The 57671-nt window shown below is 69.7% G+C and carries 50 protein-coding genes (1 of these 50 running past the window's edge); 26 read left to right on the top strand and 24 right to left on the bottom strand.

The features are described from left to right. Positions 1-490: the 5' portion of an MFS transporter gene (locus VFA06_RS07965; protein ID WP_324839793.1), read on the bottom strand. It extends 1016 nt beyond the left edge of the window; the window shows 490 of its 1506 coding nt (coding positions 1-490); its start codon is at positions 488-490; the stop codon falls past the left edge of the window. A gap of 109 nt (positions 491-599) precedes the next feature. Here VFA06_RS07965 and VFA06_RS07960 point away from each other — a divergent pair, with 109 nt between their 5' ends. After that, complete coding sequence (locus VFA06_RS07960; RefSeq protein WP_324839792.1) at positions 600-1187, top strand: helix-turn-helix domain-containing protein; 588 nt, start codon at positions 600-602, stop codon at positions 1185-1187. A 178-nt stretch (positions 1188-1365) separates the two neighbouring features. Here the strand turns inward: VFA06_RS07960 and VFA06_RS07955 are convergent, their stop codons facing one another. Continuing rightward, entirely contained in the window at positions 1366-2496 is a 1131-nt protein-coding gene (locus VFA06_RS07955) for a hypothetical protein (protein WP_324839791.1), read from the bottom strand. A gap of 166 nt (positions 2497-2662) precedes the next feature. On the opposite strand from VFA06_RS07955, the gene VFA06_RS07950 reads away from it, so the two are divergent. After that, positions 2663-3229 carry an NAD(P)H-dependent oxidoreductase gene (locus VFA06_RS07950; protein ID WP_324839790.1) on the top strand — a complete coding sequence of 189 codons (567 nt, stop codon included), beginning with the start codon at positions 2663-2665 and terminating at the stop codon, positions 3227-3229. Between the two features lie 24 nt (positions 3230-3253). Then, positions 3254-3685 (top strand): SRPBCC family protein, encoded by a 432-nt coding sequence (locus VFA06_RS07945; protein WP_324839789.1) that lies wholly within the window; start codon positions 3254-3256, stop codon positions 3683-3685. 9 nt (positions 3686-3694) lie between these two features. On the opposite strand, the gene VFA06_RS07940 is transcribed toward VFA06_RS07945, so the two are convergent. Further along, complete coding sequence (locus tag VFA06_RS07940; RefSeq protein WP_324839788.1) at positions 3695-6499, bottom strand: beta strand repeat-containing protein; 2805 nt, start codon at positions 6497-6499, stop codon at positions 3695-3697. A 192-nt stretch (positions 6500-6691) separates the two neighbouring features. Here VFA06_RS07940 and VFA06_RS07935 point away from each other — a divergent pair, with 192 nt between their 5' ends. Genes VFA06_RS07935 through VFA06_RS07925 form a run of 3 tightly spaced genes read left to right on the top strand, consistent with a single transcriptional unit; the run spans position 6692 to position 9477 of the window. Beyond that, on the top strand, positions 6692-7813 hold the full coding sequence (locus VFA06_RS07935; RefSeq protein WP_324839787.1) for an ATP-binding cassette domain-containing protein: 1122 nt from the start codon (positions 6692-6694) through the stop codon (positions 7811-7813). After that, the gene (locus tag VFA06_RS07930) at positions 7810-8610 is read left to right on the top strand and encodes an ABC transporter permease (protein ID WP_324839786.1); all 801 of its coding nucleotides are present in this window, start codon (positions 7810-7812) and stop codon (positions 8608-8610) included. Before VFA06_RS07935 ends, VFA06_RS07930 begins: the two co-directional genes overlap by 4 nt. Before the next feature lie 54 nt (positions 8611-8664). Further along, complete coding sequence (locus VFA06_RS07925) at positions 8665-9477, top strand: MerR family transcriptional regulator (protein WP_324839785.1); 813 nt, start codon at positions 8665-8667, stop codon at positions 9475-9477. A 74-nt stretch (positions 9478-9551) separates the two neighbouring features. On the opposite strand, the gene VFA06_RS07920 is transcribed toward VFA06_RS07925, so the two are convergent. Together VFA06_RS07920 and VFA06_RS07915 are read right to left on the bottom strand one after the other, a co-directional pair. After that, the gene (locus VFA06_RS07920) at positions 9552-10241 is read right to left on the bottom strand and encodes a hypothetical protein (RefSeq protein WP_324839784.1); all 690 of its coding nucleotides are present in this window, start codon (positions 10239-10241) and stop codon (positions 9552-9554) included. 199 nt (positions 10242-10440) lie between these two features. Continuing rightward, positions 10441-10848, bottom strand: coding sequence for a LuxR C-terminal-related transcriptional regulator (locus tag VFA06_RS07915; protein WP_324839783.1), 408 nt, complete (start codon positions 10846-10848; stop codon positions 10441-10443). 631 nt (positions 10849-11479) lie between these two features. On the opposite strand from VFA06_RS07915, the gene VFA06_RS07910 reads away from it, so the two are divergent. Further along, the gene (locus VFA06_RS07910; protein WP_324839782.1) at positions 11480-13249 is read left to right on the top strand and encodes a chitinase; all 1770 of its coding nucleotides are present in this window, start codon (positions 11480-11482) and stop codon (positions 13247-13249) included. A 113-nt stretch (positions 13250-13362) separates the two neighbouring features. On the opposite strand, the gene VFA06_RS07905 is transcribed toward VFA06_RS07910, so the two are convergent. Continuing rightward, positions 13363-13944, bottom strand: coding sequence for a hypothetical protein (locus VFA06_RS07905; RefSeq protein WP_324839781.1), 582 nt, complete (start codon positions 13942-13944; stop codon positions 13363-13365). Between the two features lie 302 nt (positions 13945-14246). On the opposite strand from VFA06_RS07905, the gene VFA06_RS07900 reads away from it, so the two are divergent. The 3 genes from VFA06_RS07900 to VFA06_RS07890 all read left to right on the top strand — a co-directional run bounded on the left by VFA06_RS07900 (position 14247) and on the right by VFA06_RS07890 (position 17228). After that, entirely contained in the window at positions 14247-15299 is a 1053-nt protein-coding gene (locus VFA06_RS07900; RefSeq protein WP_324839780.1) for a class I SAM-dependent methyltransferase, read from the top strand. A gap of 89 nt (positions 15300-15388) precedes the next feature. Beyond that, positions 15389-16189: an alpha/beta hydrolase gene (locus VFA06_RS07895; RefSeq protein WP_324839779.1), complete on the top strand. Its 801-nt coding sequence runs from the start codon at positions 15389-15391 to the stop codon at positions 16187-16189. Between the two features lie 112 nt (positions 16190-16301). Continuing rightward, a complete protein-coding gene (locus tag VFA06_RS07890; RefSeq protein WP_324839778.1) occupies positions 16302-17228 on the top strand; it encodes a polysaccharide deacetylase family protein in 927 nt (308 codons plus the stop codon). A 41-nt stretch (positions 17229-17269) separates the two neighbouring features. On the opposite strand, the gene VFA06_RS07885 is transcribed toward VFA06_RS07890, so the two are convergent. The 5 genes from VFA06_RS07885 to VFA06_RS07865 all read right to left on the bottom strand — a co-directional run bounded on the left by VFA06_RS07885 (position 17270) and on the right by VFA06_RS07865 (position 22368). Then, positions 17270-18064 (bottom strand): metallophosphoesterase family protein, encoded by a 795-nt coding sequence (locus tag VFA06_RS07885; protein ID WP_324839777.1) that lies wholly within the window; start codon positions 18062-18064, stop codon positions 17270-17272. After that, positions 18061-18354, bottom strand: a complete 294-nt coding sequence (locus tag VFA06_RS07880; RefSeq protein ID WP_324839776.1) for a hypothetical protein — start codon at positions 18352-18354, stop codon at positions 18061-18063. The genes VFA06_RS07885 and VFA06_RS07880 overlap by 4 nt, the downstream gene beginning before the upstream one ends. Continuing rightward, positions 18351-18971 (bottom strand): nucleotidyltransferase family protein, encoded by a 621-nt coding sequence (locus tag VFA06_RS07875; protein WP_349260114.1) that lies wholly within the window; start codon positions 18969-18971, stop codon positions 18351-18353. Before VFA06_RS07875 ends, VFA06_RS07880 begins: the two co-directional genes overlap by 4 nt. Before the next feature lie 102 nt (positions 18972-19073). Next, positions 19074-20534, bottom strand: coding sequence for an MFS transporter (locus VFA06_RS07870; RefSeq protein WP_414639846.1), 1461 nt, complete (start codon positions 20532-20534; stop codon positions 19074-19076). 286 nt (positions 20535-20820) lie between these two features. Then, positions 20821-22368, bottom strand: coding sequence for a bifunctional phosphatase PAP2/diacylglycerol kinase family protein (locus tag VFA06_RS07865; RefSeq protein ID WP_324839773.1), 1548 nt, complete (start codon positions 22366-22368; stop codon positions 20821-20823). 104 nt (positions 22369-22472) lie between these two features. Between VFA06_RS07865 and VFA06_RS07860 the strand changes: the two genes are divergently transcribed. Continuing rightward, positions 22473-23294 carry a DUF1206 domain-containing protein gene (locus VFA06_RS07860; RefSeq protein WP_324839772.1) on the top strand — a complete coding sequence of 274 codons (822 nt, stop codon included), beginning with the start codon at positions 22473-22475 and terminating at the stop codon, positions 23292-23294. 93 nt (positions 23295-23387) lie between these two features. On the opposite strand, the gene VFA06_RS07855 is transcribed toward VFA06_RS07860, so the two are convergent. Then, a complete protein-coding gene (locus tag VFA06_RS07855; protein ID WP_324839771.1) occupies positions 23388-23828 on the bottom strand; it encodes an STAS domain-containing protein in 441 nt (146 codons plus the stop codon). Positions 23829-24138: 310 nt separating this feature from the next. On the opposite strand from VFA06_RS07855, the gene VFA06_RS07850 reads away from it, so the two are divergent. Then, positions 24139-24603 carry a hypothetical protein gene (locus VFA06_RS07850; RefSeq protein ID WP_324839770.1) on the top strand — a complete coding sequence of 155 codons (465 nt, stop codon included), beginning with the start codon at positions 24139-24141 and terminating at the stop codon, positions 24601-24603. 87 nt (positions 24604-24690) lie between these two features. On the opposite strand, the gene VFA06_RS07845 is transcribed toward VFA06_RS07850, so the two are convergent. The 3 genes from VFA06_RS07845 to VFA06_RS07835 form a co-directional block, all read right to left on the bottom strand. Then, positions 24691-28275 carry a choice-of-anchor D domain-containing protein gene (locus tag VFA06_RS07845; RefSeq protein WP_324839769.1) on the bottom strand — a complete coding sequence of 1195 codons (3585 nt, stop codon included), beginning with the start codon at positions 28273-28275 and terminating at the stop codon, positions 24691-24693. A gap of 308 nt (positions 28276-28583) precedes the next feature. Beyond that, complete coding sequence (locus VFA06_RS07840) at positions 28584-29705, bottom strand: Xaa-Pro peptidase family protein (RefSeq protein WP_324839768.1); 1122 nt, start codon at positions 29703-29705, stop codon at positions 28584-28586. Positions 29706-29752: 47 nt separating this feature from the next. Next, on the bottom strand, positions 29753-30328 hold the full coding sequence (locus VFA06_RS07835; RefSeq protein ID WP_324839767.1) for a TetR/AcrR family transcriptional regulator: 576 nt from the start codon (positions 30326-30328) through the stop codon (positions 29753-29755). A 23-nt stretch (positions 30329-30351) separates the two neighbouring features. On the opposite strand from VFA06_RS07835, the gene VFA06_RS07830 reads away from it, so the two are divergent. Beyond that, positions 30352-30768 carry an SRPBCC family protein gene (locus tag VFA06_RS07830; RefSeq protein ID WP_324839766.1) on the top strand — a complete coding sequence of 139 codons (417 nt, stop codon included), beginning with the start codon at positions 30352-30354 and terminating at the stop codon, positions 30766-30768. Positions 30769-30811: 43 nt separating this feature from the next. Here the strand turns inward: VFA06_RS07830 and VFA06_RS07825 are convergent, their stop codons facing one another. Continuing rightward, positions 30812-32215: a ferredoxin reductase family protein gene (locus tag VFA06_RS07825; protein WP_324839765.1), complete on the bottom strand. Its 1404-nt coding sequence runs from the start codon at positions 32213-32215 to the stop codon at positions 30812-30814. Positions 32216-32661: 446 nt separating this feature from the next. On the opposite strand from VFA06_RS07825, the gene VFA06_RS07820 reads away from it, so the two are divergent. Both VFA06_RS07820 and VFA06_RS07815 read left to right on the top strand, forming a co-directional pair. Then, positions 32662-33354 carry a Rieske (2Fe-2S) protein gene (locus VFA06_RS07820; protein WP_324839764.1) on the top strand — a complete coding sequence of 231 codons (693 nt, stop codon included), beginning with the start codon at positions 32662-32664 and terminating at the stop codon, positions 33352-33354. Continuing rightward, on the top strand, positions 33351-33473 hold the full coding sequence (locus VFA06_RS07815; protein ID WP_324839763.1) for a hypothetical protein: 123 nt from the start codon (positions 33351-33353) through the stop codon (positions 33471-33473). Before VFA06_RS07820 ends, VFA06_RS07815 begins: the two co-directional genes overlap by 4 nt. A 51-nt stretch (positions 33474-33524) precedes the next feature. Here the strand turns inward: VFA06_RS07815 and VFA06_RS07810 are convergent, their stop codons facing one another. After that, the gene (locus VFA06_RS07810; protein ID WP_324839762.1) at positions 33525-34559 is read right to left on the bottom strand and encodes an acetylxylan esterase; all 1035 of its coding nucleotides are present in this window, start codon (positions 34557-34559) and stop codon (positions 33525-33527) included. Between the two features lie 19 nt (positions 34560-34578). Next, positions 34579-35613 (bottom strand): LacI family DNA-binding transcriptional regulator, encoded by a 1035-nt coding sequence (locus tag VFA06_RS07805; RefSeq protein WP_324839761.1) that lies wholly within the window; start codon positions 35611-35613, stop codon positions 34579-34581. A gap of 278 nt (positions 35614-35891) precedes the next feature. Between VFA06_RS07805 and VFA06_RS07800 the strand changes: the two genes are divergently transcribed. The 7 genes from VFA06_RS07800 (at position 35892) to VFA06_RS07770 (ending at position 46468) form a co-directional block, all read left to right on the top strand. Beyond that, complete coding sequence (locus tag VFA06_RS07800) at positions 35892-38411, top strand: glycoside hydrolase family 3 N-terminal domain-containing protein (protein WP_324839760.1); 2520 nt, start codon at positions 35892-35894, stop codon at positions 38409-38411. 1 nt (position 38412) lies between these two features. Then, positions 38413-39402 carry an ABC transporter permease gene (locus VFA06_RS07795; protein ID WP_324839759.1) on the top strand — a complete coding sequence of 330 codons (990 nt, stop codon included), beginning with the start codon at positions 38413-38415 and terminating at the stop codon, positions 39400-39402. 2 nt (positions 39403-39404) lie between these two features. After that, positions 39405-40334, top strand: a complete 930-nt coding sequence (locus VFA06_RS07790) for a carbohydrate ABC transporter permease (RefSeq protein WP_349260111.1) — start codon at positions 39405-39407, stop codon at positions 40332-40334. 70 nt (positions 40335-40404) lie between these two features. Then, the gene (locus VFA06_RS07785; protein WP_324839757.1) at positions 40405-42072 is read left to right on the top strand and encodes a sugar ABC transporter substrate-binding protein; all 1668 of its coding nucleotides are present in this window, start codon (positions 40405-40407) and stop codon (positions 42070-42072) included. Positions 42073-42118: 46 nt separating this feature from the next. After that, a complete protein-coding gene (locus VFA06_RS07780) occupies positions 42119-43702 on the top strand; it encodes a GH39 family glycosyl hydrolase (RefSeq protein ID WP_324839756.1) in 1584 nt (527 codons plus the stop codon). Further along, positions 43695-44441 carry a hypothetical protein gene (locus VFA06_RS07775; RefSeq protein ID WP_324839755.1) on the top strand — a complete coding sequence of 249 codons (747 nt, stop codon included), beginning with the start codon at positions 43695-43697 and terminating at the stop codon, positions 44439-44441. Before VFA06_RS07780 ends, VFA06_RS07775 begins: the two co-directional genes overlap by 8 nt. After that, positions 44438-46468, top strand: coding sequence for a beta-galactosidase (locus VFA06_RS07770; RefSeq protein ID WP_324839754.1), 2031 nt, complete (start codon positions 44438-44440; stop codon positions 46466-46468). Before VFA06_RS07775 ends, VFA06_RS07770 begins: the two co-directional genes overlap by 4 nt. Here VFA06_RS07770 and VFA06_RS07765 read toward each other — a convergent pair. Beyond that, positions 46462-48531 (bottom strand): alpha-glucuronidase, encoded by a 2070-nt coding sequence (locus VFA06_RS07765; protein ID WP_324839753.1) that lies wholly within the window; start codon positions 48529-48531, stop codon positions 46462-46464. The two genes, VFA06_RS07770 and VFA06_RS07765, sit on opposite strands and share 7 nt — an antisense overlap. Positions 48532-48651: 120 nt before the next feature. Here VFA06_RS07765 and VFA06_RS07760 point away from each other — a divergent pair, with 120 nt between their 5' ends. Further along, entirely contained in the window at positions 48652-49236 is a 585-nt protein-coding gene (locus tag VFA06_RS07760) for a DUF664 domain-containing protein (RefSeq protein ID WP_324839752.1), read from the top strand. Here VFA06_RS07760 and metG read toward each other — a convergent pair. Further along, the gene (gene metG, locus VFA06_RS07755; protein WP_324839751.1) at positions 49233-50759 is read right to left on the bottom strand and encodes a methionine--tRNA ligase; all 1527 of its coding nucleotides are present in this window, start codon (positions 50757-50759) and stop codon (positions 49233-49235) included. The genes VFA06_RS07760 and metG overlap by 4 nt on opposite strands. A 265-nt stretch (positions 50760-51024) precedes the next feature. Between metG and VFA06_RS07750 the strand changes: the two genes are divergently transcribed. Beyond that, entirely contained in the window at positions 51025-52071 is a 1047-nt protein-coding gene (locus VFA06_RS07750; RefSeq protein WP_324839750.1) for an amidohydrolase family protein, read from the top strand. A gap of 45 nt (positions 52072-52116) precedes the next feature. On the opposite strand, the gene VFA06_RS07745 is transcribed toward VFA06_RS07750, so the two are convergent. The 3 genes from VFA06_RS07745 to VFA06_RS07735 all read right to left on the bottom strand — a co-directional run bounded on the left by VFA06_RS07745 (position 52117) and on the right by VFA06_RS07735 (position 54118). Beyond that, positions 52117-52755, bottom strand: a complete 639-nt coding sequence (locus VFA06_RS07745; protein ID WP_324839749.1) for a hypothetical protein — start codon at positions 52753-52755, stop codon at positions 52117-52119. A 12-nt stretch (positions 52756-52767) separates the two neighbouring features. Then, entirely contained in the window at positions 52768-53673 is a 906-nt protein-coding gene (locus VFA06_RS07740; protein WP_324839748.1) for an SGNH/GDSL hydrolase family protein, read from the bottom strand. 106 nt (positions 53674-53779) lie between these two features. Beyond that, positions 53780-54118 (bottom strand): helix-turn-helix domain-containing protein, encoded by a 339-nt coding sequence (locus VFA06_RS07735; protein ID WP_324839747.1) that lies wholly within the window; start codon positions 54116-54118, stop codon positions 53780-53782. Between the two features lie 92 nt (positions 54119-54210). Between VFA06_RS07735 and VFA06_RS07730 the strand changes: the two genes are divergently transcribed. Continuing rightward, positions 54211-54975 (top strand): group II truncated hemoglobin, encoded by a 765-nt coding sequence (locus VFA06_RS07730; protein ID WP_324839886.1) that lies wholly within the window; start codon positions 54211-54213, stop codon positions 54973-54975. 429 nt (positions 54976-55404) lie between these two features. Here VFA06_RS07730 and VFA06_RS07720 read toward each other — a convergent pair whose 3' ends face one another. Continuing rightward, positions 55405-56028 (bottom strand): dihydrofolate reductase family protein, encoded by a 624-nt coding sequence (locus tag VFA06_RS07720; RefSeq protein WP_324839746.1) that lies wholly within the window; start codon positions 56026-56028, stop codon positions 55405-55407. A gap of 126 nt (positions 56029-56154) precedes the next feature. Between VFA06_RS07720 and VFA06_RS07715 the strand changes: the two genes are divergently transcribed. Next, the coding region (locus VFA06_RS07715; protein WP_324839745.1) for an ATP-binding protein at positions 56155-57671 on the top strand (1517 nt) is incomplete at its 3' end.

Here is a 57671-nt window from a genome sequence, read left to right as displayed (position 1 = left end):
CGTAGAGCGAGATGGCGCGCATCCGCTCGCGGGCGCCCTGGAAGCTCATCATCAGCAGGGCGAGCGTGGACGGCGCGGCGATGGCCGCGGCCAGGCCCTGGATCGCACGGGTGGTCAGCAGCCAGGCGCCGTTCGGGGCGAGGCCGCCGAGCAGCGAAGCGAGAGTGAACAGGGCGATGCCGCCGAGGTAGACGCGCCTGCGGCCGAGGATGTCGCCGACTCGGGCGCCGAACAGCAGCAGGCCACCGAAGGCGAGGGTATAGGCGTTCTGCACCCAGGACAGGCTCGTCGGCGAGAAGCCGAAGGCGTCGTGGATCTTAGGCAGCGCGCTGATGATGACGGAGGCGTCCAGCACGATCATCAGCTGGCTGGTCAGGATGATCGCCATGACCAGCGGCGAGGGGGTGCCGCGCCCGGTGCGCAGGTCCGGGGTCCGGCCTATGGAATGCCGGGCTGCCGGACGGGTTAACAGGGAAGAAGCAGATGGCATGATGCGGCGAGCCTTTCGGAGGGAGCTCGACGAGTGGTAAAGTGGAGGCGCCCTCCAGAACTATACGGAGGTGCCCTCCACTTAGCAAGCCGGAAAGGGGAACTGGGCCATGACCAGCGCGGATGCCGGGGCGGTGACGATCGTCCCCGGGCGCCGTCCGCAGCGTGCCGACGCACGACGCAACTACGAGAAGCTGCTCGCGGTGGCGCGGGACGCGTTCGCCGAGGACTCGGCGGTCACCCTCGAGGAGATCGCCAGGCGCGCGCACGTCGGCATCGGGACGCTCTACCGGCACTTCCCGAACCGGCCGGCGCTGCTTGAGGGCATCTACGTCGAGCAGGTCGAGGAGCTCTGCCGCAGCGCGCGCGAGCTCACCGAGGTGCTGCCGCCGTGGGATGCGCTGGTGGGCTGGCTGCACCGGTACGTCGGATACGTGGGCACCAAGCGGGCGCTCGCCGAACAGCTGACCGCGGCCTTGGGCGCGCCAACCGAGGTGTTCGGCCAATGCCGCCAGGCGCTGTTCGCCGAAGGGGAGCCGCTGCTGACGCGGGCTCAGGACGCCGGGGCGGTGCGCACCGACGTGACCTTCGAGGACGTGCTGCGGATGGTCAGCGGCATCACGATGGCCACGTTCACCGAGGAGGGCCAGATGGAGCGGGTGCTCGACATCGCCCTCGACGGCCTGCGGGCCCGGTGACTGCCGCGCGGTATCGATCGGCACCGTTTCATCAAACGGGGCCGGACCAAAGACACGGCAGCGCCGCGAGGCGCGACCATGCCTCACGGCGCTGCGTGGGGTGACACCGTTTCAGGTGTGCCCCTGATTCAGGTATTCCCTCGAATCGGATTCGTCCCCGTATTGCGGTGCTTCCGGTTCAGTGCAGCAGGTTGAGCGTGTTCGCGGCGTCGTCCACGAAGTAGACGTCGTCGTTGTGCACGGTGGCCAGGCCGAACAACGCTCCTGCTCCCGCCGGGTCGCCGGAAGAGTCGAGCTGCACGGTCTGCACCTGCTTGCCCGAAGGCGTCGTCGCCACGAGGAAGCCGTCTCCCGCGTTCACGGTCAAGATGTCGCCGCCCGGGGCCACGGCGAGGCCGAGCGGCGTGTTGAGCGCCCCACCCCAGGTGACGGTCCGTCCGGTGCCTGCGCTCTCGTCGCGCCACGGCGCGTTCGGGATCGCGGCGATCCGGTTGCCGACGCTGTCCGCGACGTACAGCGTGCCGTTCGCGGCCAGACCGAGCCCGGTCGGCCCGACCACCAGCGCGGCCGGGTCGGTGTGCTCGCCGAACCCGGAGCCGATGACGGTGTGCGACACCACCCGCGGCGCGTGCCCGGCCGGGATCGCCAGCCCGAGCCGCAGCACAGTGCCGTGATCGACGGTCGCGCCGTTCGCCGCGACCGTGCCGTTGAGCACGTTGCTGACGAAGAGCTCCGCGAAGGAGCCGCCGTCCAGCGCGGTCATGTCCCACGGGCCGTTGATGCCGTACCCGGACAGCGTCTCGCGCACGAAGCCGTGCGCGTCGAGCACCAGCAGACAGCCGGCCTTCGCGGTGGCGCCGCTGCCGTCCGCGGTGGGCAGCGAGCCGACGACGACCCAGCCGGACCGCAGCGCGACCAGCGCGGTGGTCAGGCCGATGCCGCCGGGGCAGGCCCCGGGCAGGTGGGCCGCGCTGATCTGTGCGAAGGTGCTGACCTGGCCGTTCGGCCAGACCTGCACGATGGTGGTGCCGGTGCCTTGCAGATTCGATGCCGCGTTGAAGTTGCTGACCAGCACGTTGCCCTCGTGCAGCGCGCCGGTCGATTCCGGGACCACGGCCACGCCGTACGGGTTCACGTCGCCGTTGGCCGGGACGGTGGACGCGATCTGCGTGATGGTGGTGTCGACGGGTGAGGCCGAGCCGGCGGCCTGCGCTGACGCGGGCGGCACGGTCGCCGCGAAGGCGAGCGCGGTGCCGGTGAGTGCGGTGGCCGCGAGTCGGGCAGGGTGCAGCGTTCGTCGTCGTGCCATGAGTGCTCTCCTTGGACAGAAGGCGCTGTCGTTGGCGGTGATCCGCTGACGAAGGTGAAGTCGTGCCCGAACCGGTTCGCGCTCTGCGTGACGCAACGGGAACGGATCCTCGGCGCGGCTGGTTCACCGGCGCGGCGCCGGGCGGGTGACCCACTAGCGTTGGGGCATGGTGAAGCCCACGTTGCAGATCATCATCGGCAGCACCCGGCCGGGCCGGGTCGGGAAGCCGGTCGCCGACTGGTTCCACGCGCACGCGGCGAAGCACGGCGGATTCCAGGTCGAGCTGATCGACCTGGCCGAGGTGAACCTGCCGCTGCTCGACGAGCCGAGGCACCCGCGGTTCGCCGAATACGAGCACGAACACACCAAGGCCTGGAGCCGGCGGATCGGTGCCGGAGACGCATATGTCTTCGTCGTGCCCGAGTACAACCACGGCTACAACGCCGCGATCAAGAACGCGATCGACTACCTCAACCACGAGTGGACGGACAAGCCGGTCGGCTTCGTGAGCTACGGCGGCATCGCGGCCGGCACCCGCGCGGTGGAGATGCTGATCCAGGTGGTCTCGGTGCTCGGCATGATCCCGATGCCGATCCAGGTCAACATCCCGCAGATCGGCGAGCGCGTCACCGTCGAGGGCCGGTTCACGGCGAACGAGGCACTCGACAACAGCGCCGCGGCCTTGCTCGACCAGTTGGCCCGCTGGGTGGCCAGATTGGGCTCCACCCGCTGAGATGGGAGGGGAGAGGAGACCGCCATGCCACACGAGGAGCACACCGTCACCGTCGACCGGCCGATCGACCAGGTCTTCGCATACCTCGCGGACGAGGAGAACGACCCGGCCTGGCGCCCGGGCGTCGTCGAGATCAGGCGCGTCTCGCCGGAAGGTGGCGAGGGCGCGACGATCCGTCAGGTGCTGCGCGGCCCCGGCGGGATGAAGATGCGCGGAGACTACCGCATCACCGCCTACCAGCCGCCGACCCGCTATGAGTTCCAGGTGATCGCCGGCCCGGCGCGCCCGGCCGGCCGGTTCGCGCTGGCCGAGGACGGACCGGACCGCACGAGCGTCACCTTCAGCCTGGACCTGGAGCCGAAGGGCATGGCGCGGCTGATGGCGGGCCGGATCGCCAAGCAGATGCGGGTCGAGGTCGGCGCGCTCGATCGGCTCAAGCAGAACCTTGAGCGGTAGCGGCGCGGCCTACTCGGCGCTGAAGTAGCCGAACAGGTCCACGATCAGCTGCGCCGAGTTGCCGGACGGCGCGTTGAACTTGATCGTGAACGTGTTGTCCGGTGTGTAGTTGGCTCCTGCCTGCGCGATGGCGGTGTTCGCGTTCGTCTGGCCGGCCGCGAAGTTGACGTTCGAGGTCTGCGGGATCGGGCCGTAACCGGGGTAGACCACCGCGAAGCCGGAGCCGGTCGGCTGGGTGACGGTCACGTTGTACACGAACGCCGCCGTGCTCTGTGTGCCGTTGATCGCGGGATTCGGCCCGAGCGGCTGCAGGTAGGGGCCGTTGCCGTTGGTCAGCGGCCCGCCTGAAGTGCGGCTGTCGTAAAGGCGGGCCGGCGCGACCGGGAGATAGGCGTCCAGGCTGCCCGCGCTGAAATAACCCTGCACGTCCGCGATCAAGTCGATCGTCCCGCCGCTGCCGTTGTAGAGGTCGATCTTCCCGTCGGCGCCGACCGGGACGATGACCGTGTTCGGCACGGTCTGGCCGGCCGCGAAGTCAAGGCTGGAGGCCAGCGGCCTGGTCGCCGCGCCGTCGGGGTACGCGGTCACGTATCCGCCGGTGGCTTCGTTGACCGCGGTCAGGTTCAGCGCGACGGCGTTGACTCCGCTGGCGGGAAGCGACCCGGAGTCGGTGCCCGCGACGGTCAGCGTCAGGGTCTTGCCCGCGCCGACACTCGACTTGGTGCCGCCGGTTCCCAGTCCGCTGCGGGTGTCGAGGATGCGAGCGGGATACAGCGGCGTGTAGCCGTCCGCGGTGGTCGCGGTGAAGTAACCGGTCACGTCGGCGATCAGGTCGGCGGTGCCGGAACTGCCGTTGTAGAGGTCGATCTCGCCGCCGGAGCCGACGCCGACCAGCACGCTGCTGGCCTTGGTCAGGCCGGGCGAGTAGTCGATGTTCGACGTCTGCGGCTTCGCCTGGCCGTCCGGGTACGCGGTGATGTACCCGGTGCCGCTGGGGTTGGTGACCGTGAGGTTGAGCGCGACGGCGCTGACGTTCGCCGGGATCGCTCCGGTGCCGCCGATCTTCAGGCGAAGCGTCGCGTTCGCGCCGAGCGGCGTGGTCACCCCGCCGATGCCGTGGCGGGTGTCGAGGATCCGGACCGGGCCGTAGGCGCTGTACTCCGAGCCCGCGGTGGTGAACTGCTGCGAGGTCGTGGCGGTGTTGCCCTGGGAGTCGGTGGCTGTGATCTTGATCGGGTAGGTGCCCAGCTTCCTATACGAGTGCGTCACGCTGGGCGTGGACACGGCGGCCTGCATCGGCGTCGAACCGTCCCCGAAGTCGACGGTGTAGCTGGTGACGTCCCAGGCGTCGGTGCTCTTGTTCGTGGCGACCGCGGTCATCGTGCCGGCGGCCGCGACCGACATGGCGGCGACGAACGGCGCGGGCGGCACGACCGCGAGCTGAAGCGTCGACTTCTTGATCACGCCGGTGACGCCGGAGACGGTGAGCGTCGCCGTGTACGTGCCGACCTGCGTGTAAGTGTGCGAAAGGGAGCTGTTCGCCGTGGTCTGCGTCGTGCCGTCGCCGAAGTCGAAGCCGTAGCTCAGCCCGTCCGCCAGGCCGGTGAACCCCTTGGCGGTGAAGGTCACCGGCGAGCCGGTCGGCGCTTGGCTGGCGGAGGCGAGGAAGACAGCGCTCTGCAAGGGCGAGACGATTTCGAACGCGCCGCGGTCGAAGTAGCTCTCCGGCCCGGAACCGGTGTTCGCGACGGAGGCGAGGTCGATCCGCGGATTGCCCAGCAGGTCGGTGGTCGATTCGCCGGGAGCCGCGCTGTTCGCCGAGTCGACCGGCGTGTAAGTGTTCTTGTACACGGTGTCGTGCGCGCCCTGGCCGGTGGCCGCGGCGAACTGCGCGATCGTGGCGTAATCGGCGCCGCCCCAGTCGTAATACGGCTGGGTGCCGGTGACGGCGAGGGTGTTGTAGTCCTCGGTTGCGGTCGGCGACGCGGCCGGGTCGACGGAGATCTGCGGCGACGAGCCGTTCGGGCAGGCGTCGGCGCTGTCCGTGAACATGTTGTTCTCGATCACCGCGGCCGTGCTGGCGGCGCCCAGGCTGAGGCCGCTCTTGCAGTACGCCCGCACCGTATTGCTGGTCACGACCGCGCCCGGTGCGTCGTCCAGGGAGACGGCCACCGAATCGGTCGAAGTCAGGTAGTCGGTGCTGATCACCGTGCCGGCGGACCCGCCATTCACCACCACCGCCGGCGTATGCGATTCGACGAGGTACGAATGCCCGATGGTGATCGCCTGCGAGGAACCGGTGATTTCGGCGAGCGGGGCGTTGAGGGCGACGCCGTAGCCGAAAGTCGTGTCGTCGAAGGTGATGTGCGAGCTGCCCGAAACCGAGACCGTGCCGGTCGGTCCGGTCTCGACGCCGATGTCCTCGAAGTTGAGGTACGACGAACCGGAGACGGTCAGCGATACGCCGGTTGCCAGATAGCCGATCCATGCCTGATGAAAGGAGCCATGGCGGTAGTCGGGGGCGCCGACGATGTTGATCGGTGCCGCCGCGGTGCCCGAGTGCGTGATGGTGGTCGCGGGGTAGCTGCCGGGCTCGATGTACACCGTCTGGCCGGGGCTGGCGGCGTTGACGGCCGCTTCGATTGTGCAGTAGGGCGTTGCCTGCGTTCCGGAGCCCGCCGAGTCGGAGCACTGCGACGACGTACCGCTGCTCACGTAGAGCGTTGAGCCGGAGGGTGTGTCCGCGTGCGCGGCGCTCGGCACCGCGGCAGACGACATGATCAACAACGCGGACGCGACCGCGAAACGGCGCATGTGCACCGTGTCCCTCCCCAAGATGATCCCCGCAGCACGGAATTGAGCCCCGCGCCCTAGCAGCCGGTCGGAGTCTATCCGCGTCCGTACATGCCGCGCGTACGGGTTTCGTAACGGCTGGCCGGAGCCCTTCGGCAGGAGCGAAAAAGCGGGCTTGACCTTGACGCAGCGTCAACCTTCCACGATGGAGACATGCCACACGAGACGGCGAATCAGAAGGCGGCGCGCAACGCGTTGATGCAGCCCGGAGCTGCTGTATCGGCAGCAGCCGCGACCGCGCGGGCGGAGGCAGGGCAGACGGAAGCAGGGCAGGTGGACACAGGGCAGACGGCCGCGCTCGCGGTGTCAGGTCTGCGCAAATCCTTCGGCGAGAAATTGGTGCTGGACGGGATCGACCTGGCCGTCGCCGCCGGGACGGTGTTCGCGTTGCTCGGCCCGAACGGCGCCGGCAAGACCACCGCGGTCAACATCTTGTCCACGCTCATCGCGGCCGACGGCGGTCAAGCGCGGGTCGCCGGGCACGACGTCGCGGCCGAGCCCGACTCGGTGCGCGCGGTGATCGGGGTGACCGGCCAGTTCTCCGCGGTCGACAACCTGCTGAGCGGCCGGGAGAACCTGATCCTGATGGCCGACCTGCACCGGCTTGGCAAGGTCGAGGGCCGCAGGCGCGCCGACGTGCTGTTGCGCCGCTTCGACCTGACCGAGGCTGCCGACCAGCGGGTGATCACCTACTCCGGCGGGATGAAGCGCCGGCTCGACCTGGCCATGACGTTGATCGGCGAGCCGCGGGTCATCTTCCTGGACGAGCCGACCACCGGGCTCGACCCGCGCAGCCGCCGCGAGCTGTGGCGGATCATCCGCGAGCTGGTGGCCGGCGGCGTGACCATTTTCCTCACCACCCAGTACCTGGAGGAGGCCGACCAGCTGGCCGACCGGATCGCGGTGCTCGACCAGGGCCGGATCGTCGCGCACGGCAGCCCGGCCGAGCTCAAGCGGCTGGTGCCCGGCGGGCATATCAGCCTTCGCTTCGCGGACCCTGAGGCCTTGGAGCGCGCGGCCGGCTGCCTGGACGTATCGGCACGCGACGACGAGACGTTCACCGTGCAGGTCCCGAGCGACGGCGGAGTACGTGCCCTGCGATCGGTGCTCGACAGGTTGGACGCGGCCGGCGTAGAGGCCGAGGAGCTGTCCGTGCACACACCGGACCTGGACGACGTGTTCCTCGCGCTGACCGGGCACGGCGCCGGCGGTGCCGAAGAACGAAGCGACAACGCAGGACTCGACGACAGCAACGAAGGGGCGATCGCATCATGAGCAGCCTGAGCTACGCGGTGACCGACTCCGCGACGATGCTGCGCCGTACGCTGCGGCACATCCTGCGCTATCCCGCGATGCTCGCCGCCTCGCTGGGCGTGCCGGTGATCCTGCTGCTGTTCTTCGTCGGACTGCTCGGCCGCACGCTCGGCGCGGGATTGAACGCCGCACACGCCGGCGGCGTCGGACACGGCAGCTACATCGACTATGTCGCCCCGGCCATCGTGCTGCTGACGGTCGCCTCGGGCTGCATGGCGACCTCGGTGGCCGTGTGCGTCGACACGACCGAGGGCATCATCAACCGCTTCCGCACCATGGCGATCTCGCGATCCTCGCTGCTGACCGGTCACGTGGTCGCGAGCGTGATCCAGACGATCGTGAGCGTGGCGCTGGTGATCGGCGTCGCGGTGGCGATGGGCTGGCGGCCCACCGGCGGCCCGCTCGCCTGGCTGGCCGCCGTCGGCCTGATCGTGCTGCTCAGCTTCGCCCTCACCTGGCTGGCGGTGGCGATCGGGCTGATCTCCAAGACGCCGGAGTCCTCGAGCAACACGCCGATGCTGATCCAGTTCCTGCCGTTCCTCGGCAGCTCGTTCGTGCCCACCGCCTCCATGCCGGCCGGGGTGCGCTGGTTCGCCGAGTACCAGCCGTTCACGCCGCTCAACGAGACCCTGCGCGGCCTGCTCAACGGCGGCCCGGTCGGCCACGACGCGCTGGTCTCGATCGCCTGGTGCCTGGGCATCCTGGTGGCCGGATACTGGTGGGCGCGCACGGTGTTCCGGCGCGGCCGGGTACGTTGACCGGCCGCGTTGACGGGAAGACTCAAGCGGGGACTAAGGGCTCAGGAGCCGGGGATGACCACGACGCTCACCATCAGCCAGCTCGCCGACTATGTCGGGGTCACCGTGCGCGCGGTGCGGCACTACCACCAGTGCGGTCTGCTGCCCGAGCCCGATCGCGACGCCTCCGGTTACCGCCGGTACGACGCGCAGGCCGTCATCGACCTGATCCGGATCAAGACCCTGGCCGACGCCGGCGTGCCGCTGGCCAGGGTGGAGGAGCTGCTCGGCGCGCAGCCGGAGCAGTTCGCCAAGGCCGTGGCCGAGATCGACGCGGCCCTGGCCCAGCGCATCCGCGAGCTCAAGCGGCACCGCCAGCGGATCGCCGAGCTGGCCGGGGGAGAGCGCCTCTTCCTCCCGGACGGAGTGGTCGAGTACCTCGACGAGATGCGCGCGATGGGCGTGAGCGAGCGGGGCGTTCGCGCCGAACGGGACGGCTGGATCATGCTCAACGCGCGGATGCCCGAGGCCGTGCCGCTGCTCATCGCGCACAAGCGGACGTACGTCGCCGATCCGGAGTTCCGGCACTTCTGCCTCGCCTACGACCAAGCCTTCGACTGGGATCCGGACGATCCGCGGCTGGAGGCGCTGGCCGACGAGATGCTGGACTACATCGAGCGCAAGGCTCCGCGCGAGAGCGGGGTCCAGGGCTGGGATTCGTTCGCTGAGAACGTGGCCGACGGAGCGCAAGAGCTCGACGGCAGCATGATGATGCAGATCACTGACGCCTCGCCCGCCTGGAAGCGGCTGAATCGGCTGGCGGTGGAGCGGATGCGGGCGCGCACCGGGGACAAGCCCTCGCACGCCTGGCCGTTCGAGAAGGGCTGACCCGGCCCGCGGCGGCCTGGCCAGGGAGGATGAGGGTCCTGTGTCCTCGGGGCTGCACGCAGGACCCTGATCGGTCAGTGCAGGCTGGAGATCAGCAGCTTGGCGAGGGCCAGTTCCCGCTCGACCTTGAAGTCGCCAGGGCCGACCTCGACGTAGACGTCGCCCTTGAGCGCGACCACGACCGACTCGCCGGACTGGGTCAAGGTGAGCGCCGCGTCGCCGATGCCGGAGGTGGGCGCGACGGTCCAGGCGCAGTCACCGGTGCACGAGCGCTGCGAGCGCGGCATCGACTTGGCCTTGGTCTCGCCGAACTCCTGGGCCGCGGACTCGTTGTTCATCGTGGTCGGGTCGGTGCCGATGACGACCGAGACATCGAGCTGGCCGCCACCGCTCGGCGTGGTGAACGTGTACCGGCAGCCCTCGTAGCCGTGGAAGCCGAGCGCCGACTGGGTATCGGGCATCGAGGTGTTCACCTTGAAGCCGACCGCGGAGCTGATCTGGTCGAGGGTCACCTGGCCCGGCCCCGGCGTGACGAACGTGCCTTGGGAGCTAACCGAGGTGCACGCGACCGGGAAGGGCGCGGCGCTGGACGTCGGGGAGGGCTGGCTCGGGTCCGAGGAGCCGCCGGCCGGCGCGGACGGTGATGCGGGCACTGATACGTACGTCGAGCCGATCGGGGTTCCGCTGCCGTAGGCGCAGCCGGCTGCCGCGGTGCAACAGCCGAGAACCGCGAGCGAAGTGATGAGCCGAGTCGTAGTGCGCACCGTGCGCCCTCCCGCGTGCGTTTCGTCGAACGGTGTCTGGTGCAGTGCCCGAAATGCACTGACGTTGGAACGGTACGGCTCGACGAGCCCGGACATGCGACGTGAGCGCTCTCAATGCCCGAAGGGGCAGCGACTTGAACCCAAGCAGGCAGGGCGGCGCCGCGTGCGTCATACGGTTGGCGCGCGCGGCGCGGAGCGGCTAGATCCAACCGCTGCGTTGTGCGTACCAGCCCAGCTGCACGCGGTTCGCCGCGCCGGCCCGCGACATCATGCCCTTGACGCAGCGCTGCACCGTGCGCCGGCTCACGCTCAGGGTCTCGGCGATCGCGCTCTCCGCCTGCCCTTGTAGCAGCATCTTGAGAATCTGCGAGTCGAATTCGTTCAACCGCTGCGGCTGTGACTGTGGCTGTGACTGGACCTGGTCCTGCGTTGGAGGCGACACGTCGTGGTCGCCGTCCTTGCGTGCCCGGCAGGCGAGGATCTGCCCGAGCTGCATGCGGTTGCGCGCGCCGACCTTGGCCAGCAGCACTCGGACATGCCGCTGCACGGTGCGTTCGCTCACCTGCAACCGCGCGGCGATCGCCTTGTCCGGCACTCCGTTGAGCAAGAGCCGGAGGATGGGTTCGTCGAAGGCGTGCGGTCGCCGTTGCCGTGAATCGGCTTGGGAACGGGAGCGAACGGTGTAGAGCGACGCGGCGGTGCCCCCAAGATCCTGCACTGTCCCTCCGGATGCGTTAACCGACCGCGCCCGAGTTCGCCGCGCCGCGTATGCGGCACCCGTGCGGCATAGCGAGAACCATCAAAGCACTACATAACGGTTCAAACTTCTAAGTGTCGTATGTGCGCCACCGGTCTCCGATCGGGCCGCACCCTAAGAAAGCCTCAGCCCCAGCTCATCCGCACGGCCGATCGGAGGCTGGCATTGCGGCGCTGACCTGCGGCGTTTAGCGTTCTCTCAAGCTCTTGGCGTAACTGCGCCGAGATGGCCGCGGACCAGACCATTGACCGACCGACTGGTCTAGTCCAATCTGGCATCAGCATAAACATCCTCCGGAGTTCGGCGCACCCCGGTGACTTAAAAACCCACAATCCGAGCCGCAGATCCACGCGAATCGGCATATCTCGCGCAAGCGTGCGCACCGGAGGCGCCCGGTACGCCCGCCTCGATCGACCCGCGGCCCCGCCGCGTCGCGCCCGCACGCGCGCCGCCGGTGCCGCCCCGTACCGGAGAGGCAGTCATGGCACGCGTTCCCCATCTCACCTCGCGGCCCGCCCGCAAACGGGCGCTCGCCGCGGCCGGCGCCGCGTTCAGCGTCGTGCTCGCGACCGTCGGCGTCGTCGCGGCCACCACCGGCGCCCAGGCCGCCGCGGCCAACCTGGTTCAGAACCCCGGCTTCGAGTCCGGGGCGCTCTCGCCCTGGACCTGCTCCAGCGGCAGCGGCACGATCGTCACCAGCCCGGTGCACTCCGGCGCCGACGCGCTCCGGGGCACCCCGGCCGGCAGCGACGACGCGCAGTGCTCGCAGACCGTCAGCGTCCAGCCGAACTCCGCCTACACGCTTTCGGCCTGGGTAAACGGCTCGTACGTCTACCTCGGCGACACCGGCACCGGGACGACCGACGGCAGCACCTGGACTCCGGGCACCGGCGGCGGATATTCGCAGCTGACCACGAGCTTCACCACCGGGGCCAGCACCACCAGCTTGACCATCTGGGTGCACGGCTGGTACGGCCAGCCCGCCTACGAGGCCGACGACTTCTCCCTCACCGGTCCCGGCGGCGGTGGCAGCCCCTCGCCGAGCACCGGCCCGACCTCTTCCTCGCCCACCCCGACACCGAGCGCGAGCCCGACCGGCGGCACCGGCGGTACCTGTTCCGCGCCGGCGTGGGTGTCCACGACCGCGTACAACGGTGGTGCGGTGGTCAGCTACAACGGCCACACCTGGACCGCGAAGTGGTGGACCCAGGGCGACATCCCCGGCAACAACGCGCAGAACGTGTGGACCGACGACGGCGCGTGCAGCGGGAGCGGAAGCCCCTCGCCCTCGAGCAGCCCGAGCACCAGCCCGTCGCCCAGCCCGAGCAGCACCGGCGGCGGTAACGGCGGCCCGCACAAGCACGTGCTGACCGGTTACTGGCAGGACTTCGTCAACGGCGCGACCGTGCAGCGGCTCAGCGACGTGAGCAGCCAGTACGACATCGTGGCCGTGGCCTTCGCCAACGCGACCGGCACGCCGGGCCAGATCTCCTTCGCGGTCGACTCGGGCCTGTCCAGCTCGCTCGGCGGCTACTCCGACGCGCAGTTCCGGGCCGACATCGCGACCCTGCACAGCCGCGGCCAGAAGGTCATCGTCTCGGTTGGCGGCCAGAACGGCGCCATCTCGGTCGGCGACTCCGCCTCGGCGAGCAACTTCGCCAGCAGCGCGGCCTCCATCATCAAGAGCTACGGCTTCGACGGCATCGACATCGACCTGGAGAACGGGGTCAACGCCACCTACATGGGACAGGCGCTGCACTCCCTGGCCAGCCAGAGCGGCCTCGGCTCGAGCTTCGTCCTGACCATGGCCCCGCAGACCATCGACATGCAGAGCACCGGGATGGCCTACTTCCAGCTCGCGCTGAACGTGAAGGACATCCTGACCATCGTGAACATGCAGTACTACAACTCCGGCTCGATGAACGGCTGCGACGGCAACGTCTACTCGGAGGGCACCGAGAACTTCCTGGTCGCCCTCGCCTGTATCCAGCTGCAGAACGGCCTGAACCCGAGCCAGGTCGGCCTCGGCGTGCCGGCCTCCAGCAGCGCGGCCGGCGGCGGCTTCGTGAGCCCGTCGGTGGTTAACGCGGCGCTGGACTGCCTGGCCTCCGGGACCAACTGCGGCAGCTTCAAGCCGTCGACCACCTGGCCCGGCATCGGCGGCGCGATGACCTGGTCGACGAACTGGGACGCCAGCGCGGGCAACCAGATCGCGAACACGGTCGGCACGCACCTGCACTCGATGCCGTAGCCACGCGACTGGTTCGATAACGGCTACGTACAGCCGCGGCCCCGGATGCATTCAGGCATCCGGGGCCGCAGCATTGGTTGTCCAGTTGGGCGGGACAGAACACGCGGTCTTACTTACTGAGCGTTGTAGACGATGCCGACATTTGACGATCGAACGCTCGGACCGAGGTGCACGCAGTACCACTCACCGCGCCAGGAGATCAGCGAGAAGATGCCGAAGGACTTCGTCACGCCGTTGATCTGATAAGTCAGCCGGGTGCCGTACAGCCGGTAGTACGAACCCTTGTTGTACTCGACGCCCGGTTTGATCCAGACCGCCTGGCTGGTCGGCACCGAGACCTTCACGAACTGCGCCGCGGAGGCGTGCGACCCGAGCAGCTTGTGCGCGGCGTGGATGTCGAGGTCGTACCAGTCGATCAGCCGGTTCTGATAATCGGCCGAGGCATTGGAGATCGCCTTTACCTGAAGGTACGCGCTCTTCGGGAAGAAGAACGGCAGCGCGATCGAGGGGTTGTCCTGCACGATCGCCTGCCAGAGATCCTGCACCCCGGCTTGGAACATCGGGTCGTCGGGCCGCGGCAGGACATGCGTCTGCGGCAGCGTGCCGGGATCGACCGACGGCGAGGGGCTGGGGGAAGGCGAGGGGGACGGACTCGGCGCCACCGGCGAGGGGATCGAGCTGAGCCCGATATTCACCCCGGTGCCGTCCGTGCCGGGGCCCGAGCTGCCGCTCCCGCATGCGGCAACGGGTAGAAGGGCCAACGCGGCACACAGTGCGTAAGGCCATCGGCGCGTTCTACCGGACCGTGGCGCGCCAGTGCACTTGGTCCAAATCATGGGGTGCATCCTTCCAGCCGCGCCGATTCTGCACGAGCACATGGCGCGATTGCCTGAACGGGAAGGCACATCGACCTCGCATTCGCGGCGTGCAACCGCTAGATAACGCCGCAACTGCCAGAAAGATTGAGCAGCGCACCTGGTACTTGCATGATGGAGAGATGTTCCCTGACTGGCAGAGCCTGACGGACGCACAGCACGAGCGCTGGGAAGCCGTGCTCGGCACCCTCACCGCCGCCCTCCCCGCGCGTGCCGCGGGCGTCGTCATCGATGGCGAACACGCGGCGGCCGTCGCCGACCGGCTCGCGCTCGCGCTGCGCTCGGCCGGACGGCACTGCCTCCGCCTGACCGATCGCACCCCGCTCGCCGACGAGGACGCCTGGCGCGTCGAGGGCACGCCGACCACCATCGCCCTCGCCGACGGCCCGCGCTGGCGCGAGCATCCGCCGACCGGCCGCTGGGAACTGGCCGTGTGGCTGCGCGCCCCCGGCGATCACGCGGCCAGGCGCGCGGATCCGGGCTCCCGCACGAAGCCCGCAGGCGAGGTCGTGCTCGACCTGGGCGATCCGTCCTGGCCGGTGATCCGGCGGGTATCCGGCAACGTCGCAGTGCCCGAATACTGGTACGTCGCCGAGAACCAGGCCTTCTTCGCGGTGCGCGCCGCCGCCTGGGACACCAAGTTCGGCGACGACCTGCCCGCCTACGCGGCCGCCGTCGCCGAAGCCGCCCCGGTGCTCGGCGGCACCGCGCTCGACCTCGGCTGCGGCACCGGTCGCGCGCTGCCCGCGCTGCGCGCCGCGGTCGGAGCGTCCGGGCGCGTGATCGGCCTCGACGTGACGCGGCAGATGCTCGACGCGGTGCGGTCAAGCGGCCGCGACCGCGACGCCACCGCGCTGCTGCTCGGCGACGCGCAGCGCCTTCCGTTCGCGGACCGCTCCATCGACACCACCTTCGCCGCCGGCCTGCTCAACCACCTCGACGATCTGGCGGCCGGCCTGCGCGAGCTGGCCCGGGTCACCAGGCCGGGCGGCCAGCTGGTCGTCTTCCACCCGACCGGACGGGCCGCGCTGGCCGCCCGCCACGGCCGGGTCCTCGGCCCGAACGAACCGCTGGCCGAACACGTGCTCGGCGCCGCGCTGGCGGACACCGGCTGGAAGCTCGCCTCCTACGACGACCCGGAGCACCGCTTCCTCGCCATCGCGACGCGCTCGTAACCATCGTCGGCGCTAGCCATGAGCGCTATGATCGCGCCGCGCTCATGCATCGGAGCGAAGAGTCAGGGCCCGGGAGTCAGGAGACTGCTGTGACGGACGCCGGCAGCACCACACAGCCGTCCCGCTTCGACGTGGACGGCGTCGGCCTGGTGTACGAGGACGCCGGCTCCGGCGCGGCCACGCCGCTGGTCTTCATCCACGGCTGGACCGCCAACCGGCACCGCTGGGACCACCAGTTCGAGCACTTCGCCAAGTCGCGGCGGGTGCTGCGGCTGGACCTGCGCGGCCACGGCGAGAGCGACAAGCCGGTCGAGCGTTACAGCATCGACGGGCTCGCCGCGGACGTGCTGCGCCTGCTCGACGACCGCGGCGTCGACCGGTTCATCCCGGTCGGCCATTCGATGGGCGGGATGATCGCGCAGACGCTCGCCCTCGCCCACCCGGAGCGAGTCGAGCGGCTGGTGCTGGTCGACTCGGTCAGTCAGATGGTGTACAGCCGCTCCCGCGGCCTGGTGATGACCCTCTCGAAGAGCGTGCCGTACAACACCTTCGTCGCGATCAACATCCAGCGCGCGTTCAAGCCCGGCTACCCGAAAGAACTGATCAAGCAGTACATCGCCGCCTCCCAGGCCACGCCGAGGCACGTCGTGATGTCCTGCTACGACGCGATGCGCGGCTTCGACGTGCTCGACCGGGTCCGCGAGATCCAGGTCCCGGTGCTGATCCTGCACGGCGAACACGACATCCAGTTCCCGCCGGCCCAGGCCCGGCGCATCGCGGCGAACTGCGCGAACGCGAAGGTCGAGATCATCGACACCGGCCACGAGTGCCCGGTCGAGAACCCGCAGGCGGTGACCGACGCCATCGAGGCCTTCCTCGCCGAGGGCTGAGACGGCGTCAGCCGGTAAGCCGGGCCGGCCGGGTCAGCAGGCTCAGCAGGCGAACCGGGCGGGCCGGCGACCTGAAGAAAATCTCCGCGGCGCATTCAACTAATCTTCAGGAATGCGCGTCTCAGAAGTCGTGACGAACACCGACGCCCGCCCGCCGCTGGTCTCCCGTCGCCGCTTCATGGGCGGCGCCGTGGGACTGGCCGCGCTGGGCTCCTTCGCCGCGGCCTGCCAGGGCGACACCAGCCCGGCCGCCAGCACCTCCGCGGCCAGCCCAAGCCCGATCGGGATCGAGACCGGCGGCAGCGGCGCCGGGGCGAGCCCAAGCGCCACGGCCGGCGCCGGTCCCGACCCGCAGCTGCTGGCGCAGCGCTACCAGGGCCTCAAGCCGTTCGCCCCGGCCCCGGCGCCGCCCTCGGTCAAGCCGATCACGCTGAGCGCTGACCACCCGCAGGTCTTTTCCAAGGTGCCGATCAGCGACAAGGTGGTCTTCGTCACCCTGGACGACGGGATCGAGAAGGACCCGGCCTTCATCCAGATGGTCAAGGACTTCCAGATCCCGCTCACCCTTAGCCTGGCCGACACGCTGATCCGGGACGACTACGCCTACTTCGAGAAGCTGAACCAGACCGGGTTCGTCACGATCCAGAACCACACCGTCAACCATCCGCTCAACATGCCGAGCCTGTCCGCGCAGCGCCAGCTCGATGAGATCGCCGGACAGCAGCAGAAGCTGCAGAAGGAGTACGGCACGACGCCGTACCTGTTCCGGGCGCCGGGCGGCAACTACAACGCCGCCACGGTGAACGCGGTCAAACAGGCCGGTCTCAAAGGCATGATGATGTGGAAGGAGTCGATGGAGATCCACGACATGCAGTACCAGACCGCCTCGCACCAGCTGCAGCCCGGCGACATCATCCTGGCCCACTTCCGCGGCCCCGCCCAGCTCAAAGGCGAGACCATGGTGCAGATGATGATCAACCTCTACAAGCACATCCAGGCGCAGGGCTTCACCGTGGCGGACATCACGAAGTACGTGTGACCGGCCGCGAGCGCGCCAGGGCTCGGCGACGGGCCAGCACGCTAGGCGAGGCGCGCGTGCTCGGCCGGGCGCGAGTGCTCTGTCGAATGTGAGTGTTCTGCCGAATGCGAACCCTCATTCACGTGGAAGAGCGCGAACGCACGCCGAATCAACGGCTGCGCGACGTTGCGCACTCGCACGCCGCCGTTCGTCATGCCCTGCTCGGAGCCCGAATGCGCGTGACCGTGCACGGCCAGGTCCGCGCCGCCCTCGTCGATGGCCTGCGCCAGCAGGTAGCTGCCGAGGAACGGGAAGATCTCCGGCGGTTCGCCGGCCAGGGTCTCCGGCACCGGGGAGTAGTGCGTCAGGGCGATGCGAAAGTCGCAGTCCGCTGACTTCAGCTCGTCGAGCGCCGCGCGCAGCCCGTCGGCGCAGGCGGCCGACCTGCGGGCGAAGGCCTTGATCTCCGGCTCGCCGAAGGCTTCCAGCGCCCGACCGGGAAACCCGCCGCCGAAGCCCTTCGTCCCCGCCACGCCGAGCCGGAAGCCGCCCAGATCCAGCACCGCGGCCTCGCCTTCGAGGGTGCGCACGCCCTGCTTCTCCAGGATCTCGGCGATCTGTTCCGGCTGCTCGCCGTGGTAGTCGTGGTTGCCCAGCACCGCGATCACCGGCACCGGGGAGTCGGCCAGCTCGCCGGCCACCACCCGCGCCTCGTCCGCGGTGCCGTGCCGGGTCAGGTCCCCGGCCAGCAGCAGCACGTCCGCGCAATCGCGCAGCGACTCGACCGCGGGGCGCAGCACGCCCTCGCTCGTGCTGCCGAGATGGATGTCGCCGACCGCGGCCACCCGGATCGTCATAGCTCCTCCACGCGCGGCTTGGCGTCGGCCGGTGCCGGGGCCACGGTCACGTCGAGCCGTACCGGCAGCCCGGCCAGCTCCTCCTGCACGAGGCGCACGATCTCCTCTCGGCATTCGCTGGTCGCGACGGTCCCGTACACGACCACGGCGTTAGCGCGCGCCTCGATGCGCAGCCCCAGCTCGGCGGTTTCGCCGTGCGCGAGGCGATGCCGAAGCCGCTCGATGCGGTACTCGGTGTCGTCGGTCATGCTCAGTCCAGTGCCGTTCGAGTTCTGCGTTGCGTTGGTCACGACGCGGGAGCTCCCTCGCGCTGCTCCCCGGCGCCGCGCGGCGGGATGACGTCGAGCCGTTCCAGCAGGTAGAGGAAGGCGTCCGGCATCGGCTGGCTGCCGAACTGCGCGCGCAGCGCCGGCCAGTCGACCTTCTCGCGCAGCAGCCGGGCGATCGGCAGCACCGTCCCGAAGTCGCAGTGGTGCTCCGAGAAGGCCGCCAGCAGGCTGCCGATCATGTCGGTCGCCGCGATGACCGGCATCCGCACCGAGTTCACCGACAGCTCCTCGGCGCGGGCGAGGAACCGCTCGTCGATCGGGCGCTGGGCGAGCTCGAAGATGAGATCCACCTGCTCGCCGCGGCACCGCGCCTTGATCAGCCAGTCCTCCGGCGGCTGATAGACGTGCAGGCCCGCTTTGCGCAGCGTGTCGGCGATCTGCTCGGCGTCCTCGCGGATGATGCAGAAATCGACGTCGTGGCGCAGGCTCAGCGGGGCGCCGTGCGCGTAGGCCGCGACTCCGCCGGCCAGCGCGAACCGGTGCCCGGCGGCTTTGAGCAGCGAGCCGACCTGCTTGGCCGCGTCGAGGATCGCCTGAGTGCGATCCGGAGGGAACTCGGCGGTCGTCGTCAGACCCATGACCAGATCGCCTTCCCGACTTTCCAGACGCTCCAGTTCCAGCTCACTCATTGCGGCCCCTCCGATCAGCGGATCGACCGTAGGTACCCGCTTCGGCCGGTCTTATCCGGTCGGCTCCGCTGAGCCTTCGGCCTTGCGGTACGTCGCGACGACGTCGTAGGCGGCGATCAGCAGCGCGAGCAGGACCAGCCCGATCGCCACGGCCAGGCCGCGTTGGAAGGCGTCCGCCCAGCGCCCGGGATCCCTCGGCCGTCCACTGCCGCCACCTGAGCCCGACCCTGCCGAAGTCGACGCCGCCGCGCCGACCGCGGCGAAGAACACCGAGCCGACCACCGCGATGCCGACCGCGGAACCGATCCGCTGCGCGGTCTGCAGGACCCCGGCGGCGCTGCCCGCGTAGCGCACCGGGACCTCGGACAGCGTGATCGTCTGGTTCGGTGCGATCACCAGGCCGCTGCCGAGCCCGGCCAGGGCCAGCGGCAGCGCGGCCGCCCAGCCCACGCCCCGGCCCGGCACCAGGTGCACCGCCAGCAGTGTGCCGCCGAGGCCGAGGGCCACCATCACCAGCCCGGCGGCGATGAGCGGCCGCCCGAGCTTGGTGACGACCCGGCCGCCGAGCGCCGAGGCGACCCCGGAACCGACCGCGAACGGCGTCATCGCGGCCCCGGCGAGCAGCGCGCTGTACCCGAGCCCGGCCTGCACATACAGGGTGAAGATGAAGAAGATCGCGGTGAACCCGGAGAAGTACACCAGCGCGATCGCCGAGCCGAGGCTGTAGGAGCGGAACCGGAACAGCTTGAGATCGAGCAGCGGATCGGCCCGCTCCGCGCGCCTGCGCTCCCAGAGCACGAAGACCGCGAGGAACGCCGCGGCCGCGGGAACCAGTAGCCACTTGAGCGAGCCGCGCCACTGCTGCTCCTCGACCAGCGGCAGCAGAATGAGCACGACGCCGATGGCCAGCAGCACCACGCCGACCGGGTCGAGACCGGTGGGACGGCTGCCGCTCGCGGCGCCGTCTTGCTCTGGCCGGTGCTGCCGGATCTCCCGGTGGCTCGGCAGCAGGCGATACGCCGCGGGCAGCGCCGCCAGGCCGATCGGGACGTTCACGTAGAAGACCCAGCGCCAGCCGTCCGTGGGCCCGCCGGCCGAGATCAGCAGCCCGCCGAGCAGCGGGCCGATCGCGGTGGACAGCCCGATTACCGCGCCGAGCAGGCCAAAGGCGCGCCCGCGCTCCCGGCCCTGGAACAGCTGCTGGATCAGCCCGGCGACCTGAGGATTGAGGATGCCGCTCGCCAGGCCCTGGGCGAACCGCGCCGCCACCAGCCAGGCAGGTCCGGTGGCGACCCCCGCGGCCGCGCTGGTCAGCGTGAACGCGGCCAAGCCGACCATGAACGCGGCGCGGCGGCCGTGCGTGTCACCGAGCCGTCCGGCCGGAACCAGGACCAGGCCGAAGGCCAGTGCGTAGCCGGACAGCACCCACTGCAGGTCGTCCGGCGAGGCGTGCAGCCCGGCCTTCAGCGAGGGCAGCGCCACATTGACGATGCTCACGTCGAGCAGCGTCATGAATCCGGCGACGAGGCAGACGGCCAGCGCGCGCCAGCGTATGTCGGCCGGTTTTCCGTTCCGTCCGGTCCGCGCCGCGCTCTCGGGTCCTGGGGACGCGGGTCCTGGCGACGCGGACCCCGGGGAGGATGCCGCGTCTGGCGAGGATGTCTCGTCTGGCGAGGACGCGGCTTCAGGGTGTGGGCTGGCGGAGTTTCGAGTCTCTGCTGACACGGTGCTGGCTCGGCTCTGTCGGGGTCGAAGTGCTCGCTCCAGCTCTCCAGTACCAGTCGCCGCCAAACGATCGCTACATGACCGGCGCAGCGGGGCGGTAGACGATCAGCGACCGCGGCAGCTTTCCGACACTAAGCTCCGGCTCGGTGCCCGCGACCTCGCCGTCCACGCTGTAGCTCAGCCCCGGACCGGAAGCGGAGTCGGGGCCGCGACCGGCCGCTGATCCGGCTCCGGATCCGGCGTCGGAACCGACGCTGGTGAGCGAGAGCGTCGTGGCGGCGCGGTACTGATACACCCGGCTGGTCGCCAGGGTCCCGGTGGCCAGCGCCGCGAGCAGCCGGATGCGAGCCAGCGGCCTGGCCGCGTCGACGATCCGGATGTCCAGGTCGCCATCTTCCAGGCGAGGGCGTCCTGAGGGCGCGAGGCCGGCGGGCTGGTAGCGGCAGTTGCCGGCGAACAACAGCCACAGCCGCCGCTCGACGCCGTCCACCCGGCAGACCACCGGCTTGCCGTCGCGCAGCACCTCGATCGCGCCGGCGAGGACCGCGGGCCACTTGCCGAGCCGATGCTCGTAGCGTTCGCGGGCATGGACCAGATCGACGTACGCGCCGACGCTGAAGGTGTTGACGAACACGTGGTCGTTGACCGTGCCGACGTCGACCGCGATCGCATCGCCGTTCCGCAACGCGGTGACCGCGTCCTCGACCGATTCGATGCCGATGTCGCGCGCGAAGTGGTTGAGCGTTCCAGCCGGGACGACAAGGAGGGGCACACCGGCCCGCAACGCGGCACCGACTGCCGCGTTGATCGTGCCATCGCCCCCGGCGACGCCGAGCACCGCGGCCCGCTTCGCGGCCTGTTCCAGGAGCCCGGGGAGATCGGCGCCCTCCTGCGCGACGACGATCTCCGCCGCCGGAAGCTCCTGCCGGATCTGCTGCGCGAGCCGCCCGCCGCCGTTCTCCTCGGCTCCGGCCTGCGCGCTGCCGTTCCCCGCGGCCGGGTTGATCACCAGGATCAGGCCCTCTCCGGTGGGCAGCGCCGGGGCCTCGCTTCCGGCCGGGGGCGCCTGCGCGGGTTCCGGGTCGAGCGGCGGCCACCAGCGGGTGGTCAGCAGCCCGGCCGCGACGCCGACGGCGGCTCCGGCCACCACGTCGGTCGGGTAGTGCACTCCGGTGACGACGCGAGAGGCGGCGACCCCGGCGGCCAGCGCCGCGACCGGTAGTGCCAGATAAGGGGTCTCCAATGCCACGCCGGTCGCGAAGGCGGCGGCCGAAGCGGCGTGGCCGGAGGGAAAGGAGGAGCTATCCGGCACTCGGCGCAGCTGGCGGATCAAAGGGATGTCCACGAGGCCGGGACGCTGCCGGCGGATCATCGTCTTGCCTACCAGATTCGCCGAGGCGCTGGCCAGGCTCACCGCCGCCATCCCGCGCATCGCGGCCCTGCGGGTGCCGCGACGCGGAGTCGCTGCCATCGTGGCGGCCAGCGCGATCCACAGTTTGCTGTGGTCCGCGGCGCGGCCGAGCTTGGGCAGCAGATGATCGAGAACCCGGGACCGCTCCGGCGACACGGCGCTCATCAGACGTCTGTCGAAGCCGGAGAACGGAAGCGGGCGTACAGACATGGCTACCTCCCCTGGGGACTGCCGTCGTTTACCCGCCTCGCGTCAGGGCACACGGGCGGCACCAGGTATCCGAGTGTTGATCATCTTGGCGGAAGGAGCGCAGGATGGCCGTCAGCTCGCACATGCGTGGATATTCCACGCGGCGGATGGCGCGCGGTGACACGGTCCGGGCACTAGGACGAGCCGGCTTCGTCGCACGCGGGGTCGTCTATCTGCTCATCGGCTGGATCACCTTGCTGATCGCCTTCCAGCACAAGACGCTCGAGGCGGACCGGACCGGGGCGCTTGAGCTGATCGCGGGCAAGCCGCTCGGCTCGGTGCTGCTGTGGTTCCTGGTCGTCGGCTTCGGCGGCATGGCGCTGTGGCGACTGTCGCAGGCCGCGTATCCGTTGCCCGGCAAGCGCGGTGCGGGATCGCGCGCCGCGTCCCTTTTCCGCGCCGTGGTGTACGCGATCGCCTGCGTCAGCACCCTGAGCTTCGTGCTGACGCACCACTCGAGCGGCTCGACGAATCAGGCCTCGCAGGACTTCACCGCCCGCGCGATGACGCACCCCGGCGGCCAGGTCCTGGTGGCGCTGGTCGGCGTCGCGCTCATCATCGGCGGGCTCGCGTTGGCCTGGCGCGGCGTGACCCGCAAGTTCGCCGAGAACCTCAAGCTGAGCACCATGACGGCGGCCAAGCGGCGTTGGGTGCTGCGCCTCGGCACGATCGGCAACATCGCCCGCGGCGTGGTGTTCGCCGCGATCGGCGGGTTCATGCTCGACGCGGCCGTCACCTTCGACCCGGCGCGGGCCAAGGGCGTCGACGCGACGCTGCGTTCCTTCGCGGCCGCGTCGTACGGTCCGGTCCTGCTGGTGCTGATGGCGTTCGGGCTGGCCGCCTTCGGCCTCTACTCCTGGGGCGAAGCGCGGTGGCGCCGGCTCTGAGCACGGCGCGCCGTTGCCGCTGAGGCGACTGCGCCGCTGAAAACAACCGGTCGCCGGGACACTGCCCCGGCGACCGGTTCGTTCAGAGCTTGGCTAAGCCCCGGCGACGAGTTCGTTGAGGGCCTCCGCGACGGTCGGATACACCGTGAACGTCCCGCGCAGGCACATGTGCTCGAGGAGCCGGCGAACCCACGGCCGCGGAGCGGCGAGGCACAGCCAGCCCCCGGACGAGGCGAGCGCGTCGCGCCAGTGGGTCAGCTGGCCGATCGCGTCGCCGTCCAAGTCGTAGAGGCGGGAGAGGTCGAGTACGACCCGGGTGCGCCCGCCGCGCACCAGTCCGTCCAGCAGCCGGGACAGCTCGCCGATCCTGCTGGTGTAGAGCTCGCCCCACACGTGCACGATCGTGTAGGCGTCGGCGGACTGGACGCGCAGTTCGAGCCGGTGAGCGGGCGTTCCGGTGAGCCGGGTGCCGCGGCGCCGGACCGCGGCGGCAAACGGAGGTCTTTCGGGGGTGGACTCGGCGATCACAGACATGGTTCTCCTCCTCGCTACCCGGCTCCGGATTCGCGGGCGCCACGCACTAGCCGTGGCGGGGCACGGTCCGTCATTCGGGGGGAGCCGTCTGTACCCGCCGCGCCGGAAAACATGCGCCTTTGTTGATCAGCGCCCGGCAGCGACGCCGTGGCGGCTTCGGGCCGCGCCGCGCGCCGTGGGACTCGCCGACCCGACCCGCCGCATGATCGCCCAGTTCACGGGTATCGGTGGGTGCCTAGCCGGGTGACTTCGCGCGCGATGGCGCACGGCCCGGCGTGAGCGAACCTGGGTCACAGATGGGAGGCGGGTCATGCTCGTCGTAGGACTGCTGCTCCTCGCCGCGGCGGTGGCCGTCGGCGCGGCTGGAGTCGCGGCCAACACCGGCACCGAGCACCAGTTGTCCAACGGTTTCACGCTCTTCGGCTACCACCTGCACGGTTCGGCCGGGCGGCTGTACCTGGCCGGCCTCGTGATCGGGGCGGTGGCGATGCTGGGCTTCATGATGGTGGCCGAGGGGCTGCGCCGTGACGCCGCCCTGCGCCGGGAACTCGGCCGGTTCCGCCGTGACGCCCGCGCCCGCCGCCGCCGCGCCGCGGCGGCCGAGGCCGGCCGGACGGCCCCGGCGGCCACCGCTCCGGTGGCGGCCACCGTGTCCGCGAAGACCGCGGAGCCGGTCGCCGCGCGCACCGCGGACGGCTCCGTCGACACCTCCGCCGAGCGTTCGGCTCGGCGTCGAGGGCTGCGCAACTGGCGAACGGCGCGTCCGGCGAGTTAGCACTCGGTACGAAACACCGGTGCCCCCGAGTAATCCGCTACTCGGGGGCACCGGTGTATCAGGTTACTGCCCTTCCCAGCCTAGATCTCAGCTGGCGAATACCTGGAACTCGGAGACCTGCCCGGCCGGCCAGCCGGTGTTGGCGGTGAAGTTGAGCCGCAGGTACCGGGTGCTGGTCGGGTTGAAGGTGATGGTGACCGTGTTGCCGGTCGCCGGGTTGAAGGTGTAGCCGGCCGATCCGACGATGGTGCTGAAGGCGGATCCGTCGGTGCTGCCCAGCACGGACAGCGTCTCGGTGCGGGTGGCCCAGGCGCTGGACGGCGGCAGGTCGAGCACGATCCGGCCGATCGTCTTCGCCGAGCCGAGGTCGACCTGCAGCCACTGTGGGAAGGCGTTGTCAGTGCTCTCCCAGTAGCTGCTGGTGTCGCCGTCCACAGCGTTCGCGGGCGTATAAGTCTGCGTGTACCCGCTGGCCGAGGCCGGCTGGTTCAGCGCCAGATTCGTGTTCGAACTCACTCCACTGCCGGAGAGCGCCACCGTCGCCGGGCTGCCGGGGGCGTTGCTGGCGATGCTCAGCGTGCCGGTGCGCGCCCCGGTGGCGGTGGGCGTGAAGGTGACGTTGACGGTGCACGACGCGCCCGCCGCGATCGACGAGCCACAGTTGTTGGTCTGCGCGAAGTCGCCGCTGGTCGAGATCGACGAGACCGTGGCGGCCTGGTTGCCGCTGTTGGTCACGGTGACCGACTGCGCCCCGGTGGCCGAGCCGACCGTCTGGCTGCCGAAGCTCAAGCTCGACGGGTTCACCGCGATCGACGGGCCGGACGAACCGCCGCCGCTTGGGAAGACCTCGAAGTCGGAAAGCTGACCGGCCGGCCAGCCGGTGTTCGCGGTGATGTTGACCCGCACGTACCGGGCCGTGCTCGCGCCGAAGGTGATGGTGACGGTGTTGTTGTTGGCGTTCGGGTCGAAGGTGTAGCTCGCGGATCCGACGAGGGTGGAGAAGTTCGATCCGTCCGTGGAGCCGAGCACCGAGAGCGTCTGGGTCCGCGCGCCCCACGCCGTCGACGGAGGCAGCCTAAGGATCAGCTTATTGATGCTGTAGTTCTGGCCGAGGTCGACCTGTGCCCACTGCGGGAAGGAGCCGTTGGCGCTCTCCCAGTAGGTCGACGCGTCGGCGTCGGTCAGGTTCGAGGCGACATATGAGCCGTTGACGGAGCTGGCCGAAGCCGGCTGCCCGGCCGCGATGTTGGTGTTGGTGCCGATTCCGCTGCCGGTCAGCGCGACGGTGGTCGGGCTGTTGTTGGCGTTGCTGGTGACGGTGAGCGTTCCGGTGCGGGTGCCGCTCGCGGTCGGCTTGAAGGTGACGGTCACGACGCAGGACGCGTTGACCGCGATGGTCGAGCAGTTGTTGGTCTGCGTGTAGTCACCGGTGACCGAGACCCCTGAGACGGTGGCCGAGGTGGTGCCGGTGTTGGTCACCGTGACGTTCTGCGCGGTGGAGGAGGAGCCGACGACCGCGCCGCCGAACGACAGGCTCGCCGGGTTCGCGTTCAGCACCGGTCCGGGCGCGGTGCCGGTCCCGGAGAGGCTGACGGTGTTGGTGACGCCCCCGGCGTTGACCGTCAGGGTTCCGCTACGGCTGCCGGCGACGGTCGGCTTGAAGGTGACGTTCACCGTGCAGGAGCCGTTCGCCGCGATCGACGAGCCGCAGTTGTTGGTCTGCGCGTAGTCGCCGCTGGCCGCGATCGACGAGACGGACGCGGCCGAGCCGGTCGGGTTGGAGACGGTAACGGTCTGCGCGGGCGAGGTAGAACCGACCGCCACCGAGCCGAAGTTCAGCGCGGTCGGCGTCACACTCACGCCGTTGTTCGGGTACGGCGGGTATACCGGCGCCGGCCAGCCGTTGCACTGGGTCGGGCTGATGCCGGAGTTGCCGCCGTTGTCGGTGATGGTGAAGCTGCTGCCTTCGCAGCTGTAGCTCGGCGCGTTGCCCGCGTTTGCCTGCGCGACGCCGGTGGCGGTGACGTTCTGCGCGGAGGCGGTGCCGCCGGTTTGCTCCTGCAGGGCGAAGGTGCCGGTGCCCGCGATGGTCACGTTGTTGAGGTTGACGCCGCTGATGGTGCCCTCGACCCACTGGATCGCCTCATAAGGGCTCTGTTCGATCAGGGCGTTGCTGACGTTGATCGGCCCGGTGATCGCGCCCTGACTGCCGTCGAACCACAGCGAGCCGACGCCGAACTGCCAGTTCGGGTCGAGGTCGCCGTTGCGGATCAGGGTGTTGTTGCTGATCGTGGTGGTGCCGACCGGGGTGGAGGTGAAGCGCTGCCCGACGTGGATGCCGCCGCCCTGGGTGATCCCGGTGTCCTGCACCAGGTTCCCGGTCACCGTGTTGTCGTGCCCGCCGTAGATGGCGATGCCGTTGGCCAGCATCTGCAGCTGCACGGTGTTGTTGGAGATGGTGTCGTTGGCGTCGGCGCCGATGCTGGAATCGGCCCAGGTGGCGATGCCGTCGTCGCCGGTGTTGCGCAGGTCGCTGTTGGTCACGGTGGAGTTGGTGACGCCGCCGTGGAAGTTGATGCCGTCGGCGGTGGTGTCCCGGATCCGCATGCCGCTGAAGGTCAGGCCGGTCATCGGGCCGTCCATCCAGGCGCCGACCTTCATGTGCTCGATCCAGAGATTGGACACCGACGAGTTGCTCATCGCGCCGCCGACGCCGTTGACCTGGCAGCTGTCGCAGCGTTCTTGCACGTTGCCGGAGATGGCGAAGTTCTGCAGGTGCACGTTCGTGCTCGGATTCGGCGCGGAGTTGCCGTAGAAGCCCGGGGCGGTCCCGGTGACGGTCGAGTACCACATGCCCGCGCCGGCGATCGTCACGTTGTTGACGGCGATGTGGCCCGGGACGTTGTAGGTGCCCGGCGGGATCCACACGGTGCCGCCCGACCCGGCCGCGCTGATGGCCGCGTTGAACGCGGAGCTCGAGTCGTTCACGCCGCTCGCGTCGGCTCCATAGCTGGTCACCGAGACCGAGCCGGAGGGCTGGGTGAGCGCCGCGCCGACGTTCTCGAAGTCGGCGAAGTCGATCGTGTAGGACGAGGCGGTGTCCTCGGAATCGACCTGGAGGGTGAAGGTGGTGCCGGCCGGATACGTCGTGGAGAGCAGCCGGTGGGCCTCGTCGTAGAAGTGGTGCGGGTTGCTGCCCGGGGTGTTGGTGAACGGGTAACTGCCGTAGTACCAGCTGTAGGCGTTGGTGAGGGTGAAGTCGCTCTGCTTGGTGCCGTTGATGTAGAGGGAGAGCGGCGCGGTGTAGACGGTGCCGCCCGAGGTGTCCGGGATGCTGTACCGGAAGTTGATCGAGTTGGTGGCGACCGGCGTCGTGAACGTGACGTACTTGCCGGTGCCCTGCAGCGTGACCGCCTTGCGGTAGGACGCTTCGTCGGCGAGCTGGCCCTGCGTGTAGCTGGGGCCGATGACCGTTCCATTGGTCGCGGAGTTCTCCGCCTGGACCTCGACGTAGGCGAGGCTGGCGCCGCTGCCGCCGGTGGCCGCGGCCTGCGCTGAGGGCATCGCGAGCGCGACCGCGCCGCCGGCCAGCAACGCGGCACTGCCGGTGAGCGCGGCGGTGCGGCGCAGCCTTCCCGGCTCGCGCAACAGGTGGGGGGAGGGGTGGGACAAGGTTCTGCTCCTTTCGGCGCGGCGCCGAAGCCGGGGGACTTCGTGGGTGGCGCCGCGAAGGGATGGGAGGGGAGGAGCACGAGGGTCGGACGCGGGTTGGGACGCAGGCGCGAGTGGGCGCGCGGTGGCTGAGCCGTGGGTGGAGCAAAGAGGAATGTAATCTTCTCGACACTGTGGCGCAATATCTGGACTAATCAATGATGAATACTTGCTTCCGCTTGTAAGATCGCCTGGGCGGCGACGGTGGCAAACGGAAAGCGCGGGTGGCCACCAGTGGCCACCCGCGCTCTCAGACCATCAGCCTCAGATCAGGACAGCACGACCAGTTCGCGCTCGGTGCGGTTCAGCCGCTCGCCGCCGTCCTCGGTGCAGATGACGATGTCCTCGATCCGCGCGCCGAAGCGGCCGGGCAGGTAGATCCCGGGCTCGATCGAGAAGGCCATGCCCGGCTCCAGCGGCCGCGCGCTCCCGGCCACGATGTACGGCTCCTCGTGGGTCTCCAGGCCGATGCCGTGGCCGGTGCGGTGGATGAACCGGTCGCCGAAACCGGCCGCCGCGATCATGTCCCGGCCGACCGCGTCGAGCTGCTCCGCGGTGATGCCCGGACGCACCGCCTCGACCTGGGCGCGCTGCGCGGCGAGCAGCACGTCGTACATCTCGAGGAACTCCTTCGGCGGCTCGCCGACCGCGTAGACGCGGGTCGAGTCGGAGCAGTAGCCGTCGTGCGTCGTCCCGCCGATGTCGACCACCACGGCGTCGCCGGGCTCGATCCTGCGGTCGGAGACCTCGTGATGCGGGCTGGCCCCGTTCGGGCCCGCCGCCACGATCACGAAGTCGACCCGGGCGTGCCCCTCGGCGAGGATCGCGTCCGCGATGTCCCGGCCGACCTCGCGTTCCGTGCGGCCCGGGCGCAGCCATTCGCCCATCCGCGCGTGCACACGGTCGATCGCGGCACCCGCGCGGCGCAGCGCCTCGGCCTCAGCCGGCGTCTTGCGCAGCCGCAGTGCGCTGAGAACGCCGCCGGCCAGATCCTGTTCCGCCTCTGGCAGCACCCTGCGAAACTCGGCCGCCTTCTCCACCCACATGTGGTTGTCCAAGCCGACCCGCTTCGCTTCGGACAGACGCGCGGCGGCGACCGCGTACGGGTCGTCGGTCTCGTTCCACGCCACGATCTCCAGCCCCGAGGCCCCGGCCGGAGAGGCGGCGGCGAGCGGCCGCTCGAGCGCCGGCACCAGCAGGCACGGCTCACCGTTCACCGGCAGCACGAGACACGTAAGTCGCTCCAACGGCATCGCGTCGTAACCGGTGAGGTAGCGCAGATCCGCGCCGGGGCAGACCAACAGCGCGTCGAGCCCGGCCCGCGCGGCGGCCTCGCGGGCGATGTCCAAGCGCTGCGCCGGATAGAGGGCCGCGGATCCGCCGTCAGACATGGCAACTCCAGAACTGTTCGCGATGACGCTGACCGCTCCATCCTGCCTCACGGCCGCGACGTCGGCAGCGCGCTTTCGATCATGTCCACGAAGCGGGCGTGCGCGGCGGAAACCTCTTCGGGGTCGGCCCCGGCCAGCAGATCGATGAGCAGGCCCCGGGTCACGGCGACGCCAAGCCGGATGGTTGCGATATCGAGCTCGTACCCCTCCCGTGCGGCGACCGCGGCGCCTTCCCGTAGCCACGGATCGGTCAGCTCGTCGAGCATCGCGGTGGCTCCGGCGGTGCCCTGTACCGCCAGGCCGAAGATCTCGAAGAAGAGCCGGATGAACGGTCGGATCCGCGGGCTGGTCAGTTCCTGCCACTGCGCGCGCATCGCCTCGCCCGGACTGGCCGACTGCGTGGCGAGAGCCGCCATGGTCTCGCGCTGCCGGGCCTCCATGAACGCGACGACGGCCGCCATCAGGCCTTCACGGGAGCCGAAGTGGTAGAGCAGCATCCGGTGGCTGGAGCCGATCCCGGCCGCGATTTCGCGCAGACTCTTGCCCGCGATGCCGCCCTGCGCCGCGAAGCCGACGACCTTCTCCAGCAAAGCCGCCTTCGCTGCGGACTCTCCCTCTGTCATGTACCAAATGGTACAGTCGCGATGTGAAGTGGGAGAACTCCGTGACCATCGCGGCGCCGGCGGACACCGTCTGGCGGCTGACGACCGACGTGACGAACCTGCCATCGCTGACGCCGACGATGCAGAAGGTCGAGCGCTTGGACGACGGACCGCTGCAAGTCGGCAGCCGTACCCGCATCAAGCAGCCGGGCCAAAGCGCGGCGGTGTGGACGGTGACACGCATCGAGCCGGGCAGCGAGTTCGTCTGGGAGACCAAGCGGCTGTGGCTTCGGATGGTCGGCGGGCACCGCATCGAAGACCTCGACGGTAGCTGTCGCAACGTCCTGAGCCTCGAGCTCACCGGCCCCGGTTCCGGCCTCCTCGGCGCGCTGATCGGCTCGACCGTGCGTAAGGCGATCGCGACCGAGAACGCCGGGTTCAAGACTGCGGCCGAGAGCTAGCGCGTCGGCGCCTGCCCTCGGCCGCGGTAACGAACCTCGCGTCCTAGAACGTGAAGCGTTCCTGGTGGATGTGACGGCGTGGCACGCGAGCCTCGCGCAGCGCCTGCCCGGCCGCTTGGATCATGCTGGTCGATCCGCACAAGAACACGTCGCGCGATTGGATGTCGGGCACCAGGTGCGTGATCCGCTCCGCACTGAGCGGGCCCGGCTGGGCGTCGCGCGGACCGAGCAGGTAGTGCACGGTGAGCCGGCCGCCGTTCGCGAGCCATTCGAGCTCGCGGTGGAAGACGATGTCGCCACGGCGCGACGCGCGGTACAGCAGCACCAGGTCCTCGCCCGCGGCGGCCAAGGGGTCGATCAGCGCGCGCAGCGGCGTGATGCCGATGCCACCCGCGATCAGCACGACCTTGCGGCGGGTACGCAGCGCGGCGGTCATCGCGCCGTACGGACCCTCGGCGAAGACCCGGACACCCGGCTGTAGATCCTGCAGCGCCCGAGTGTGGTCGCCGAGCGCGCCGACCGTGATCCGCAGCCATTCCCGGTTGGGCGCCGCGGACAGCGAGAACGGGTGCGACTGCCACCAGAAGCCGCGGGCCAGGAACCGCCAGCGGAAGAACTGACCCGGCTCGGCCTGCAGCTTGCGCAGGTTACGGCCCGTCAGGTAGATCGAGACCGCGTCGTCGGACTCGCGATGCACGTCGACCACGCGCAGCCGGTGCCGCATCGAGAAGATCACCGGCTTCATGACGCGGAACGCGAACACGGTGAGCGCCACCGCGACGTAGATGCCGACTGAGACGAGCCGGGCGCCATAGTTCGCGTCGAAGGAACCGCCCGCGGTGAACTCGTGCGTGAAGAAGAGCACGATGGCGACGTAGACGAGATAGTGCGTGTACTGCCACGTCTCGTACCGCACCCGCTTGCGCACAGCCCGCGCCGAGATGAAGCCGATGGCGAGGAAGAGCCCGAGGCCGATCGTCGCGTCGAGCAGGTAGGGCATGTCCAGGATGGTCAGGAACTCGGAGGGCGCCTTGCTGAAGGAACCGGCGTAGCCGATGGTGATCAGCACGGCGTGCGCCAGGAGCAGCAGCACCAGCGATTCGCCGCTGGCCCGGTGCGCGGCGGTCAACCAGTCCGAGCCGATCGCCCGCTCCAGCCACGGGATCCGCGCCATCAGCAGCACCTGGATCAGCACGAGGTAGGCGCCGAGCAGGCCGGCGGCGTCGCCCGCGGCCGTAGCCTGCCCGCCGAGGTTGGCCAGCGAGATACCCGGCGTGTCCATCCAGAAGAACGCCAGCACCATGACGCCGCCCGCGATCACCATGCTGATGAGCGCCGCCGCGATGTACTCGCGCGGCGGCAGCGTGCGCGTCGCGATCAGCGAGCGGTGCAGCGGCCGTGCGCGATACGCGAACGGGGTCGTCGCCGTCACTCGCTGGCCCGGCACGACGGGCCGCCCCTGGGCGGCCGGACGCGCCTGCGTCGCGGCACGGACCTGCTCGGCGAGACGCGCCTGCCCGACCGTTCGGGTCGGTGTGGTTTGTGTGGCCTGTGTGGTCTGCGTGGTTGAACGATTCTGCGCAGTCGGTCGGCCCATCGCCGGCGGCCGACCGGAGCCAGGCGGAGGCACAGAGACGGCACGATCCACCCATTCCGCCATGGTCAAGCTCCAACATGCCTGGTTGCGGCCTCGTCCCCTCCTGGGTGGCCTCTTGTGAGCCGACCACGAGGGAAAGGTGCTTTCGGTTCATCGCGGGCCTACGAAGCGGGCTGTTACAGAACGCGTAGAACCGATTACGGTCGCCATCCGTGCGCAGTACTCGATGGCGCGGCCTGCACGGCGCGGCCCATCAGACGAAGGAACTACCCACGAGGCTTCTGGGAGCGCACTCGATGACCAGCACGTACGAGACGTCCGACCTGCTGACCGACGCTGAGCAGTTCGCCGGCGAAAACGCCCCGGCATCAACGGGCGCGCTCGCCGAACCGGGGGCCGGGGGATGTGCCTCAGGCACCTGCTCGCGCTTCGCGCTTGACCGCCGCGGCCTGTTGCGCGGCGCGGCCGCGGCCGGGACCGCGGTGGTCGCCGGGGCCGGGCTGTCCGCGTGCGGGCACATCCTGGACCCGAACGAGAACGCCGCGGACGGCGCGCCGCCGAGCAACGCGTCCCCCACGACCATGACCGCCCCGCCGGCGGCGAGCAGCGCGGCGGCCAAGCCGATGAGCGGCGACGCCAACATGGACGCCAGCAAGATGCCGGACCAGACCATGAAGACCACCGCCGCCATGCCGACCGGCACGAAGCTCGGCAAGGCCTCGCAGATCCCGGTGGGCGGCGGTGCCATCTTCGCCAGCCACCAGGTCGTGGTCACCCAGCCGACGGCCGGAACCTACAAGGCGTTCAGCTCCGTGTGCACCCACGCCGGCTGCCAGTGCAACGAGGTGGCCGGGGGCCTGATCAACTGCCCGTGCCACGGCGCCTCGTTCAGCATCAGCGACGGATCGGCGCAGGCCGGCCCGACCCAGACGCCGCTGCCAGCCAAAAAGGTCACCGTCAGCAACGGGCAGATCTACCTGCAGGCGTGATCGCCGTGGTCTCGATGAGCGGCGCCGGCGCGGCCTGGATCGGGATCGCCGTGGTGGGGATCCTCACTCAGGCCGCACCCGCGGTCTACTGGCTGGTCAGGAAGCGGCGCAGGACGTGACGGTCATGCCCTGGCCGGCGCCGGTGCCCTGAAGAACGAAACGCTCCGGATCTAGGGCTGGAAAGGTCCACGAGCGTTCAGCCAGTGCAGCTGCCGCTCCACTTGAACGGCCTCGCCGCCCTCGTGATGGTTGAACGGGTACACGTGGATCGTCCGCTCCGGGAGCGCATCCGCCGACGTCGCACTGTCCTCGCTGTCCTCGCCGCACCGACGATGCGCGCCGTACTGATTGAAGGCGGCGAACACCGTGCTCGGCGGGCAGATGTTGTCGCGCAACCCCACGCCGAAATGCGCCGGCGCCTGCGCGCGCCGGGCGAACGCGACGCCGTCCACGTAAGAGAGCGTGCGGCGTACCGCCTGCTCGGCATCTCGGTGCACGGAGAGGTAGGTGACGATCTCGCCGTACGGCCCGGCCTCGGTGATGTCGATGGCCCGCCGGGGATGGCACAACAGTGGCGCCGTGCATATCAGGGCCGCGAGATCGGGCACCAGCCCGGCGACCGCCAGCGCCAGCCCGCCTCCCTGGCTGTTACCGACGGCGACGACCCGCGCCGGGTCGACACCGGGCAACTCGCGGACCGCGTCGATCGCGCGCACCGCGTCCGTGATCAGCCGCCGGTAGTAGTAGTCCTCCGGCGCCAGGATGCCTCGGGTGATCGGCCAGTGGCCGCCGTGCGGACTGGCGTGCGGATCAGGGGTCTCACCGCCGGAGCCGTACTGGTCGCCCTGGCCCCGGCAGTCCATCAGCAGATGCGCGTAACCGGCTACCGGCCAGGTCAGCCGCTCCTGCGGGAGCCCGCGACCGCGGCCGTAGCCGACGAACTCGACGACGGCGGGCAGCGGCGCCTCGACCCCGGCCGGGCGGGTGTACCAGGCGCGGATCGGATCGCCGGCGAAGCCGCGGAAGGCGACGTCCCAGGACTCGACGAGCCGCAGGCCGTTCGGCACCGGGTGCACGTCGAGGATCGGCGCGTCGCCGCGCGCGTCTTTCAGGGTGCTGCTCCAGAACGCGTCGAAGTCCTCGGGTTCCGGTACGGCCGGCGCGAATCGTTCCAGTTGGTCGAGCGGCAGATCGAACGGGGCCATGGTTCCCTCGTACTCGCTCTCAGCGCCCGGCCTCGGGCGGCGCCGTGGTCTCCCGCACCACCAGCTCGGTGACGAGATCCACCCGGCTGGTCGGCAGGTCGGCTCCGCGGGCCAGGTCCAGCAGCATCCGGGTCGCCGTCTCGGCCATGTCGCGCAGCGGCTGGTTGACCGTGGTCAGCGCCGGGTCGGTCCACGCGGACACCGGGAGGTTGTCGTAACCGATCACCGAGACCTGCCTGGGCACGTCGAGGCCGAGCCGCCGGGCGGCCCGCAGCACGCCCATCGCCTGTAAATCAGAGCCCGCAAAGACTGCCGTCGGCCGGTCGGCGCGGTCGAGCAGCTTCAGGCCGTATTCGTAGCCTGCGTCGACATAGAAGTTCCCGTAACGCACCAGATCCGGATCGACCGGCAGGTCGGCCTCGTCGTGCGCGGACCGGAAACCGGATACGCGGGCGCGACTGCACAGCACGTCGCGCGGCCCTGAGATGATCGCGATCCGCCGGTGTCCGAGTTGCAGCAGGTGCCGGGCCGCCAGCAGGCCGCCGTTCCAGTTGTTCGAGCCGACGGTGGGCACGGACGCGGTGGTCGCGCTGTCGGTGTCCACGACCACGAACGGAATGCGCTGGCGCTGTAGCTGCTGGCACTGCGGCTGGGTCGGGCTGCACATGACGAACACGACACCGAGGGGCCGGCCGGTGAGGACGCTGTCCAGCCACGGCTGCGGCGGGTGGTGCCGCCCGCCGAGCTGTGAAAGCACCACGTTCACTCCGGCCGCGGCCGCCACCGCCTCCACGCCGGCGATGATCAGCATCGCCCAGATCGAGTTGAACTCGTGGAAGACCAGGCGGATCTGACCCGCGTCGGGCGGCTTGCGCGGCTGCCGGCGGCGATACCGGTGCAGCTCGAGGCTCGCCTCCACTCGCGCCCTGGTCTCCGGCGCCACGTCGGCGCGGCCGTTGAGCACCTTGGAGACGGTCGCGATGGAGACGCCGACCTCGTCGGCGATGGTCGCGATCGTCGGGCTGCCTGGATTTTCCTCCGGCCGAGAGGTCATCGAAAGGTCACCTCTCTGTGCATAAACTTTCGGTGAGCATAGCAGTGAATTCAGGGTTGTACAGCGCGAACCAGTGAGACTTTCAAAACCGGATAAGTACCGCGCGACGTGCCCAAGGCCCGAGCAAAGGTGCTGCTAGAAAGTCTTGACACGCTCTGTCCGGAAGCCTAACTTACCGCAACACACTGCGGTTCCAATTTCGAAACTTTCGAGTGCTGCGCACCCCTCGGATCTGCCGGATCGGCGTGCCAGGGGCCGTGTCAGGGCGAAGGGGCGGCATGAGTAATCAGGGGTCTGCCGACACGGGCCGCACCGACGACGGCGCGCGGCGATGGCGCGACGCGCGGCTCGAGCCGGCGCAGCGGGCCGACGCCCTCATCCCGCTGATGACCCTGGAGGAGAAGGCCGCGCAACTGGTCGGCGTGTGGGTCGGCGCCGATGCCTCGGGGCAGGGCGTGGCCCCGCACCAGGACGAGATGCGTAACGGCACGCCGTGGCCCGAGCTGATCCGGCACGGCCTCGGCCAGCTGACCAGGCCGTTCGGCTCCGCTCCGGTCGACCCGGTGCTCGGCGCCCGCTCGCTGGCCGCCTCCCAGGCCCAGATCGCGGCCGCCAGCAGGTTCGGCATCCCGGCGCAGGTGCACGAGGAGTGCCTGACCGGCTTCGCGACGTGGGGGGCCACCGCCTTTCCGGCGCCGCTGAGCTGGGGCGCCAGCTTCGACGCGGAACTCATCGAGCTGATGTCCGGGCGGATCGGGCGCTCCATGCGCGCCGCCGGGGTGCATCAGGGCCTTGCGCCGGTGCTCGACGTCACCCGCGATTACCGGTGGGGCCGGACCGAGGAGACCATCGGCGAGGACCCGTACCTCGTCGGCGTGATCGGGTCTGCTTACGTCAGAGGCCTGGAACGGGCCGGAATCGTCGCGACGCTCAAGCATTTCGCGGGCTACTCGGCCTCGCGTGGCGGCCGCAACCTCGCCCCGGTGCCGATGGGCCGCAGGGAGCTGGCCGATGTGGTGCTGCCGCCGTTCGAGATGGCCCTGCGGCTCGGCGGCGCGCGCTCGGTGATGCATTCGTACGCTGAGATCGACGGGGTTCCGGTCGCGGCCGACGAGGCCCTGCTCACCGGAGTGCTGCGCGAGGAGTGGGGATTCACCGGCACGGTGGTCGCCGACTACTTCGCGGTGCGCTTCCTCCAGACGCTGCACGGCGTCGCCGCGGCGGCCGCGGACGCCGCCGGGCTCGCCCTCAAAGCTGGAATCGACGTCGAACTGCCCACGGTGGACGCCTATGGCGCGCCTCTGGTCGAGGCGGTGCGGGCCGGGACCGTGGACGAGACGCTGGTCGACCGCGCCCTGCGCAGGGTCCTGATCCAGAAGGCGCAGCTCGGCCTGCTGGACGGACCGCCGCCGGACCGGGCCGAGCCAGCCGAGCAGTCTGAGCACGTCGAGCAGTCTGAGCAGGTCGAGCAGCTTGACCGGCTCGTCTTCGACGACGAGGCAAATCAGCAGATCGCCCTGCGCCTGGCCCGGGAATCGGTGATCCTGCTGCGCAACCGCGACGGCGTCCTGCCCCTGGCACCGGGCCGCCGGGTCGCCCTGATCGGGCCGGTCGCCGATGAGCCGCTGGCCATGCTCGGCTGCTACTCCTTCCCGGTGCATGTCGGCGCGCACACAGGCCATGGACTCGGCCTGGAGATCCCGTCGCTGCGCGAGTCGCTCAGCGAGCTGATACCCGGGCTGGCCTACTCACCGGGCTGCACTGTGGACGGCGACGACACCTCGGGCATCGCCGCGGCGGCCGCTATCGCAGCGGACTGCGACGTGTGTGTACTCGCGGTCGGCGACCGTTCCGGCCTCTTCGGCCGGGGAACCTCCGGCGAGGGCTGCGACGCGGCCGACCTCCGGCTGCCCGGCGTGCAGGCGGACCTGGTGCGCGCGGTGCTGGCGACCGGGACACCCGTGGTCCTGGTACTGCTGGCCGGGCGTCCGTACGCGTTTGGCGACGAGTTCGAGGACGCCGCCGGTGTGATCTACGCGTTCTTCCCCGGTCAGCGCGGAGGTCAGGCGCTGGCCGAGGTGCTGACCGGCGTCGCGAATCCGTCCGGCCGGCTGCCGGTCAGTGTGCCGCGGGACGCCGGCGGTCTGCCCGCCACCTACCTCTCCCCGCCGCTCGGCCGGCGCTCGCAGGTCTCCTCGATCGACCCGACCCCCGCCTTCCCGTTCGGATTCGGGCTCGGATACACCACCTTCGAATGGAGCGGCGCCGGCCTGGTCGGTGGCGGCGACAGTGACGCGCAGCCGAGCGAGTGGCCGGTCGACGGCGAGGTGACCGTCCACATCACCGTGCGCAACACCGGCGGCCGCTCCGGCACCGAGGTCGTCCAGCTCTATCTGCACGACCCGGTCGCGCAGACCACCCGGCCGGTGGTGCGCCTCGTCGGCTTCGCCCGCGTCCCCCTGGAGCCTGGCGAGCAGGCCCGGGTCTCGTTCACGGTGCCCGCCGACCTCGCCTCGTTCACCGGAGTGCGCGGCCGGCGCATCGTCGAGCCCGGAGACGTGGAACTGCGCTTCGGCCGATCGAGCGCACACACCGAGGGCGCCGTACCGCTGCGCCTAGTCGGCCCTGAGCGCGAAGTAGGCCACCAGCGCCGCCTGATCTCCGTGGCCCGCGTCGAATCCACGGCGAAGCGGGGCGCGCGGCCCGGCGGTGACTCAGCCGTCATATCAGGCCCCGACTACGAGCTTGGGCACGACGGGGCCCCGCTCACGCACACCGCACCGGAGGCCGGAGGATGAAATGAGCACGCCGAGAACCCTGGATCCGCCTTCGGGCACCCGGGACGCCCCGCGGTCGCGGGGCGGCGCGGCCCGTCCGCGTCCGCGCAAGCTGACCTGGCGCCGCGCAGTGCGCCGGGACTGGCGGCTGTACTCACTGGTCGTCGCTCCGCTGCTGTTCTTCGCGGTCTTCCGCTACCTGCCGATGGTCGGCAACGTCATCGCGTTCCGGCGCTACGAGCCGGGCGGCAGCCTGTTCGGCGAGGAATGGGTCGGGCTGCACTACTTCCAGATGTTCTGGAGCGACCCGACGTTCTGGCAGGTGTTCACCAACACCCTGATCCTCGGCGGACTGACCCTGCTGTTCACCTTCCCGGTGCCGATCATCCTGGCGCTGCTGCTCAACGAGGTGCGCACCAGCAGCCTCAAACGCTTCGTGCAGTCGGTCTCCTACCTGCCGCACTTCCTGTCCATCGTGGTCGTCGCCGCGATCATCACCCAGATCCTCGACGCCAACGGCGTGGTGAACCAGGCGCTGCACGCGGTCGGACACGCGCCGATCCTGTTCCTCCAGCAGCCCGGCTGGTTCCGGCAGATCTACGTCTCCTCAGAGGTCTGGCAGACCGCCGGCTGGGGCACGATCCTCTATCTCGCCGCGCTGACCACGATCGACGGGCAGCTCTATGAGCAGGCCCGGATCGACGGCGCGAACCGCTGGCAGCAGACCTGGCATGTGACGCTGCCCGGCATCCGGCCGACCATGATGACGCTGCTGATCCTCAACATCGGCACCTTCATGGCGATCGGCTTCGAGAAGATCCTGCTGCTGGAGAACCCGCTCACCTACCCGACCGCCGACGTCATCTCCACCTACCTGTACCGCGTCGGCGTGGTGTCGGGCAGCTTCAGCTACGCCGCGGCCATCGGACTCTTCGACTCGCTGATCGGGCTGACGCTGGTCATCTCCGCGAACTATCTGTCCCGGCGCCTGGTGGGAGCGAGCCTGTGGTAACCATCAGTGAACTGCGACCCGGGCGCAAGGCGCCGACGCCGCCAACGCGGATACGGATCAAGCCGAGCCGCGGCTATCGGGTCTTCCAGGCAGTCAACGCCGTGATCCTGATCGGGGTCGTGGTGGTGACGCTGTACCCGTTCGTCAACATCCTGGCGCAGTCGTTCAGCTCCGAGTCCGCGATCCGTCAGGGAACGGTGAACCTCATCCCGCACGGGTTCAACCTCACCACCTACAAGACGGTGATGAAGGACTCGATGTTCTGGAGGAACTACCGCAACACCGTCGAGTACACCGTGGTCGCCACGTTGATCTCGATGGTGCTGACCACCTGCTACGCCTACGTGCTCTCCAAGCACCAGCTCAAGGGCCGCGGCGTGCTGATCGGCATCGCCGTGTTCACCATGTTCTTCAACGGCGGCCTGATCCCGAACTACGTGCTGGTCAGCCAGCTCGGCCTGCGCAACACGATCTGGGCGATCGTGCTGCCGAACGCGATCAACGTGTTCAACCTGCTGGTGATGAAGGCGTTCTTCGAGAGCCTGCCGAGCGAGCTGGAGGAGGCGGCCGCGGTCGACGGCCTGACCACCTACGGGATCCTGTGGCGCATCGTGCTGCCGCTGTCCAAGGCGGTGATCGCCACGATGATCCTCTTCTACGCGGTCTCCTTCTGGAACTCCTGGTTCTCCGCGTTCCTGTACATGGACCGCTCCGAGCTTTTCCCGGTCACGGTCTATCTACGCAACCTGATAGCGGGCGCCACCGGCGCGGGCGGCATGAACGAGGGCACGTCCAGCGATACCGCGCTTCAGGTCGCGGCCAATGTCCAGGCGGTGACCGTCGTGCTCACCGTCATCCCGATCCTGACCCTTTACCCCTTCATCCAGAAGTACTTCGTCTCCGGCGTGATGCTGGGCGCGGTCAAGGGCTAGCTCACCCCCTCCGCGCCGGAATCCGAACACCCACGCACCGCACACCGTTCGCTCGGACAAGGGAGTCTCCATGAACGCCCCGTTCACGAAAACCACACTGTCCAGAAGGCAGGCGCTCTTCGGGGCCGCGGGGCTCGCCGCACTGGCCGTGGCCGGTTGCAGCAGCTCCAGCAGCGGCAAGCACAGCAGCGACCTGTCCGGCAACCGGGACGGCGCCATGGCCAAGTACGGCGTCGGCGACCAGTTCAAGGCGACCGCGCCGCTGACCTTCTCGATCATGGTGCTCAGCAACCCGGGCTACCCGTACGACGCCAAGTGGCCGTTCTGGTCGGAGCTGACCAAGCGCACCAATGTCAGCTTCCAGCCCACGGTGGTGCCGCTGAGCGACTACAACCAGAAGCGCAGCGTCATGGTCGGCGCCGGCGACGCCCCGATGATCATCCCCAAGACCTATCACCCCGCGGAGGAGGCGTACATCGCCAGCGGGGCCATCCTGCCGGTCAGCGACTACCTCGACCTGATGCCGAACTTCCAGGACAAGGTCGCCAAGTGGAACCTGCAAAGCGACCTGGACCAGCTGCGCGAGGCGGACGGCAAGTTCTACCTGCTGCCCGGCCTGCACCAGGACGTCTGGACGGACTACTCGCTCGGCGTGCGTACCGACATCCTGCAGAAGCTCAATCTCGCGGTGCCGCAGACCTGGGACGACGTGCACGCCATGCTGCGCGCGATGAAGGCCGCGTACCCGAATCAGTACCCGCTCTCCGACCGGTGGAGCAGCCCCGGGCCCGGCCCGGGCGCCAACCGGCTGCTGGCCAGCCTCGGCGACTCGTACGGCACCTACGCCGGCTGGAACTACCAGCACAGCTGGTGGGACTCGGCCTCCGGCAAGTTCGTCTACACCGGCGCGATGGACCAGTACAAGCAGGTGCTCCAGTATCTCAACACCCTGGTGAGTGAGAAGCTGATGGACCCGGAGAGCCTCACCCAGACCGACGACCAGGCCAAGCAGAAGTGGGCCAACGGGCAGACGTTCGTCATCAGCACGAACGCTCAGGAGGTCGTCAACACTCTGCGCAAGGACATCGCGCACATCCCGGGCGCCACGGTGGCGAAGATCCCGCTGCCGATCGGCCCCGCGGGCGCGGTGAAGGCGGGTACCCGGCTGGAGAACGGCGTGATGATCTCCTCGAAGGCCCGCCAGAGCAAGAACTTCGTCGCCATGATGCAGTTCATCGACTGGCTCTGGTACTCCGACGCGGGCGAGTTGTTCGCCAAGTGGGGCATCGAGGGCACCACGTACACCGGCAGCGTGGACGACGGAACGTTCAAGCTGGCGCCGGACGTGACCTGGGCCGGGCTCAATCCCTCGGGCACGAAGAATCTCCAGGTGGTCTACGGCTTCTCCAACGGCGTGTTCGCCTACGGCGGCTCCACCAAGCTGCTCGACTCGCAGTTCCCCCCGGAGGAACTGGCCTTCCAGAACGTGATGAACAGCCGCCGCACGCTGCCGCTGCCGCCGCCGCACCCGCTGACCGCGGATCAGCGCGAGCAGGCGACGCTGTGGGAGACGAATCTGCTCGACTACGTCGACCAGCAGTCGGCCAAGTTCATCCTGGGCCAGCGGCCGCTGAGCCAGTGGGACCAGTACGTCTCCGAGCTCAAGGGCCGCAACAGCGATCAGTACATCAACCTGATCAACACCGCCTACCAGAACTACAAGAAGGCTCACGGCTGAGCCGCGAAGCAAAGCACTGAGTCATCCCGGCCCGCGAAGGAGCATCGTGCCCAACCCGATTCTCGTCCCGCAGCAGGCAGCCGGACGGTTGAGCGAAGCCTGGCGCTACTGCGTCGGCACCGGCCGGTTCGAGCTCGCGCTGCGCCGCGACTACCAGGACTCGCTCGCGCTGATCCAGCGGGAGATCGGGTTCCGGCACATTCGCGGGCACGGGCTGCTCAGCGACGGCGTCGGCGTGTACCAGCCCTACGAGTATCAGGGTTCGAGGCACGTGCGGTACGCCTTCACCTACGTCGACCAGGTGATCGACGCGTACCTCGATCTAGGCATCAAGCCCTTTGTGGAACTGGGCTTCATGCCGGCCGCCCTCGCCTCCGGAACGCAGACCGTGTTCTGGTGGCGCGGCAATGTCACGCCGCCGAGCGACCACCGCGAATGGGCCGCCCTGGTACGCGCGACGGTGACGCACCTGGTCGACCGGTACGGACTCGACCAGGTGCGCGGCTGGCCGATCGAGGTGTGGAACGAGCCCAACCTGAAAGACTTCTGGCAGGACGCCGACCGGGACGCCTACCACCGGCTGTACGAGGTGTCCGCGCACGCCGTCAAGGACGTGGACGCCTCACTCCAGGTCGGCGGCCCGGCGCTATCCCCGGGCGCGGACCACTGGCTGCGGCCCTTCGCCGAGTTCGTCGCGGACCGCTCGGTGCCGGTCGACTTCGTCAGCCGGCACGCCTACACCTCGGGGCCGGCGCAACACGTTCCGTTCGGAGTGCATCAGACCCTTGAGCCGGCCTCCACGCTGCTGGAGCAGTTCGACGCGCCACGGCAGCATCTGCGCGATACGGCGCTGGCGCAGCTGCCGGTGCACATCACCGAGTTCAACTCCTCCTACCGGCCGGACAATCCTGTGCACGACACCGCGTTCCACGCCGCGTACCTCGCGCCGGTGCTCGCCGCGGGCGGAGAGCTGGTGGACTCCTTCTCCTACTGGACGTTCAGCGACATGTTCGAGGAGACCGGCGTCCCGACCGCGCTGTTCCACGGCGGCTTCGGCCTGCTGACCCATCGCCAGATCAAGAAGCCGACCTACCATCTGTACGCCTTCATGGCCCGCATGGGCGAGCAGATCCTCGCCCGGGGCGAGGACCACCTGGTCACCCGGCACGCGGACGGCCGGATCGCGGTGCTGGCCTGGGCTCCCGTTGACGCCACCGGCCAGGAGCCGGCGGCCGGTCACGCCCTGCGGCTCTCGATCCCCATCGGGCCGCAGGGCGCTGACTCCCGGGAGGACCGACGGCCGATAACAGCGTTCCTGCTTCGTTCCTCGGTGAGCGAGGAAGCGGGCAACGCCTGGGCGGCGTGGTGCGAGATGGGCCGCCCGGCGTCTCCCTCGCCGCGCCTGCTTGACGCGTTGCGCGAGGCCGCCGAACCCGTGCGCACGCACCGGAGCCTGCCCATCGACGCAGGCCGCGTCGACCTCCGGCTCACCCTCGACCGGCACGAGGTCACGCTGGTCGAACTCAGCGCCGTGACCGACGAGACCCCGCCCTGGTGGGACGAGCGGCGCCTGCTCGGCCTCCCCGCCGATACGCAGGAGCACAGCGATGTGGAGTCAGGCGATGAGTGACCACACTGCCGCCCCCGCGACCAGTTCCCCCGCTGGCCGCGAGTTCGGGGAAGGGCCGCTCGCCCGCGTCGCCGCCCTCGTCTACAGCCTGCTGACGATCGAGTCGCTGCTGCTGCTGACCACCTTGCCTGGCCTGATCCCCCTGGTGCTGCTGGATCGCGACGCCAGCAACGCACCGCTCGCCGTCGCGTGTGCGATCCCGCTCGGCCCCGCGCTGTCCGCCGCCCTGTTCGCGCTGCGCCAGCACAAGCCCGATCTGACCGACCTGAAACCCGCGGCGCAGTTCTGGCGCGGCTACCGGCTCAACGCCGGCGGCGTGCTGCGGGTGTGGATCCCGTGGCTGGCACTGATGGCCGTGCTCGCGGTGAACCTTTCGCACACCCGGGCCGCGGGGATCCCACGCTGGTGGGCCGCGCTGCTGGTCGCCTTCGCGACCGTCGCGACCCTGTGGATGGCCAACGCGCTGGTGATCACCTCGCTGTTCGCCTTCCGCCCGATCGACATCGCCCGGCTGGCCGCCTACTTCCTCGGCCGCACCAAGGCGGTGACGCTCGGCAATCTCTGCCTCCTGATCTGCGCGGCCGCCCTGGTGGCGGTCGCCTCCGAGGCGGTGCTCGCGCTGCTCGGCGCCGGGTTCGCGGCCTTCCTGCTGCGCACCTGCCGGCCGATGATCGCGCTGGTCACCGAGGAGTTCACCGCCGCCGAGGAGTTCAGCGCCACCGAGGAGTTCGCCGCGTGAGCCTGCCCGCCGTCTCGAAAGTCGCATTCGGCGGGGACTACAACCCGGAACAGTGGCCCGAGGAGGTCTGGGCCCAGGACTATCAGCTCTTTGACGCCGCCAGGATCGACACCGTCACCCTCGGCGTCTTCGACTGGGCCCTGATACAACCGGCCGAGGACCGGTACGACTTCGCAATGTTCGACCGGATCGTCCAGCGCGCCGCCGACGAGGGTCGCAACGTCTGCCTGGCCACCGCGACCGGCGCCCATCCCGCCTGGCTGGCCCGTGCGTACCCGGAGGTGACGCGCACGGACTTCGAGGGACGCAAGCACCGCTACGGTCAGCGGCACAACGCGTGTCCGAGCTCTCCGGTCTTCCGCCGCCTCTCGCGCGAACTGGCTCGCCGCATCGCGCAGCGGTACGCCGGGAATCCGGCCGTCGTCGCCTGGCACGTCGGCAACGAGTACGGCGGCGCCTGCTACTGCGAGCTGTGCGCCGCCGGATTCCGCGACTGGCTGCGCAAGCAGTACGGCTCGCTGGAGGCGCTGAACGCGGCCTGGTACACGACATTCTGGTCGCACACCTTCACCGACTGGGACGAGATCGAGCCGCCCTCCGCGCTGACCGAGCACTGGCGCGGTCCGGACCACACCGCCTTCCAAGGCATCACGCTGGACTACCTGCGGTTCATGTCGGACGCCTTGCTCGCCAACTTCCTTGACGAGAAGGCGGCGATCCGGGAATCGAGCCCTGATCTGCCCGTGACGACGAACTTCATGGGCATGTACCGGCCGCTCGACTACCACCGCTGGGCCTCGCACCTGGACTTCGCGTCCTGGGACAACTACCCGCCGGACGACACCTCGCAGGCGCGGATGGCGTTCACCCACGACCTGATGCGCGGCCTGAAGGACGGCCAGCCGTTCTGGCTCATGGAGCAGACGCCCAGCTGCACGGCCTGCCGGGACATCAACCCGGTGAAACGCCCGGGCGTGATGCGGCTGTGGAGCTGGCAGGCCGTGGCGCACGGAGCGGACAGCGTGCTGTTCTTCCAGCTGCGTGCCTCGCGCGGTGCCAGCGAGAAGTACCACGGCGCGGTCATCGGCCACGCGGGCCGCGCCGACACACGCGTCTTCCGCGAGGTCGCCGAGTTGGGCGCGCAACTCCAACGGCTCGGCGGCAGCACGCTCGGCGCGCGCACACCGGCCTGCGTCGCGATGCTCTTCGACTGGGACAGCTGGTGGGCGCTGGAGATTTCGGACGGCCCGTCGCGCCTGGTGCGCTATCAGCCGGTCGTGCTGGCCTACTACACCGCGCTGTGGCAGGCGGGCGTGGACGTCGACGTGGTCCCGGCGACCGCCGATCTGTCCCGCTACGACGTCGTCCTCGTTCCGGCGCTGCACATGCTCAAGGGCGATCTGGCGCGGCGGCTGGAGGAAGTGGCCACGCGTGGCGGCTCAGTCCTGGCGACCTTCCTATCCGGACGCGTAGACGAGAACGACAACGCGTTCCTGATGGACGTGCCGGGCCCGCTCGGGCCGCTGATGGGCATCCGGATCGACGAGTGGGACGCTCGCGAGCCCGAGTTCGTGAACCCGGTGCGTCTCGAATCCGGAACTGACCGGCTCGACGCCGACGCCCGACTCCTCTTCGAGCTGGTCATCCCGCAGGGGGCTGAGACTGTCGGCACCTACCAGGCGGACTTCTACGCCGGAACGCCTGCGGTCACACGTAATCGATTCGGCTCGGGCCACGGTTGGTACGTCGCGGCCGGGTTGGATCAAGAGGGCGTCTCCTGGGTCGTGCGGCAGGTACTCGCCGACCATGACATCGCGCTGCGATACCCGGACGTGTCAGGCCTCGAAACAACGCTCCGGGTCGCACCCGACGGCACGCGGTTTCTCTTCCTGCTCAACCATCGCGACGAGCCCGTCGAGGTCACCGCCGGCCACACCGGCACCGACCTGCTGACGGGGACACAGGTCCGAGCCGGGCAGCGTATAACCCTCGATGCCCGGGCCGTTCTCGTTCTGCGCACTCAGTAAATACGCCGGCCGCGCTCGTCGGGAACGCCGGACTTGCGGAAGAAGTACGTGTTGATCTGATCGCGCCATTCCTGCGCGCAACGCACCTGCTCGTCAAGCCTTTCGCGCACACGCGCGTACAGTGCCGGAGTAATCAGACCGCCGGGCTCGACCTCCTCCCACGCCCGCCGCATCTCGGCCGCGCGCTCCGCGCCCTCGAAATGCGTGTCGTAGATGTGCTGGATAACGGTGGATCCGTTGTGCAACACGTGCGTGTAGGGGACGTGGTGGAAGAAGAGCAGCAGCTCGTCAGGGCACTGTTCCAGCGACTCGTACATCTCGCCTGAGGGCTTCGGGTACTGGCTGGTGAACCCGGTGCCGGTCGCCTGAGTGCGGTCCACGCCGACGCCGTCCCGGTCGGCGAAGTGATAGGTGCCCCACTGCGTGTATTCGTACCCGTCGACGCTCGGACCGTAGTGGTCCGCGGGGCGCACCATAAAGCCGACCCCGAGCGGCGCCGTGTACTGCTCATACACGTGCCAGGACTCGTCCATCATCGCGTGCAGGGTGTCGCGCAGCTTCGCCCCGCCGTCGCCCGCCGCGGGCTGGAAGGTCAGGTCGATCCATTCATCGAGCACTGCGATCGGGTCCAGCCCCGGATCCCAGGCGAGCCGGCCGAAGGCGTACAGGTTGGCCTGAGCCAGCGGATGGCCGGTCCAGAACGGATCGTCGCCCGCGTTCGACACCGCGACCAGTCCGCCCCCGGAGGCCGCCGCGATCTGCGCGACCGTCGACTCTTCCGCGCCCCACGGCCGGAATCCGAGCACCTCGCTCCACAGCGGCCCGAGGTAGCACACGTGCCGCTGCTGACCGGTGTACTCCTGAGTCACCTGGAACTCGACCGCCACGCGGGTCGACGGCATCGCCGCGATCACCGGCGAAACCGGCTCGCGGGTCTGGAAGTCCATCGGTCCGTACTTCACCTGGAGGATCGCGTTCTCGCGGAACTGTCCGTCCAGCGGCGCGAAGTGGTCGTAGGCGGCGCGGGCCCGGTCGGTCGAGCGATCGCGCCAGTCCTGCCGATGGTTGTAGACGAAGGCCCGCCAGTGCACGATCCCGCCGAACGGCGCCAGCGCGTCCGCGAGCAGGTTCGCGCCATCGGCGTGGGTGCGGTCATACGCGAACGGGCCCGGCTGCCCTTCGGAGTCGGCTTTTACGACGTAGCCGCCGAAATCAGGGATCGACTCGTACACGCGCCGAGTCGTCTCCTCCCACCACGCGCGCACCTGCGCGTCCAGCGGATCGGCCGTCGGCAGCCCGCCGAGCGCGATCGGCGAGGCGAAGTTCACCGACAGGTGCACCCGGATCCCGTACGGACGCAAGGCATCCGCGATCGCGATCGCATCGCCGAGCCGATCGGTGAGCAGGTGCGCCTCGGCGGCGTGTACGTTCACGTTGTTGATCGCGACGCGATTGATCCCGCACGCGGCCAGCAACCGGCCGTAGGCCCGCACCCGAACCAGGTCATCGCGCAGGACGCCGGCGTCCCAGAAGAGCGAACCGCCGGAATAGCCGCGCTCAACCTGGCCCATCGCCGGGTGCACGTCGATGTTGTCCCAGTGGTCGAGCATCCGCAGCGGCGTCGCCGGAAGGTGCCGCTCCACCGGACGCGAGTCGGCGAACGCGGCCTCGCCGAGACGTGCCACGTGAAACAGACCATAGAGAAGCCCGGCCGGCTCGTCGGCCAGGACCGCAGTGGCGCCGTTGCGCCTGGTGAGCGCGAAGCCCTCATCGCCGAGCGTGCCGCGTTCGACGACGCCGACCGCCGCACTCGGCAGCGGATGCGCCCTGGTCAGCGCGAGTACCAGCTCGTACCGGCTGCCGTCGAGATCCGCGCCGGCCTCGCCCTGCCGCTGGCGCCGCCAGCTCCCGCCGTACCGCGCGCAAGCCTGCTCTACCTCGCCCGCGACCGTATCCATGAGCTGACCCTCGCCGCGAACCAGCACGCGACGCGAGCCGAGCGCCCGGAACGCCTCGGCGGGCAGCCAGGCGGGGTGAACCTCGATCGGATCGGAATGAGTCACCGGATTCCCCGAAAACTTGCGGGCTGAGCCGTCGCGCCGGCCGGTCAAGCTCACAACCTACCGAGCACGGCCCGCCGCCGCACCAGCCAAGTGTCAGTGCTCCCGGTTACCGTGAAACCCATGAACGATCTTGATACTCCGTGGGAGCCGCCGCTCGCCGGTACCGAGGCCGAGCAGCTGATCGGCGCGCTCGACCGGCTGCGCACCACCTTCCGGTGGAAGGCCGACGACCTGGATACCGCCGGCCTCAGCGCCCGCGTCGGCGCCTCCGAGCTGACCCTCGGCGGCCTGCTCAAGCACCTGGCCGCCTGCGAGGACGTCATGTTCACGGTCAAGCTGGCGGGAGCGCCGCTCGGCGCCCCCTGGGACGCCCTCGGCTGGGACGCCGGCGGCGACTGGTCGTACACGTTCGACACCACCGGGCTCTCCCCGGAGCAGCTCTACCGCCTCTGGGACGGCGCGATCGAGCGCTCGCACGCGCGGCTGGACGCGGCCCTCGCCCAGGGCGGCCTCGATCAGCTGGTCCACCTCGCCTGGCCCGACGGTCGCCGCGCTAGCCTGCGCCGCCTGGTCTGCGACCTGATCGAGGAGTACGGCCGCCACACCGGCCACGCCGACCTGTTGCGCGAGGCCGTCGACGGCCGCGTAGGCGAGGATCCGCCGCCCGGCTGGCGCCCCAAGAGCGGGCGGGCGTACGCGACCTAGATCCCGGTCCTGGCTTCAAGGCGGGGAAACAACGGCCTGCTTTCGGGCAGCACTCCATCGACCGGCGTACATTGCGCGCTGACACGACCAGCCGCGTCAGGCAGGAACGGCGCGAGGCGCGCCGCCACGCTGAGGCACGCGCGGTGCAGCGCGCCGAGCACTGTGTCGAGTCGCTCGGCCGCAACCGCATCGTCGTCGCGTTCCGCCTTGGCCAGCTGCCACGGCCGGGTGGCCTCGATCGCGCGATTTGCCTCCTCCACGATGCCGAGCACCGCCGCCGTGGCCTGCCGGAAGTCGAACTCGTCAAGTGCTGCCTCAATGGCCTGCGACGCCTCGCCGCACACCCGGATCAGTCGCTCCGTCTCCGGCGCCGTAAGCACACCGGTCGGAGGGATACCGCCCCGGTAGCGATGGATCATGGTGGCGGTCCGGTGCACGAGGTTGCCGATGCCGCCGGCCAGTTCCCCGTTGGCGCGATCGACGAGACGCTGCACGGTGAAGTCGGCGTCACCCACGCGCGGCACGTCGCGCAGCAGCCACCAGCGCACCGCGTCGGTCCCGACCTGGTCGACCAGCCGCGCCGGATCGGCGCTCACGGTGCCGGACTTGCTGATCTTCCTCCCGTCGATCGTCAAGTAGTCGTGCACCAGGATGTCGGTGGGCAGCGGCAGTCCGGCGGAGAGCAGCATCGCGGGCCAGTACACCGCGTGGAAGCGGATCACTCCCTTGCCCACCAGATGGATCCGCTGCCGGCTGCCTTCCCACCAGTAGGCGAAATCCGGGTGGTCGGTGCCGTAGCCGAGGCTGGTGACGTAGTTGCCCAGCGCATCCCACCACACGTAGATCACCTGCTCCGGATCTCCGGGTACCGTGATTCCCCAGCCGTGCGCGCGGGCATGCGAGCGCGAGATCGAGAAGTCATGCAGATCGCCCTCGATCAGGGCGAGGACCTCGTTGCGCCGGGAACCGGGCTGGATGCGCAGTCGTCCGCTGATAATCAGCTGCCTGAGTTCCTCGGTGTACCGGGAGAGCCGGAAGAACCAGTTCTCCTCCGCGACGAGCTGGGGTTCGGTGTCGTGCTCCGGGCAGCGTCCGCCCGGGAGGTCCTCGGGCGCGTAGAACTGCTCGCAGCCCACGCAATACAGGCCCTGATAATGCTTGCGATAGAGATCGCCCGCCGCGGCGCAGCGCCGCCAAAGCCGTTCCACTCCGCCACGGTGGCGCGGATCGCTGCTGGTGCGGATGAAATCGTCGAAGGACAGCGCCAGCGGTTCGCGTAGCGCGGCGAAGGCGTCCGCGTTGCGGTCCACCAACTCGCGCACGTCGACGCCTTCAGCCTTCGCCGCCAACACGTTCTTGAGCGAGTTGTCGTCCGTGCCGGTAAGCGAGCGCACCAGGTCGCCACGTTGGCGGGCATGTCGCGCGAGTACGTCGGCCTGCACCAGTTCGAGTGCGAAGCCGAGGTGGGGGCGGGCGTTGACATAGGGGATCGTGGTGGTGATGTACGTGCGACGCTCAGCCATCTGCACTGCTCCGTCTCGTGGTGAGGAGCCGGGGCCGGAGCGAGAAAAGCAAGAGGCCCCGTCTCGGGGCCTCGGAATCTGTTCGTCCGCGCGCGCTAGTAGCCCCGTGACCGGGGCATCATCCGTGCGCGCAAGGCAAGCATGAAGCGATGCTATCAGCGCTCGCGGATGGTCTCCTCCCCTTTTGTCCGTGCGCACAGCCAGCGGTTCTGCAAGCATCGTCAGCAAGCGCGGTCTGCGTTACACGGGTGGAAGGGGTTTGGCGGTGGTCCTACAGGTACGGGGAATCGTCTTGCCGGAGCGCGAGGAGCGCTCGTTCTGGATTGACGGGGACCGGCTGCGCGAGGAGCCGGTGGCGCACGCGGACGTTGTGATGGACGGCGGGTGGCTGCTGCCCGGCCTGGTCGACGTGCACACGCATCCGGGCACCGAGGAGATCGGCACGCCCTTGGACGACGAGGTGCTGCGTAAGCACCTGATCGATCACCGCGACGCCGGCGTGCTGCTGGTGCGTACCCCCGGCTCGGCGGGGCGGATTCCGAAGTGGGTGGACAAGGATCCGCAGCTGCCACGGGTGCGCTCGGCCGGTCCGTGGCTGGCGACGCCGGGGCGGTTCTTCCCCGGCCACGGCCGGGACGTGACCGAGGCCGAACTGGTCGCGGCCGCGGTCGAGGAGGCGACCGCGTCTTCGGGCTGGTGCAAGGTGATCGGCGACTGGGACCCGAACAATCCGCCGGTGCCGCTGGAGATCCTGACCGCCGTGGTGCAGGCCGTCCACGCGGTGGGCGGCAAGGTCGCAGTGCACTGCCAGACCGCCGACGGTTGTCGCAACGCGGTGACGGCCGGTGCGGACAGCCTGGAGCACGGAATGCATCTCGATCACGGGCTGATCGACCGGATGGCCGCGCAGGGCACCGCATTGGTCCCGACCATCTCCGTCTTCGAGGCCGGGGCGCAGCGGGCCCAGACCCGCGAGCCGAGCCCCCGGCGCGACTGGTTCCTCTCTGGCTGGAGGGGGATGTCGGCGACGGTGCGTGCGGCGCACGAGGCCGGGGTGACCGTGCTCGCGGGCACTGACAGCTTCCCCTGCGGCACCGTCGCGGAGGAGGCGCAATGGCTCGCCAGGTACGGGATGTCGCCAGAGGCCGCGGTAGGTGCCGCGTCCTGGACCGCGCGCTCGTGGCTCGGGATGCCGGGCCTCGTCGACGGCGCGCCGGCCGACCTGGTGGCTTACGACGCCGATCCCACGGCCGATGTCTCAGTGCTCGCACACCCCAAGCGCGTCATCCTGCGGGGCGAAGTCGTGGTCTGAGTTCTAGTTCTAGAGGTGGACGCTCAGGGCGGGGGAGGGGAGCGGTCAGCGCGGATCGGGGCGGTCGAGGTTCCAGTGCCGCCCCGCCGAGATCGCCCACTCCGTCTCCTTGCTGTCCTGCGCCGGACTGGCCGAAAGCCCGATCCGCGTGATGACCCGCTGGCCGCCCTCGGCATCGCCGTACAGCACGTCGATGCTGAACGGCTCCTTGTCCTTGGCGCGCTCGGTCAGGGTGACGAACTGCTCGGCGCCGGGATCGCGTAGGGCCACCTGACAGAACCCGTTGTCCCCGGGCGCGATGTAGATGTCGCGGGTCAGCCGGTGGAACTCCTCCGGCCTGCGGTGCTCGGCGTTGTACTCGAAGACCAAGTCCCAACCGTGCAGCACGGCCAATCCACGGCCGACGTTGCGCAGCGACGTGACCAGGTAGACCGCCTCGTCACTCGCTTCCAACACGCCGCGACCGCCCCGCACCGCTACCCACTGGCCGTCGATGAACCGCACCTTCTGCACCGGATCCTCCCAGCGCGTGGGCACCAGTATCGGCCGCAATCCGTGCAGCAGGCCGCGCTCAGCGTTGCGCGCGGCCACGTTCGCGGAGCGGGTGGAGGAGAAGGTCGCCACGGCCAGCAGCGCGGTCCCCGCCGCGGTCCCGACGTTCGCGAGCGTGCCCCAGTCGACCATCCATCCTCCAGTTCAGCTCCGCTCCGCCGGAACCGCCTGCTCCGGCAGCTGCGGAGCCGACAGAATACGGTACGGCACCAGCGGGCTCAGCTCCGGACGCTTCGGCGGCCGCCCATCGCCCGAGGAGCGGCCGGTCAGCCGCCGCTTCACCCACGGCGCGAGGAAGACCACCAGCCACACCAGATCGGAGAGCTTCCGCGCGAACCAGCCGCTCCGGCGCGCGGGCAGGATCGGGGCGCGCCAGTCGAAGGACGGCTCACAGCCCAAGGCTTCCAGCACCGCTTCCGCGACCCGCCGGTGTCCCTCCGCGGACAGGTGCAGCCGATCGGGGGCGAACATGCGTGGATCGTCGAACACCCGCTGTACCGAGAGATCCACCACCAGCGCGCCATGCCGTTCGCGGATCAGCTCCACGCTCTGCATCAGCCGCCGCACCCGGTCGGCGAAGCGCGCCATCGACGGCATGCGCACGGTGATGTCCACCGGCTGGAAGACCACGAGCACGTCGCACGCCTCGGCGACTTCGGCCGCCGCCCGCTCCAACTCGGCGCACACCGCCTCGATGTCGCAGCCCGGCCTGCCCATGTCGTTCAGTCCGCCCGCGAGCGTCACCAGGTCGGCGCGCATCGCCCGGGCCGTCGGCACCTGATCCGCGGTGATCTGGCGCATCAGTTTTCCGCGCACGGCGAGATTCGCGTAGCGGAAGTCCGGGTCATCGGCGGCCAGCCGCTCGGCTACCAGGTCGGCCCAACCGCGCGGCGAGCCGTCCGGGTAGGTGTCGGCGAGGCCTTCGGTGAACGAATCGCCAATCGCCACGAAGCTGCGTATCGGCATGTGCGGGCTGTCCAAGGCGATCGTGCCCTCCTCGACGACGGATGTGCTCTCACCGGCCGGCACATCCTTCCAGCGGCGCTGCACGCCGAGGCAGCGGGCGCATTAAACGTTCCGCACGAACGCGTGACCGCGCGTCGAGCAGTTCGAAAAAGGCACCCGCGCGAGAGTGCGAAGAGTGTGCGGAGGGCTGCTACCGCGGCGCCTCGATAGGCGTGCCTGCCCGCTCGGCGCGAGCCGTACCCCAGTCGTAGAGGGCCTGCAACACCGGCGCCAGGCTCCGGCCCTCCTCGGTGAGCCGGTATTCCACGTGGGCGGGTTTGACCTGGTAGTCGATCCGCTCGACAAGGCCGTCGTCCTGCAACTCGCGCAGGCGCTGGGCGAGCATCTTCTCGCTCATGTCGGGGATGCGGCGGCGCAACTCGCCGTAGCGGTGCACGCCTTCCTTCAGATGCGCCAGGATGACCGGCCGCCACTTGCCGCCGATCACGTCCACCGCCAGCTCGACCGCGCAGTAGTAGCGCTTGCCCATGTCAACCCCTGTAACCTTCGACCACGAGGCCGCCTACCCACCAAAAGGTGCGTACTTGATCGCGACCTGCCCCGGATGCTGGGCTGTTGCCTATGGTCACCGAGTACATCAGATACCGTCTGCCCGCGGAGCGCGAGGGCGGATTCGTCGCAGCGTACGAACGCGCTGCGGAGTCGTTGCGGGCCGCTCCCGAGTGCGTCGACTTCGAGCTGAGCCGCTGCACGGAAGAGCCCGCCTGCTTCATCCTGCGCATCACCTGGACCTCGGTCGAGGCGCACTTGCAGGGCTTCCGCGGCGGCCCGGTGTTCGGCGCGTTCTTCCAAGCGATCCGCCCGTACGTCGCGGACATCGAGGAAATGCGGCACTACGAGGCCACCACGGTCCGCGGTGTCGGCGGTGCGGCCCCGCCGAGCTTGTACGAATGGGCCGGCGGCACCGAGGCCTTCGTCAAGCTCTGCGATGCGTTCTACCGGCTGGTGAGGGCCGACGAACTGCTCTCCCCGCTGTTCGAGTCGATGGACGCAGACCACGCCCGCTACGTCGCGTTGTGGATCGCAGAGGTCTTCGGCGGCCCGCCGGCCTACTCCGAGCAGCGCGGCGGCTACGGCCCGATGGTCGAGCGGCACCTGGGCCGGGGCATCACCGAGCCGCAGCGGCGCCGCTGGGTCAACCTGATGATGGACGCCGCCGACGAGGTCGGGCTGCCGCAGGACCCGGAGTTCCGCGCCGCCTTCGCCAGCTACCTGGAGTGGGGCACCCGCCTGGCCTTGCACAACTCGCAGCCCGGCGCGGACGTCGTCCGCAGCGCGCCGATGCCCAAGTGGGGTTGGGGCGTCGCCCCGCCGTACCGGGGATGAGCTCAGCCCCGCGATCCGCATCCTGCGACCTGCGCAGGGCAGGTCCGACAGCTGCCGCTGGTAGGGGGCATGAACGCGACTGGAGTACCACCCGCAGCATGGGCAGGCGGCATCGCTCGCCTTCGCCCGCATGCGAAACCACACCATGTCCCGGTCGCGCTCGACACGGTCAACCGCCACCCCTGCGAACTGCGGAAACAACTCGTCAACACCCTGTGATATCCGCGCAAGTCATCCTGGCCGACCACACCCGAATCCCCCGACACGACACGCCTACCGGCCAGATCACGTGATCAGCGCCAGAGCCCGGAAGCGTGTCGACTCCATGAATCGGTGTACGTCGTGGTCGCCGACACCCTCGATCTCGATGGCCATCTCGAGCGTGTCGGCGACCACGACGGTACCGGCGCACAAGCCGTGTGGCGGAGGTCAGGCGTGCGTGCGGATGCGGTCGTAGAGCAGGCAGAGCGCGCCGCTCTCGGCGGCGGTGGTGTCGGTCAGCGACCACGAACCGGCGACGAGGCCGTCGGTGAACAGGTGGCTGCCCCCACCCGCCACCTCGGGGCACAAGGTGATGCTGAGGCGGTCCACCTCGTCCGCTTCGAGCAGTTGGCGGATGATGCTGGAGGAGGCCAGGACGATGATGTCGCCGCCGGCCTGCTGGCGCAGGTGCTTGACGGTCGCGGCCGGATCGGCGTCGGCCAGCCGTGCGTTGTCCCATTCGACTCGGTCGAGAGTGGTGGAGAAGACGACCTTTTCCACCGTGTTGAGCCAGCGGGAGAACTGGCGGTCGCGGGGGTCGGCGTTCTCGTCGTCGGCGACGGCGGGCCAGTAGCCGGCGAAGCCCTGGTAGTTCTTGCGGCCCAGCAGGGCGGTGGTGGCGGCGGCGGTGACGCGCACCATGTGGGAACGCGAGGCGTCGCTGATGGCATGCGGGACGATCCAGCTCATGTCGTATTCGCCGCCCGCGCCGTTGACTCGGCCGTCGAGGGACAGTGAGATGTTGGCGACGACGCGGCGGGCGCTGCCGTGTTCGGTGGTGGAGGTGGTCATCGTGTGCTCCTTGGAGTGTGATGGCCCGAGCGGTTCGGGCGATGGAGCCAGCATCGCCGGGCGCATGGCAGGCTGTCGTCATCGAACTTGGTGAGATCGCATCCGGGCTTGACGGGGGAGTGGGTGATGGCGAGGTCGGCGGTCAGCCCGCTGCTGGTGGGTCGCAAGGCCGAGGTCGCGGCGCTGCGCCAGGCTTACCTGCGAGCCTGCGAGGGGCAGCCCGGCACCGTGCTGGTCAGCGGCGAGGCGGGCATCGGCAAGTCCCGGCTGATCGCGTCCGTCGCCCGGTCGCTGCCCGGCGCTCCGCTGGTCCTGTCCGGGTGGTGCCTGGAGTTGGGCTCGTCCGGCGCGCCTTATGTTCCGTTCGTGGCCATCCTTCGCGACCTGGTGCGAAGCGTCGGCCGACAGCGTGTGGCCGGGGCGCTTGCGCCGGGCGGCTGCGCGCTGGGCGACTTGTTGCCCGACCTGGGCCCGGCCCCGGCGCACTACTCGCGCACCAGGCTGCTGGAGGAGATGCTCACGCTGGTCAGCCGGGTCTCCCGGGACCAGTCCGCCGTGCTGGTCGTGGAGGATCTGCACTGGGCCGACGCGTCCAGTCGTGAGCTGTTCGCGTACCTGGCGCGCAACCTCGCCGTCGGGGACGCGGTGCTGCTGGTCGGCACGCTGCGCACCGGCGAACTGGCACCGGGCCATCCGAACCGTCGGCTGTGGGCGGAGCTTAGCCGCCGCGAGGATGTGGCCCGCGTCGACCTGGGCCCGCTTACCCGCGACGACGTGGTGGAACTGCTGACCGCCATCGACGGGCAGCCTCCGGAGCCCGGCCGCGGTGAACGGATCTACCGGCGCAGCGGCGGCAATCCGCTGTTCGTGGAGGCGCTAAGCGACGCGGGCCAAGCATCGGGCAATGATGTGCAGGACCTGCTACGTGACCGGATCACCGCCCTGCCCGAACCCTCCCGTCAGGTGCTGGCGTCACTCGCGGTCGCCGGGCACACACTGCCAGAGGAACTGATCGCCGAGATCAGCGAACTGCACGGCGGCGCCCTGCACGAGGCGTTGAGCGATCTGACCGGCCGTGACCTCGTGATCGCCGGGGCGGACGGTTACACGATCCGGCACGATCTGATCAGAGCGGCGGTGTACGACTCGCTGCTGCCCGGCCGTCGGCGGCACCTGCACGGCCGGTGCGCCGTCACGTTGAGCGAGCGCGGACAGGTCGGTGCCGCAGCGGCCGAGCACTGGATCGCCGCCGGCGAGGTCAGCCGCGCATTGCCGGTCGCGTGGCAAGCCGCTCGGCTCGCGGGCAAGCAGAACGCGCACGACGAGCGGCAGCACCTGCTGGAGCTGATCCTGGCCCACTGCGACCAGGCCGCGCCCGGGACCCTGTTGGACATCGACCGCACCACGGTGCTGGAACAGGCCGCGGAGGCGGCCTTCGCCTCGGGCAACTCCGCGGCCGGCGTCGCCCACAGCACCGCGGCTCTCGCCGCGCTCGACCCGGCGCAAGACCCGCAACGGGTCGCCGCCCTGCTGGGCCTGCGCGGGCAGCTGAGCAACCGCATCGACGGCATTGGCTTCCTGGACCTGGAGCGCGCGATCAGCCTGGTGCCGCCGGGCTCGGCCGACGCGCTGCGCAGCCGCCT

It is taken from the genome of Actinocrinis sp., from assembly GCF_035653575.1.
In the GTDB taxonomy this organism is placed as follows: Bacteria; Actinomycetota; Actinomycetes; order Streptomycetales; family Catenulisporaceae; genus Actinocrinis.
This window is presented reverse-complemented; position numbering and strand designations above follow the sequence as displayed.

Bases quoted from the DNA above. Each gene is read 5' to 3' on its own strand.
- VFA06_RS07960 (WP_324839792.1), top strand. From the start codon at position 600: ATGACCAGCGCGGATGCCGGGGCGGTGACGATCGTCCCCGGGCGCCGT.
- VFA06_RS07955 (WP_324839791.1), bottom strand. From the start codon at position 2,496: ATGGCACGACGACGAACGCTGCACCCTGCCCGACTCGCGGCCACCGCA.
- VFA06_RS07950 (WP_324839790.1), top strand. From the start codon at position 2,663: ATGGTGAAGCCCACGTTGCAGATCATCATCGGCAGCACCCGGCCGGGC.
- VFA06_RS07945 (WP_324839789.1), top strand. From the start codon at position 3,254: ATGCCACACGAGGAGCACACCGTCACCGTCGACCGGCCGATCGACCAG.
- VFA06_RS07940 (WP_324839788.1), bottom strand. From the start codon at position 6,499: ATGCGCCGTTTCGCGGTCGCGTCCGCGTTGTTGATCATGTCGTCTGCC.
- VFA06_RS07935 (WP_324839787.1), top strand. From the start codon at position 6,692: ATGCCACACGAGACGGCGAATCAGAAGGCGGCGCGCAACGCGTTGATG.
- VFA06_RS07930 (WP_324839786.1), top strand. From the start codon at position 7,810: ATGAGCAGCCTGAGCTACGCGGTGACCGACTCCGCGACGATGCTGCGC.
- VFA06_RS07925 (WP_324839785.1), top strand. From the start codon at position 8,665: ATGACCACGACGCTCACCATCAGCCAGCTCGCCGACTATGTCGGGGTC.
- VFA06_RS07910 (WP_324839782.1), top strand. From the start codon at position 11,480: ATGGCACGCGTTCCCCATCTCACCTCGCGGCCCGCCCGCAAACGGGCG.
- VFA06_RS07900 (WP_324839780.1), top strand. From the start codon at position 14,247: ATGTTCCCTGACTGGCAGAGCCTGACGGACGCACAGCACGAGCGCTGG.
- VFA06_RS07890 (WP_324839778.1), top strand. From the start codon at position 16,302: ATGCGCGTCTCAGAAGTCGTGACGAACACCGACGCCCGCCCGCCGCTG.
- VFA06_RS07885 (WP_324839777.1), bottom strand. From the start codon at position 18,064: ATGACGATCCGGGTGGCCGCGGTCGGCGACATCCATCTCGGCAGCACG.
- VFA06_RS07875 (WP_349260114.1), bottom strand. From the start codon at position 18,971: ATGGGTCTGACGACGACCGCCGAGTTCCCTCCGGATCGCACTCAGGCG.
- VFA06_RS07870 (WP_414639846.1), bottom strand. From the start codon at position 20,534: ATGACGCTGCTCGACGTGAGCATCGTCAATGTGGCGCTGCCCTCGCTG.
- VFA06_RS07865 (WP_324839773.1), bottom strand. From the start codon at position 22,368: ATGTCTGTACGCCCGCTTCCGTTCTCCGGCTTCGACAGACGTCTGATG.
- VFA06_RS07860 (WP_324839772.1), top strand. From the start codon at position 22,473: ATGGCCGTCAGCTCGCACATGCGTGGATATTCCACGCGGCGGATGGCG.
- VFA06_RS07855 (WP_324839771.1), bottom strand. From the start codon at position 23,828: ATGTCTGTGATCGCCGAGTCCACCCCCGAAAGACCTCCGTTTGCCGCC.
- VFA06_RS07850 (WP_324839770.1), top strand. From the start codon at position 24,139: ATGCTCGTCGTAGGACTGCTGCTCCTCGCCGCGGCGGTGGCCGTCGGC.
- VFA06_RS07840 (WP_324839768.1), bottom strand. From the start codon at position 29,705: ATGTCTGACGGCGGATCCGCGGCCCTCTATCCGGCGCAGCGCTTGGAC.
- VFA06_RS07835 (WP_324839767.1), bottom strand. From the start codon at position 30,328: ATGACAGAGGGAGAGTCCGCAGCGAAGGCGGCTTTGCTGGAGAAGGTC.
- VFA06_RS07820 (WP_324839764.1), top strand. From the start codon at position 32,662: ATGACCAGCACGTACGAGACGTCCGACCTGCTGACCGACGCTGAGCAG.
- VFA06_RS07810 (WP_324839762.1), bottom strand. From the start codon at position 34,559: ATGGCCCCGTTCGATCTGCCGCTCGACCAACTGGAACGATTCGCGCCG.
- VFA06_RS07805 (WP_324839761.1), bottom strand. From the start codon at position 35,613: ATGACCTCTCGGCCGGAGGAAAATCCAGGCAGCCCGACGATCGCGACC.
- VFA06_RS07800 (WP_324839760.1), top strand. From the start codon at position 35,892: ATGAGTAATCAGGGGTCTGCCGACACGGGCCGCACCGACGACGGCGCG.
- VFA06_RS07795 (WP_324839759.1), top strand. From the start codon at position 38,413: ATGAGCACGCCGAGAACCCTGGATCCGCCTTCGGGCACCCGGGACGCC.
- VFA06_RS07785 (WP_324839757.1), top strand. From the start codon at position 40,405: ATGAACGCCCCGTTCACGAAAACCACACTGTCCAGAAGGCAGGCGCTC.
- VFA06_RS07775 (WP_324839755.1), top strand. From the start codon at position 43,695: ATGAGTGACCACACTGCCGCCCCCGCGACCAGTTCCCCCGCTGGCCGC.
- VFA06_RS07760 (WP_324839752.1), top strand. From the start codon at position 48,652: ATGAACGATCTTGATACTCCGTGGGAGCCGCCGCTCGCCGGTACCGAG.
- metG (WP_324839751.1), bottom strand. From the start codon at position 50,759: ATGGCTGAGCGTCGCACGTACATCACCACCACGATCCCCTATGTCAAC.
- VFA06_RS07745 (WP_324839749.1), bottom strand. From the start codon at position 52,755: ATGGTCGACTGGGGCACGCTCGCGAACGTCGGGACCGCGGCGGGGACC.
- VFA06_RS07735 (WP_324839747.1), bottom strand. From the start codon at position 54,118: ATGGGCAAGCGCTACTACTGCGCGGTCGAGCTGGCGGTGGACGTGATC.
- VFA06_RS07730 (WP_324839886.1), top strand. From the start codon at position 54,211: ATGGTCACCGAGTACATCAGATACCGTCTGCCCGCGGAGCGCGAGGGC.
- VFA06_RS07720 (WP_324839746.1), bottom strand. From the start codon at position 56,028: ATGACCACCTCCACCACCGAACACGGCAGCGCCCGCCGCGTCGTCGCC.